Origin of the sequence: Mycobacterium sp. IS-1590 (assembly GCF_001500025.1) — a bacterium.
Classification (GTDB): domain Bacteria; phylum Actinomycetota; class Actinomycetes; order Mycobacteriales; family Mycobacteriaceae; genus Mycobacterium.
In genome coordinates this window covers 1-57671 of the sequence record NZ_LQIW01000001.1, presented here as the reverse complement: position 1 = coordinate 57671, position 57671 = coordinate 1, and the positions used below count along the sequence as shown (strand labels likewise).

The 57671-nt window shown below is 64.0% G+C and carries 51 protein-coding genes, 1 pseudogene and 1 riboswitch (1 of these 53 running past the window's edge); of the genes and pseudogenes, 34 read left to right on the top strand and 18 right to left on the bottom strand.

The window, feature by feature from the left end; all coding sequences use genetic code 11:
* Positions 1-429, bottom strand: the 5' end (the start) of a protein-coding gene (locus tag AU197_RS00260) for a DUF4407 domain-containing protein (protein WP_231744795.1). 1170 nt of this gene lie to the left of the window's left edge; the window shows 429 of its 1599 coding nt (coding positions 1-429); it begins with the start codon at positions 427-429; its stop codon lies beyond the left edge, outside the window.
* Between AU197_RS00260 and AU197_RS26545 the strand changes: the two genes are divergently transcribed.
* From AU197_RS26545 to AU197_RS00250, 3 genes are all read left to right on the top strand, one after another.
* A complete protein-coding gene (locus AU197_RS26545) occupies positions 419-598 on the top strand; it encodes a hypothetical protein (RefSeq protein ID WP_231744804.1) in 180 nt (59 codons plus the stop codon). The two genes, AU197_RS00260 and AU197_RS26545, sit on opposite strands and share 11 nt — an antisense overlap.
* Positions 599-777: 179 nt before the next feature.
* Positions 778-2073, top strand: coding sequence for an alpha/beta hydrolase (locus tag AU197_RS00255; RefSeq protein WP_064400807.1), 1296 nt, complete (start codon positions 778-780; stop codon positions 2071-2073).
* A gap of 66 nt (positions 2074-2139) precedes the next feature.
* Positions 2140-3759, top strand: a complete 1620-nt coding sequence (locus AU197_RS00250; RefSeq protein ID WP_064400412.1) for a peptide chain release factor 3 — start codon at positions 2140-2142, stop codon at positions 3757-3759.
* A gap of 24 nt (positions 3760-3783) precedes the next feature.
* On the opposite strand, the gene AU197_RS00245 is transcribed toward AU197_RS00250, so the two are convergent.
* Both AU197_RS00245 and AU197_RS00240 read right to left on the bottom strand, forming a co-directional pair.
* Positions 3784-4482 (bottom strand): mycothiol-dependent nitroreductase Rv2466c family protein, encoded by a 699-nt coding sequence (locus AU197_RS00245; RefSeq protein ID WP_064400411.1) that lies wholly within the window; start codon positions 4480-4482, stop codon positions 3784-3786.
* A 125-nt stretch (positions 4483-4607) separates the two neighbouring features.
* On the bottom strand, positions 4608-5153 hold the full coding sequence (locus AU197_RS00240) for a TetR/AcrR family transcriptional regulator (RefSeq protein WP_064400410.1): 546 nt from the start codon (positions 5151-5153) through the stop codon (positions 4608-4610).
* Positions 5154-5258: 105 nt separating this feature from the next.
* Here AU197_RS00240 and AU197_RS00235 point away from each other — a divergent pair, with 105 nt between their 5' ends.
* The 5 genes from AU197_RS00235 (at position 5259) to AU197_RS00215 (ending at position 9106) form a co-directional block, all read left to right on the top strand.
* Positions 5259-5639 carry a nucleoside/nucleotide kinase family protein gene (locus tag AU197_RS00235; protein ID WP_064400806.1) on the top strand — a complete coding sequence of 127 codons (381 nt, stop codon included), beginning with the start codon at positions 5259-5261 and terminating at the stop codon, positions 5637-5639.
* Between the two features lie 177 nt (positions 5640-5816).
* Entirely contained in the window at positions 5817-6101 is a 285-nt protein-coding gene (locus AU197_RS00230) for a type VII secretion target (RefSeq protein ID WP_064400409.1), read from the top strand.
* A gap of 294 nt (positions 6102-6395) precedes the next feature.
* The gene (locus AU197_RS00225) at positions 6396-7475 is read left to right on the top strand and encodes a hypothetical protein (protein ID WP_231744783.1); all 1080 of its coding nucleotides are present in this window, start codon (positions 6396-6398) and stop codon (positions 7473-7475) included.
* Complete coding sequence (locus AU197_RS00220) at positions 7463-8245, top strand: hypothetical protein (protein ID WP_064400407.1); 783 nt, start codon at positions 7463-7465, stop codon at positions 8243-8245. The genes AU197_RS00225 and AU197_RS00220 overlap by 13 nt, the downstream gene beginning before the upstream one ends.
* A 174-nt stretch (positions 8246-8419) precedes the next feature.
* Complete coding sequence (locus tag AU197_RS00215; RefSeq protein ID WP_064400406.1) at positions 8420-9106, top strand: hypothetical protein; 687 nt, start codon at positions 8420-8422, stop codon at positions 9104-9106.
* 200 nt (positions 9107-9306) lie between these two features.
* On the opposite strand, the gene AU197_RS00210 is transcribed toward AU197_RS00215, so the two are convergent.
* Positions 9307-10458, bottom strand: coding sequence for a serine hydrolase domain-containing protein (locus tag AU197_RS00210; RefSeq protein ID WP_064400405.1), 1152 nt, complete (start codon positions 10456-10458; stop codon positions 9307-9309).
* 291 nt (positions 10459-10749) lie between these two features.
* Here AU197_RS00210 and AU197_RS00205 point away from each other — a divergent pair, with 291 nt between their 5' ends.
* Both AU197_RS00205 and AU197_RS26160 read left to right on the top strand, forming a co-directional pair.
* Positions 10750-11985, top strand: a complete 1236-nt coding sequence (locus AU197_RS00205) for a PPE domain-containing protein (RefSeq protein WP_064400404.1) — start codon at positions 10750-10752, stop codon at positions 11983-11985.
* A complete protein-coding gene (locus AU197_RS26160) occupies positions 11978-12238 on the top strand; it encodes a hypothetical protein (RefSeq protein WP_156434259.1) in 261 nt (86 codons plus the stop codon). The genes AU197_RS00205 and AU197_RS26160 overlap by 8 nt, the downstream gene beginning before the upstream one ends.
* A 679-nt stretch (positions 12239-12917) precedes the next feature.
* A riboswitch (SAM riboswitch) is annotated at positions 12918-13029 on the bottom strand.
* Between the two features lie 120 nt (positions 13030-13149).
* On the opposite strand, the pseudogene AU197_RS25840 reads toward AU197_RS26160, so the two are convergent.
* The 3 genes and pseudogenes from AU197_RS25840 to AU197_RS00190 all read right to left on the bottom strand — a co-directional run.
* Positions 13150-13485 (bottom strand): annotated as a pseudogene (locus AU197_RS25840) (NrtR DNA-binding winged helix domain-containing protein); the annotation flags it as partial.
* Positions 13486-13606: 121 nt separating this feature from the next.
* The gene (locus tag AU197_RS26400; RefSeq protein WP_197415418.1) at positions 13607-14242 is read right to left on the bottom strand and encodes a hypothetical protein; all 636 of its coding nucleotides are present in this window, start codon (positions 14240-14242) and stop codon (positions 13607-13609) included.
* A 42-nt stretch (positions 14243-14284) separates the two neighbouring features.
* A complete protein-coding gene (locus AU197_RS00190) occupies positions 14285-14767 on the bottom strand; it encodes a PDDEXK family nuclease (protein ID WP_156434258.1) in 483 nt (160 codons plus the stop codon).
* A 380-nt stretch (positions 14768-15147) separates the two neighbouring features.
* Here AU197_RS00190 and AU197_RS25835 point away from each other — a divergent pair, with 380 nt between their 5' ends.
* Positions 15148-16035, top strand: a complete 888-nt coding sequence (locus tag AU197_RS25835; protein ID WP_082696434.1) for a YDG/SRA domain-containing protein — start codon at positions 15148-15150, stop codon at positions 16033-16035.
* A gap of 1372 nt (positions 16036-17407) precedes the next feature.
* Here AU197_RS25835 and AU197_RS26395 read toward each other — a convergent pair.
* Positions 17408-17662: a hypothetical protein gene (locus AU197_RS26395; RefSeq protein ID WP_197415417.1), complete on the bottom strand. Its 255-nt coding sequence runs from the start codon at positions 17660-17662 to the stop codon at positions 17408-17410.
* A gap of 1698 nt (positions 17663-19360) precedes the next feature.
* Here AU197_RS26395 and AU197_RS00165 point away from each other — a divergent pair.
* Genes AU197_RS00165 through AU197_RS00150 form a run of 4 tightly spaced genes read left to right on the top strand, consistent with a single transcriptional unit; the run spans position 19361 to position 29723 of the window.
* Positions 19361-22429, top strand: coding sequence for a BPTD_3080 family restriction endonuclease (locus tag AU197_RS00165; RefSeq protein WP_064400398.1), 3069 nt, complete (start codon positions 19361-19363; stop codon positions 22427-22429).
* On the top strand, positions 22419-25139 hold the full coding sequence (locus tag AU197_RS00160) for a site-specific DNA-methyltransferase (protein WP_064400397.1): 2721 nt from the start codon (positions 22419-22421) through the stop codon (positions 25137-25139). Before AU197_RS00165 ends, AU197_RS00160 begins: the two co-directional genes overlap by 11 nt.
* A gap of 34 nt (positions 25140-25173) precedes the next feature.
* On the top strand, positions 25174-26955 hold the full coding sequence (locus AU197_RS00155; protein WP_064400396.1) for an AAA family ATPase: 1782 nt from the start codon (positions 25174-25176) through the stop codon (positions 26953-26955).
* On the top strand, positions 26952-29723 hold the full coding sequence (locus tag AU197_RS00150) for an ATP-dependent helicase (protein ID WP_064400395.1): 2772 nt from the start codon (positions 26952-26954) through the stop codon (positions 29721-29723). Before AU197_RS00155 ends, AU197_RS00150 begins: the two co-directional genes overlap by 4 nt.
* Before the next feature lie 184 nt (positions 29724-29907).
* Here the strand turns inward: AU197_RS00150 and AU197_RS00145 are convergent, their stop codons facing one another.
* Entirely contained in the window at positions 29908-30522 is a 615-nt protein-coding gene (locus AU197_RS00145) for a TetR/AcrR family transcriptional regulator (protein WP_064400394.1), read from the bottom strand.
* 72 nt (positions 30523-30594) lie between these two features.
* Here AU197_RS00145 and AU197_RS00140 point away from each other — a divergent pair, with 72 nt between their 5' ends.
* Both AU197_RS00140 and AU197_RS00135 read left to right on the top strand, forming a co-directional pair.
* The gene (locus AU197_RS00140) at positions 30595-32157 is read left to right on the top strand and encodes a phytoene desaturase family protein (protein ID WP_064400393.1); all 1563 of its coding nucleotides are present in this window, start codon (positions 30595-30597) and stop codon (positions 32155-32157) included.
* Between the two features lie 143 nt (positions 32158-32300).
* Complete coding sequence (locus tag AU197_RS00135; RefSeq protein ID WP_231744782.1) at positions 32301-32870, top strand: DUF7255 family protein; 570 nt, start codon at positions 32301-32303, stop codon at positions 32868-32870.
* A gap of 64 nt (positions 32871-32934) precedes the next feature.
* Here the strand turns inward: AU197_RS00135 and AU197_RS00130 are convergent, their stop codons facing one another.
* Together AU197_RS00130 and AU197_RS26390 are read right to left on the bottom strand one after the other, a co-directional pair.
* Positions 32935-33489, bottom strand: a complete 555-nt coding sequence (locus AU197_RS00130; protein WP_064400391.1) for a class I SAM-dependent methyltransferase — start codon at positions 33487-33489, stop codon at positions 32935-32937.
* 271 nt (positions 33490-33760) lie between these two features.
* Complete coding sequence (locus AU197_RS26390; RefSeq protein ID WP_353612123.1) at positions 33761-34198, bottom strand: VldE C-terminal domain-containing protein; 438 nt, start codon at positions 34196-34198, stop codon at positions 33761-33763.
* Between the two features lie 473 nt (positions 34199-34671).
* Here AU197_RS26390 and AU197_RS00120 point away from each other — a divergent pair, with 473 nt between their 5' ends.
* Both AU197_RS00120 and AU197_RS00115 read left to right on the top strand, forming a co-directional pair.
* Complete coding sequence (locus AU197_RS00120) at positions 34672-35133, top strand: DUF3592 domain-containing protein (RefSeq protein ID WP_064400390.1); 462 nt, start codon at positions 34672-34674, stop codon at positions 35131-35133.
* Position 35134: 1 nt separating this feature from the next.
* On the top strand, positions 35135-35839 hold the full coding sequence (locus AU197_RS00115) for a peptidoglycan recognition protein family protein (RefSeq protein ID WP_197415415.1): 705 nt from the start codon (positions 35135-35137) through the stop codon (positions 35837-35839).
* A 12-nt stretch (positions 35840-35851) separates the two neighbouring features.
* Here AU197_RS00115 and AU197_RS00110 read toward each other — a convergent pair whose 3' ends face one another.
* Positions 35852-37183, bottom strand: coding sequence for an adenylate/guanylate cyclase domain-containing protein (locus AU197_RS00110; RefSeq protein WP_064400389.1), 1332 nt, complete (start codon positions 37181-37183; stop codon positions 35852-35854).
* Positions 37184-37509: 326 nt separating this feature from the next.
* Here AU197_RS00110 and AU197_RS00105 point away from each other — a divergent pair, with 326 nt between their 5' ends.
* The 7 genes from AU197_RS00105 to arr all read left to right on the top strand — a co-directional run bounded on the left by AU197_RS00105 (position 37510) and on the right by arr (position 42986).
* A complete protein-coding gene (locus AU197_RS00105; RefSeq protein WP_064400388.1) occupies positions 37510-37707 on the top strand; it encodes a hypothetical protein in 198 nt (65 codons plus the stop codon).
* A 31-nt stretch (positions 37708-37738) separates the two neighbouring features.
* A complete protein-coding gene (locus AU197_RS00100; protein WP_064400387.1) occupies positions 37739-38833 on the top strand; it encodes a hypothetical protein in 1095 nt (364 codons plus the stop codon).
* A 188-nt stretch (positions 38834-39021) separates the two neighbouring features.
* On the top strand, positions 39022-39966 hold the full coding sequence (locus AU197_RS00095; protein WP_064400386.1) for a metal-dependent hydrolase: 945 nt from the start codon (positions 39022-39024) through the stop codon (positions 39964-39966).
* The gene (locus AU197_RS00090; protein ID WP_064400385.1) at positions 39963-40151 is read left to right on the top strand and encodes a ferredoxin; all 189 of its coding nucleotides are present in this window, start codon (positions 39963-39965) and stop codon (positions 40149-40151) included. Before AU197_RS00095 ends, AU197_RS00090 begins: the two co-directional genes overlap by 4 nt.
* A gap of 2 nt (positions 40152-40153) precedes the next feature.
* On the top strand, positions 40154-41356 hold the full coding sequence (locus AU197_RS00085; protein WP_064400384.1) for an NAD(P)/FAD-dependent oxidoreductase: 1203 nt from the start codon (positions 40154-40156) through the stop codon (positions 41354-41356).
* A gap of 81 nt (positions 41357-41437) precedes the next feature.
* Positions 41438-42175 (top strand): M15 family metallopeptidase, encoded by a 738-nt coding sequence (locus AU197_RS00080; protein ID WP_231744781.1) that lies wholly within the window; start codon positions 41438-41440, stop codon positions 42173-42175.
* Positions 42176-42557: 382 nt separating this feature from the next.
* Complete coding sequence (arr, locus tag AU197_RS00075; RefSeq protein ID WP_064400382.1) at positions 42558-42986, top strand: NAD(+)--rifampin ADP-ribosyltransferase; 429 nt, start codon at positions 42558-42560, stop codon at positions 42984-42986.
* Between the two features lie 9 nt (positions 42987-42995).
* Here arr and AU197_RS00070 read toward each other — a convergent pair whose 3' ends face one another.
* Together AU197_RS00070 and AU197_RS00065 are read right to left on the bottom strand one after the other, a co-directional pair.
* Positions 42996-43169, bottom strand: a complete 174-nt coding sequence (locus AU197_RS00070) for a CsbD family protein (protein WP_064400381.1) — start codon at positions 43167-43169, stop codon at positions 42996-42998.
* A 59-nt stretch (positions 43170-43228) separates the two neighbouring features.
* Positions 43229-44038: a DUF1206 domain-containing protein gene (locus tag AU197_RS00065; protein ID WP_064400380.1), complete on the bottom strand. Its 810-nt coding sequence runs from the start codon at positions 44036-44038 to the stop codon at positions 43229-43231.
* A 120-nt stretch (positions 44039-44158) separates the two neighbouring features.
* Between AU197_RS00065 and AU197_RS00060 the strand changes: the two genes are divergently transcribed.
* From AU197_RS00060 to AU197_RS00045, 4 genes are all read left to right on the top strand, one after another.
* The gene (locus AU197_RS00060) at positions 44159-44584 is read left to right on the top strand and encodes a lipoprotein LpqH (RefSeq protein WP_064400379.1); all 426 of its coding nucleotides are present in this window, start codon (positions 44159-44161) and stop codon (positions 44582-44584) included.
* 100 nt (positions 44585-44684) lie between these two features.
* Positions 44685-45512, top strand: a complete 828-nt coding sequence (locus AU197_RS00055; RefSeq protein ID WP_286145511.1) for a bile acid:sodium symporter family protein — start codon at positions 44685-44687, stop codon at positions 45510-45512.
* 18 nt (positions 45513-45530) lie between these two features.
* Positions 45531-47822 carry an alpha/beta hydrolase-fold protein gene (locus AU197_RS00050; RefSeq protein WP_064400377.1) on the top strand — a complete coding sequence of 764 codons (2292 nt, stop codon included), beginning with the start codon at positions 45531-45533 and terminating at the stop codon, positions 47820-47822.
* 10 nt (positions 47823-47832) lie between these two features.
* A complete protein-coding gene (locus AU197_RS00045; RefSeq protein WP_231744780.1) occupies positions 47833-49371 on the top strand; it encodes an MFS transporter in 1539 nt (512 codons plus the stop codon).
* Here AU197_RS00045 and AU197_RS00040 read toward each other — a convergent pair.
* The 4 genes from AU197_RS00040 to AU197_RS00025 all read right to left on the bottom strand — a co-directional run bounded on the left by AU197_RS00040 (position 49354) and on the right by AU197_RS00025 (position 53604).
* Positions 49354-50739, bottom strand: coding sequence for a WS/DGAT/MGAT family O-acyltransferase (locus AU197_RS00040; RefSeq protein WP_064400376.1), 1386 nt, complete (start codon positions 50737-50739; stop codon positions 49354-49356). The two genes, AU197_RS00045 and AU197_RS00040, sit on opposite strands and share 18 nt — an antisense overlap.
* A 58-nt stretch (positions 50740-50797) precedes the next feature.
* Positions 50798-51262: a cyclic nucleotide-binding domain-containing protein gene (locus tag AU197_RS00035; RefSeq protein WP_064400375.1), complete on the bottom strand. Its 465-nt coding sequence runs from the start codon at positions 51260-51262 to the stop codon at positions 50798-50800.
* 103 nt (positions 51263-51365) lie between these two features.
* Positions 51366-52913, bottom strand: a complete 1548-nt coding sequence (locus tag AU197_RS00030) for a serine/threonine-protein kinase (RefSeq protein WP_064400374.1) — start codon at positions 52911-52913, stop codon at positions 51366-51368.
* 142 nt (positions 52914-53055) lie between these two features.
* Entirely contained in the window at positions 53056-53604 is a 549-nt protein-coding gene (locus AU197_RS00025) for a YceI family protein (RefSeq protein ID WP_064400802.1), read from the bottom strand.
* A 106-nt stretch (positions 53605-53710) separates the two neighbouring features.
* On the opposite strand from AU197_RS00025, the gene AU197_RS00020 reads away from it, so the two are divergent.
* From AU197_RS00020 to AU197_RS00005, 4 genes are read left to right on the top strand one after another with little or no spacing between them, the layout of a single operon-like run.
* Entirely contained in the window at positions 53711-53968 is a 258-nt protein-coding gene (locus AU197_RS00020; RefSeq protein ID WP_064400373.1) for a hypothetical protein, read from the top strand.
* Positions 53969-54016: 48 nt separating this feature from the next.
* Positions 54017-54532, top strand: a complete 516-nt coding sequence (locus tag AU197_RS00015; protein WP_064400372.1) for a 2Fe-2S iron-sulfur cluster-binding protein — start codon at positions 54017-54019, stop codon at positions 54530-54532.
* Positions 54529-55515, top strand: coding sequence for an FAD binding domain-containing protein (locus AU197_RS00010; RefSeq protein WP_064400371.1), 987 nt, complete (start codon positions 54529-54531; stop codon positions 55513-55515). The genes AU197_RS00015 and AU197_RS00010 overlap by 4 nt, the downstream gene beginning before the upstream one ends.
* A complete protein-coding gene (locus tag AU197_RS00005) occupies positions 55512-57593 on the top strand; it encodes a xanthine dehydrogenase family protein molybdopterin-binding subunit (RefSeq protein ID WP_064400370.1) in 2082 nt (693 codons plus the stop codon). Before AU197_RS00010 ends, AU197_RS00005 begins: the two co-directional genes overlap by 4 nt.
* Positions 57594-57671 lie beyond the last annotated feature (78 nt).

Here is a 57671-nt window from a genome sequence, read left to right as displayed (position 1 = left end):
AGGCCGGGGATTGAACTCGCAGCGCGCCACCACCAGCGCGTCCTGCCGGCGCTGCACGGCCTGCTCAACGGCGGCATCCAGTTCACCGCGCGCGGCCCGGCTGCGGTCCACGTCGGCTGCGGCCTGCGCGACGGCCGGGCTGGAGTCGGCCGTACGCGCCGCCCGCTCGTCGAGGACACGATCGACCGAACCGGAGAACACGACGACGGCGGCAAGCTCGCCCACCACGAGGCCCATGGCGACCGCCACCGCAGCGCGTCCCGTGACGCCGGACCCACGTACGGCCCCGGTTGCGATTGCCCGGCTCAGGGCACCGATCAGCAGCCCGAACACCGAGGTCACCGCGATGACGGTCGCCAACGGCCAGGATGTCGACTGAGCCAGGGCGGAGGCGGCCACCAGCCATGCCAGCAGCGCCGTGACCAGCACCACCACACCGGCGCTGACCAAAGTGGACCGCTCGTGGCGGGCAGACACGTCGCGCGGCTCGCCGCCAGAGAGCCAGATGAGGCCCGACGCGGTCGGCGAGGCGCCAGTGCCGGCCTCGGGATTCCTGTGGACGCCCATGAAAACTCCAAACGTGCAGGTCAAGGCGTGACAGAGCGCTACCGACGGCCTTGTCGGCGATGTGCCAGGCGGAACCCCCCGCGGTTCGCACCATCACGCCGTGCGAATGCGGGAATTCTCCCACAGCGGGGTATCGGCCGTTCTCCGCGGACAGGGGGTCGCGCACGTATGCCGTGTCACCGCACCGGTGCCGGCTCGTATGGTGACCGCATGAAGAAGGCGCGAATCGGCCGCATCGCCCAGCAGGTCGCGGCAATAGTTGTCACGGCAGTCACCGCGGCCTCGACGCTCAACGGCTACCGACCGCTGGTGCGCAAGGGCTACCCGTCGATCTTCTCGTTCGGGTTTGGTTTGGTGGTGAGCGAGTTCCCACTCCAAACCCTGGCGAGCCAGATCGGCGGGCTGGCGTTGACCACTCGGCGCCTGAGCCGTCCGGTGCGCGTGGTCGCGTGGGTGGTGGCCGCCATCTCGGCGATCGGGCTGCTGAACTTCAACCGCGCGGGTCACAAGGCGGCTGCCCCACTGACCGAGGCGTTGGACCGCGGCCTTGGCGCCGATCGCCGCACCCACTCGTCGGGCCTGTGGCGCCAGCCGGCGGGCGGCGGTACCGCCAAGACGCCGGGCGCGCTGCGGATGATGCGCATCTACCGCGACTACGCCCACGACGGCGACATCAGCTACGGCGAATACAGCCGCGCGAACCAGCTCGACATCTGGCGGCGTCCCGACCTCGACCGGAACGGCAAGGCGCCGGTGCTGTTTCAGATTCCGGGCGGTGCCTGGGTGACGGGAAACAAACGCGGACAAGCACATCCGTTGATGAGCCATCTCGCCGAGCTCGGCTGGATCTGCGTGGCGATCAACTACCGCCACAGCCCGCGCAACACCTGGCCCGACCACATCGTCGACGTCAAACGCGCGCTGGCGTGGGTCAAGACGCACATCGCCGAGTACGGCGGTGACCCGGACTTCATCGCGATCACCGGCGGCTCGGCCGGCGGGCATCTGTCGTCGCTGGCGGCGCTGACGCCCAACGACCCGCGGTACCAGCCGGGCTTCGAAGACGTCGACACCCGGGTGCAGGCCGCGGTGCCGTTCTACGGCGTCTACGACTTCACCCGCTTCGAGGACGCGATGCATCCGTCGATGCCCGAACTGCTCGAGCAGATGGTCATCAAGCAGCCGCAGAAGTCGGCCTTTGAGACCTACTTCGAGGCGTCGCCGGTGAACCACATCACCGCCGACGCGCCGCCGTTCTTCGCGTTGCACGGGACCAACGACTCGCTGGTGCCCGTCGAGCAGGCGCGGGCGTTCGTCGCCAAGCTGCGAGATGTCAGCACCCAACCGGTCGTGTACGCCGAATTGCCCTTCGCCCAGCACGCTTTCGACATGTTCGGCTCGGCGCGCGCCGCGCACGCGGCCGTCGCCGTCGAACAATTCCTCGCCGAGGTCTACGCGAACTGGCAGCAGGCGTCGCAGTCGGAGAGCATCAGCGCGACGTCGTGACGCCCCGGGTTCCGGCCGACTCGGATTAACAGATCGCATCGTTCGGCCAATACCATGGCTACCGCTATGACCGACACTGCTCTGACGGCTGCGCCGAGCGCCGACGCCTCGCCACCTGGCCGTATCTCCACTGAGGCCGGCCGCCGCAGGACCTTCGCCGTCATCAGCCACCCCGACGCCGGCAAATCGACGTTGACCGAGGCGCTGGCGCTGCACGCGCGGGCGATCACCGAGGCCGGCGCGGTACACGGCAAAGCGGGTCGGCGTGCGACCGTGTCGGACTGGATGGAGATGGAGAAGGCCAGGGGCATCTCGATCACCTCGACCGCGTTGCAGTTCCCGTACCGCGACTGCGTCATCAACCTGCTCGACACCCCCGGCCACGCCGACTTCTCCGAAGACACCTACCGGGTGCTGACGGCCGTCGACTCGGCGGTGATGCTCATCGACGCGGCCAAAGGTCTTGAGCCCCAGACCCTGAAGCTGTTTCAGGTGTGTAAGCATCGCGGGATTCCTATCATCACGGTGATCAACAAGTGGGACCGGCCCGGGCGCCACGCTTTGGAATTGATGGACGAGATCCAGGAGCGAATCGGGTTGCGCCCCACGCCTTTGACGTGGCCGGTCGGTATCGCCGGCGACTTCAAGGGTGTGCTCGACCGACGAAGCGGAAATTTCATCCGGTTCACCCGCACCGCGGGTGGTGCCACCGCGGCCCCCGAGGAGCACATCGCGGCGGCCGAGGCCCACGCTGCTGCCGGCGACGACTGGGACACCGCCGTCGAGGAGAGTGAACTGCTGTCCGCCGACGGCGCCGATTACGACCGTGAGCAGTTCCTCAGCGGCGAGGCCTCACCGTTGCTGTTCACGTCGGCGGCGTTGAACTTCGGCGTGAATCAGCTTCTCGACGTACTGGTCGGACTCGCGCCGGCGCCCAGCGGAGCGCTCGACGTCGAGGGCGCGCGTCGCCCGGTCGAATCACCGTTCAGCGCTTTCGTTTTCAAGGTGCAAGCGGGGATGGATTCGGCACACCGCGACCGCATCGCGTACGCGCGGGTGGTGTCGGGCACCTTCGAGCGTGGAGATGTCCTGACCCATGCGGCGACGGGCAAGCCGTTCGTGACGAAGTATGCGCAGTCGGTGTTCGGCCAGCAGCGCGCCACGCTGGACACCGCCTGGCCCGGTGATGTCATCGGCTTGGCGAACGCCGCCGCGCTGCGCCCGGGTGACACGCTGTATCGCGATGTGCCCGTGCAGTATCCGCCGATCCCGAGCTTCTCCCCCGAGCACTTCGCCGTTGCGCGCGGCACCGACCCCAGCAAGCACAAGCAGTTTCGTCGCGGAATCGAACAACTCGAGCAAGAAGGCGTCGTGCAGGTGCTGCGCTCAGACCGGCGCGGCGATCAGGCACCGGTGCTGGCCGCGGTCGGACCGATGCAGTTCGAGGTGGCCGTGCACCGGATGGCGACCGAGTTCAGCACCCCGATTGCGCTGGAGTCGTTGCCGTATCAAGTGGCACGGGTCGTCGACCCCGCCGACGCCGAGTTCATGGACAAGCAGGTGTCGGCCGAAGTGCTGACCCGAAGCGACGGCGTCATGCTCGTGCTGTTCTCCACACCGTGGCGGCTCGACGGCTTCCAGCGCGACAACCCCGACATCAAGCTCGGGTCGTTGGTGGCAGCGTAGACGTCGCAGTCCTCGGGCGCGGTATCAACCCGGCGGGTCGAACGTGACGACCTTGCCCCGGTTGATCGACACCCAGTCCCTGGCCTCCAGATACGGGCGGAAGGTCTCGGTGATGGCCTGCTGGTCGGCGTGCGTCTTGGGCCGCTGCAGCTCGTAGAGGTGCGGGAACTCGGTCCAGGCGACGACGGCGTCCCACAGCCGCAGCGCCGCCTCCCCTGCCGGCGGGTCGATGAGCACCGGCCCGAACAGGCACTGCCCGTCGGGAAAGAACAGCGTCGGCACGCCGTAGCCGCCGGCGTCGACGACGCGCTGGTGGTCGGCCATCACCTCGTCGCTGGTGGTCGGGTCGGCGATGGCCTGGTCGACCAGCCGGGGGTCGAAGCCGAGTTCCTCCAAAAGGGCTCGGGCGACGGCCTTTTCGTGTGGCTTGTGTCCTTCGACGTGCAGCGCTCGTGCCGCGCGTTCGTACCATGCGTCGAGGTCGGCCATCGACTGCCGGCGCAACAGCGCGCCGATGCGCATCATCGACCAGCCGTACGACCACTCCCGCTCCCACGGATGCTTCTTGCCGTCCTGACGGTTGATTTCCTCGAGGCTGAAGAAGCGCCAGTTCACCTCCAGGCCGCTGCGCTCGCGCACCTCGCGGATCCACCGCGACGTCTGATACGCGAACGGGCACATGACGTCGAAGTGAAAATCAACGGCAACAGGACGATTAGTCACATCGGAACCTCGGATCTACGCGGCCAACGATCGCCATCCTGCCAGCTGGACATGCCGGAGTCGACGGTCGTCCCGTCCCGCGCCTCAGGCAGGCCGGCAGCGTGCGCTGTGAGGCAACGGTGGGTTCAGGCCCGCACCGTCGGCCAGAGGAGGTCGAACAGTCGCTCCTCCCAGCCGTTCGCAATGCGGCCCGTGCGAGCACGCTCGGCGATGACTACGCCGACCACCGCGTCGATGAGGGTGGCGCTGTCGATGTCGGCGCGGAACGATCCATCGGCCTTGGCCGCGTCGATCACCGATGTCAGTTCGGCCCGCTCCTTGGCCAGGATGCGGCGGAAGAGCTTGGTGAAGTCGGGGTCGTCGTCGGTGAGCATGGCGGCGAGACCGCCAAAGCCGATGCCGACCTCGATGGCCTTGACCGCCTCTGCGATGAGCCAGCGGAACCGATCCGGTGCCGCGGTTGATGCGGCGAGGGGTTCAGGAGCGGTCACCCGCGTCAGCGCGGCGGCAAGCATGTCGCGGCGGTCGCGATGTCGCCGGTAAATGGTGGTCTTGGCGATGCCGGAGCGCGCCGCCACGGCCTCGACGGTCACGGCGTTAGGCCCTCTGGTGCGCAGGAGCGCCAGGGTGGCCTCGGTGATGCCGTCGTCGACGTCGCGTCGCTGTGCCATCGCACCTCCTCTGGCCGGGAATATCTCCGGCTGCAAAAACGCTACACTAAACGTAGCGCTACGATGCGCGTAGCGTTTCGCTGAAGCTTACGAGAGGTGATATCGATGTTGAAGGCGCTAGGACGAATTCCACCGACTGCGGTTGGGTATGTGTCCCTGCTGCTGAGTTTCGCGGCGCTCGGGACGTTCGTTTACGCGCTGGCCGCGCAAAGTGCGGTGGCAGGAATCATCGGGGCCGGCATGGTCGTGTTGATGGTGGCTGCAGTGGCGGGCTTCCGCGTCGGTGCCCGCAAGCGCGCAGAATCCAACGACAGCGGTATCGAGATCCCCAGCGAGAACATCTGGGCGCGACCGCTGCGCCGCGAGCAGATCGACCACTATCTGTCGACCTACCGCCGTGCGCGCGACAACCACGAGCAGTTGATGGAAGCCGCCACGTCGATGCCCGCCGAGTCGCCGAAGGAGCTCGAACGGCAGGCCGCCTGACGCTTCGCACGCTGCGCCCGGGTGACACGCTGATCGCGATGCACCCGGGCAGTTCACTAGATACCGAGCCTCGGTGCGAGACCCCCGGGGCGATCCCAGAAGAAATTGGTGCGTCCCGGTGCGCCGGGGGCGTGTTAAGAATCTAGACACACCATCAATTCGAGGCGGGGTATGTCTGTGCTGGTCGATCCGGAGGTCCTGCGGGCCTTCGCCGCGCACGTCGACGCCGTCAGCGGTCGCATCGCGGGAGCCGCGGTGGGCCCGACGACCACATCGGCGGCCGACAGTCTGCCCGGGGCGACAACGCAGTGGGCGGCGAGGTCGGTCGGCGAGCATTTCACCGAGGTGGCCGAGAACCTGGCGCAGAACGTGGCTCGGATGGGCGAGGCCGTGCGCGGCGCCGGCGACACCTTCGAGGTAACTGACGAGGCCTTGGCCGGCGAATTCGACGGGCTGCTCTGACTGATGCTGCCCTCTCGCCCTACCCTGCGGGGCTGGAACCCGGAGTCGTTGACGACGTCTGCCGCGGCGATTGCCGCGGCAGCGCAGACAGTAGTCGATGGAGTGTCGGGTATCGACGACGCGTGCGAGCGGATGCCGGAAACGCGGGCATGGTCAGGTAAGTCGCACGCCGCGGCGAGCGCAATGTTCGGTCGGGCGGAGCGTCAAGCGTCGACGTTCTCGGATTACGCCAAGGCGGTCTCGGCGGCGTTGAGTAGCGGTGCCGAGTCGATCGGGAGCGCGCGTAAAGCGTTGTTGGCCAAGGCCGACGAACTCGACGCGGGTCCGTTGAACGTCACCGATCAATGGGTCGTGCTCGTCGACCCCGTGTACATGTCTGAGGAGGCAATGGCCAAGCTGCAGGCGTTGGCCTTGCAGGAGCAGGCCATCGTCAACACGATGCTGATCGCTGTCGGCGATGCCGACGACGCGACTGCCAATGCCGTTGCGGCAGCGGGCAACAGGTTCGGGTTCGTTGAGGCGGGACTGCCAGCCGATCTGGGCGGCATCCTGTTACCCACGGCGCAACGACCCCCCGACGAGGTGGCCGACCCGCGAACACCCGTCGGCGCGGTGGCGCAGGAGGCGATTCGTTCCGCCGATCAGCAGCAGAATGTGCGGGAAGTCGTCGAGTCCACAAACGCATACGGCGAGGAGGTGACGACGGTGATCAAACAGGACGGCAGCAAGGCCGTCACCACCCGCATGGATCCGTTCGAGTGGCCCAGCAAGCAGAACTTCTACGAACTCGAGGAGTTCGACAAGAACGGTGACTTTGTAGCGCGCACCAGTTCGTGGCATGACCTGTCCAACGACTGTGACTACACGTCGATCACTTTCACCGACGGCTCGAACTGGACGATGTCGATGGACCCCACCGGCCACCGACAGGCCGGCTTCACGACCGCAGACGGTCGACACAGTGCGGTGCCCGTCGAGCTGATCGACAACATATCGACGGGTACCACAGCTGCAATGTCGGGCCTGGAGGAACACATCGCGCGTGGCGGATCCTTGCCGATGGTCACTGCAGAAACAGCCGAAAATATCGGAAAGACAATGAAATTCGGCGGACCGGCAGTGACAGTCGCGACAACGGTCTTTGACATGGTGATGGCCGAGTCGGACAAAGATCGGTGCATCGCACTGGTGGCCGGGGTGGCCGGCGGTGGTGGAGGCTGGGGCCTCGCTGAGTTTGGTGCGGCAGCTGGCGCAGCGACTGGTCCCCTGGCGGTAGGAGCCGTGCCGCTTCTTACCATCATCGGGGCCGTCGCCGGAACTGTAGGCGGCGTGGAAATGGGCAAGTTCATTGGTGAGGTCGTGTGTCCGTACTGAATCTTCCCGAACCCGCGAACTGGGCCAAGGTCAACCGACGCCTGTATTGGCTAGTCATGGGCGTATCGGCGGGCCTGCTCTACTTTGTCGTTCGCGGTATCTTGGCCGGCCTCCGTGGCAACTACCTGACGACCGTACTACTGATCGGCTTCGTCACGTTTCCAGTGTTGATGATGGCGGGCCTACTGCTAGCCGCCACAGGCAAGACGCAGACCCGAACGTCCAACGACCCAACGGGATTCACCGTCTGGCCGGACAAGCGGGTGGGCGTGCTGTACGTCGTGGGGCTGATTGTCATGGCCCCATCGGGTGCCCTCCTGGCGCTCTATCTGCCGCGAGGAGCAATCGACATTCCAATGTCCCGTGGGTTGCAGATCTTCTCACCACCGCTCTTTGCCCTAACAGCTTTGTTCTCCGTCATCGGTCTCGTCGCGTGGGTGCGGCGTGGCGGCATCGGCTACCTCAAGTTCACCCCGGCGATGGTCGAGATCGCCGACGTTGTGAAGACGAGGGCTTTGGAGTGGGACGACGTCGTCGATGTCAAGGACCACTCAGACACCAAGGACGGCAGGAAGGCCGGTAGGTCAGTGGTGCTGTGCTTGCGCGACGGCACCGAGGAAGTCATAGGCGGACTGAACTTGTACGTGCCGACCGGTGTGCCGCTCTATTGGATGGTGCGCCACTACTGGAAACACCCCGAGGATCGAATGGAGTTGGTGGATCACCGTGCGGCCGAGCGGTTTCGTGACGGGCGATTCGCGCTCGATTGATGGCCGAAGTACTCGACGTCGGCAAGCGTTCATCACCAAGTGCGCGCAGTTCGGTGCTCGGCCAGCAGTGCGCCACGCTCGCGACCAGTCACCCGGTGACGTGATCGAGGAAACGCTGTAAGTGTGCACATTCGGTTATGTCGGCGGCATCATCGGCAATATCGTGTGTCCCAAATGAAGATCCTTCCGATCGCGATACTCTGTGCGCTACTTGCCGGCCCTGTGGGCATTCTGGCGGCGGTTTGGGCGGTCATCAGCGTTGGCCGCGGTGAATATTTGACGGCGCTGGTGTCACTTGGGTTCTCGATGTTCTGCATCGGTTTCATCGTTCCGTTTGCCAAGGTTGTCCCTGGCAAGGTGTCCCCCGTTGGAGAATTCGACGAGCAGGGAACCACCATTCGGCCGGATCGCGGCATAGACATCCCGATCAAGATTGCCGTACTTGGACTAACCGTGGCCGGCGGATTGTTCGCGATATTCGGACCCCTCGGGATGGTGGACATTCCGGTGCCCGAGCAGATGCGCTATGCCATTCCGTTTGTCAGCGCGGTAGCCGCAATCATGGGAGTACCGATCTTGTGGCGGACGCTCCGCCGAGGCAGCCTCCACCATCTGCGCCTCACACCCACCGGATTCGTGATCGTGCAGGGCTGGCGACCTCAGAGCGGCGACTGGACACAGGTAACAGACATCACGGATGTGGCGCCGAACCAGACTGCGGCGACACCGAACGCAATAGTCTTTGTGATGTCCGACGGCAGCGCGCCGACCCTCCGGCAGCCTCATTCACTCCGGACGGGCGAGACCTCCGCGAATTGGTGCGCTTCTATTGGCGATATCCCGAGCACCGCGACGAACTAACCGACGGCCGAGCCCTCAAGCGCCTCAACGACAACCGATTCACCGCTGGCTCATAGCATCGCGGCGCCTACGGCTCGGTGCCGTTGCTAAGTTGGCGTCAGACATGGGCTGTCGCCAAACCCCGCGGCTGTGATTGCCGCATTTACAACTATTTGATTCGACAAGCTCGTGTCGTCGGTAGCGGCGTCGGACGGCGGTGCTCAGGAGACGTTCGCGCCGAGTTCTGCGTAGACGGCGGCTTCGAAGCCGAGGATCGTCTCGACCACCTTGGCGTCGAAGAACGGCAGCAACTGCGTGGCGATGACGGCGCCGATCCCCGCCTTGCGGTCGATCCAGAAGAAGCTGTTGAACAGTCCTGACCAGTCGGCCGAGCCGGCGCTGCGCATACCGGGCAGGTCGACCAGGTACAGGTGGAACCCGAGGCCCCACCCCTGCGGCACGTCGAGCAGTTCGACCGGGTTGGCCAGCTCGGGGACCGTCGGTTCCATCTTCTTCGGTAGCGGCGCCCCGTCGAGATGGTCGCGCAGGGCGAGTTCCACGGTCTCCTGTTTGAGGATGCGCGTTCCCTCGAGTTCGCCGCCGTTGAGCCAGGCCCGGACGAATCGTCCGTAGTCGGCGACCGTGCCGTAGGAGCCGTGGCCGGCGGCGTCCCACTCGGGGTTGGCGGGCAGGTCGAGCTCGGTCGGTACAAGGCTGCCGTCCGGCGCGCGAAAACGGATGGGCAGCAACCGGGCACGCTGCTCGTCGGTCGGGGCGAATGTCGAGTCGGTCATCCCGAGTGGTTCGTAGACGTGCCCGGCGAGGTAGTCGGCGAGCGTCTGGCCACTCACGGCCTCCACGACCATGCCGAGCCAGTCGGTGCTGACGCCGTACTCCCAGACCGTGCCGGGATCGTTGACCAGCGGCGCGTGGATGCCCTGTTTGAGTCCGTCGAGCGGGGTGGGAAAGCCTTGCTCGGTGCAGAAGGTGAAGAGCTTCTGGTTCATGAAGTGGTACCCACAGCCGGCGGTATGGTTCATCAGCTGGCGGACGGTCGCCTGCGTCTTGGGTGCACGCAGGACGGGTTCACGGCCCTCGAAGCCGTCGATTACTTGGAGCTCGCCGAATTCGGGCACGATCGAGGCGACGGGCGCGTCGAGCTCGATGCGTCCCTGTTCGACGAGCTGCAGCGCGGCGGTGGTGGCGACGGCCTTGGTCATGGATGCGTTGCGGAACATGCTGTCGGGCTTCGCATCACCCGCAGCACTCTGGTAGAGGACGCCGTCGCGGCCAACCACTGTGGCCGCAACTCCGTGTAGCGAGCCACCGGCGGTCACGCCGTTCAGCAGGTCGTCAATACGCTCAAACCCCATCTCAAGCTCCTTTGCTTGGGGATGCAGAGTCATCATCGCACGCGGTGAAGGGTGATCTGACGGACCTGAGCGGCCCGCTGTCACGGTCGCGATCGCCGCGGGGCACGCGCGCTCGCGGCCGATTTATGCACCGCAATGAGCGACCGAGATGGCAGACAGCCCGGCGCGCAGCAACGGGCGCCGGAATTGTGTGCAGGCATATCTTCGCCCGCCGATACAGTTATCTTTGGTTGCTGAATAGATCTTGGCGGGTGTCGGCGTGTCACGTCGCCGAGCTTGGGGGCCAAGGACATGACGGGACCGGTTCTCGAGGTCGACATCGATGCGTTGAACGCCGATGGCCGGCGCCTGGAGTCGCTCGGGGGTCCGTTAGTGCCGTCGAACGGTGCGCCACCAGGTGCGGACTCAACGTCACTTGGGGCTGCGAGAGCGCTGAACGCGCACGAGTCAGCACTGATTGAGGTGCTGCAGCACGCAACTCTGGTGCGTCAGTACGCCGGCGCCGTCCTCAGGTCGGCCGCCACGGCATTTGAACGCGCTGATAGAGCTGGTGCGGAATCGATCCGTCGCGTCGACGGCACCGGTGCACCACCGATCACGTCTTTCTCCGGACCGCTGCGAACCCCGGCGTTGCCACCCATGCCACATCAGCCCTCGATCGCGAGCATCCCGAAGGTGTCGGCGCTGTCGTCGGTTGGAGGCGAGCAGTTCTCCGCCGACTTGCATTCCGGACCAGGTTCGGGCGACTTGAGGAACTTTTCGCGTGCGTGGCATCGCTACGGCCAAGAGATCACTCGAATTTCCGATGACACTGCTGCGGTATTTGTGTCGGTTCACGACCATTGGTCGAGCGGCGACAAGGCAGCGAACAAGATCAGTAAACACGCGACGTGGCTGGACTCCGCCGCCAGGTGGGCCGAGCGACTCTCAGTTGCGGCCGAAGCGGTCGCGCATGCGTTCGATATCGCGAAGCAGAACACACCGACGCCAGAGGAGTTCGCCGACGCCGAATCAGATGTGATGACGGCCGCTGCGCTGATGGCTTTCTCGCCGGCCCTCGGCATGATGAAGCACCAACAAGCGACGGCGAATTATGCTGATCTTGTTGCTCAGGCCGAAGAGGCCGCTAAGCAGTATCACGACGCGGTCAGCGACGCGCTGACGACAATCGGAGACCCGATAGTGCCCTGCCCGCCGATCGCCAGTCCGGCCGACATACCAGATATCCCGCTCACCGCCCCCGGCGTCATGATTCCGGATACAGCTCCGAAGTCGATCACCGGCTACACCAAACACGCCGAGGAGCGGATCACCGGGCGAGATGGCGGGATAGGCGTTCGCAGAGATGCGCTAGAGGATGCCTTCAATCGACCTGTCCGCGACGTGAAGCGCCTCGTGGACGATCAAGGCCGAGAAAGTTATCAGTACACCGGTGAGAACGCAATTGTGATCGTGAACGACCAGGGCAAGGTCATCACCGGGTGGGCTACAAACCGTACGGGAACGCCAGGAGGAACAGGTGGATAGCAGCTTCGATTCTCTCAGCGGCGCTCACGCGGAGCTCCTCAACGAGATCCTCACCCGCCGTAACTCAGCACTTCTAGAGCGGATTCGGCGAGCCAAATCCGTATCACGCTCGGACGCCGAGGAAATTATGTCGGTCATCAGTGACGAGTTCACCAAGCACCTCGACGCCGACTGGGAACCAACCGAATACGGACAGGCTGTCAGTGCGTTGCTTGCAAAGTTCAACGCTGCCTACATCAACGAGTGGCCCTGAGCTCGAGGGTGATTCACCCTATGTAGGGCTCAGTGCCTCAGCGCTGGGAGGGCGCCGGCGAGCCCTTGCCGAGCGGTGCGTTCGACGTTGCGCGTGAAACCAAGAGCCAGCCACGCGAGCCGGCTTAACACTATTCAGCGCCTTCGCTTTCAAGGTGGAGTTCGAAGTGGCCGTTCACCGGATGGCTGCGAAGTCCTGCACCCGATTGTGCTGGAGTCGGATCAGCGACGTTGAGGCCGGGGCCGGCCAGCGGCGTAGCGGGAGACCACTTGCAGTGACGGATCCGTGAGGCATTTCAGCGGAGTGTCCGCCTGTTTGTGTTCGGCATCGACTCGAGACAGGGCACGATTCAACTCTCTGCGGCCCTCCGTCGCATCGCCACCACAGCGGCGGCAAGACCCGTCAACGACGGAGCTGGGCGGATGCGGGCAGCGATCCCGTGTGGTGCATCCACACGCCACCGGGAATTGCTTGTAGCGGGTCGCGTAACCGCACCGGTCGCAGGGGCGATGCAAATGGGGAATGGCGCCCACCCGATGGGGCATAACTTCTTCCTTTCTGAAGAGGGCCGGCTGATCCGATAAGCCTCGCGTTGCCGTCGGCCAGGACGATTACGCGGCCGCAGCTGGGCTTGGGGGTGGCGGTCACTGCCTGTTCCTCGTTAAGGGCCCCTTCTCAGGAGGCGCTCTTACCGTCGCCGGTTGGCGTCGGCCGCTTCGTCATCCGAGCCACCCACGAGCGTGGGGTTGGCGCACCATCTAGTCGGAGCTTGACGATGGTGTCTCGTGAAGCGATTCCAGTCTAACTCCGCAAACCAACAAGTCGGAAGATCAGTAACCGCGGGCTTCAGAGGACGCGTTCAACCACCCGTCAGTAAATTCGTTCACCGAATGTTGGTCGGCTCCGACACCTCAGTCGTCGGCTAAGTGGTGGTGTGGAGCCGGATCACGGCGACGGAACAGTTCGGCGGGACGTCCCCTGCCCCTCACGGCCATGACGCCGGTCGCGACGAGGCTAGGTTCCATCGCGCGGCGAAAAGTGTCGCGTTGCAACGGTTCTCCGGCGACAGTCTCGTGCGCAATCCGGAGGTCTCGAAGTGTGAACTCCTCGCCGAGGAGCCAATCAGGATCGGGCTTGGCGACGTAGCGCGCACGAATATCGTCAACTGCACGCCTGATAATTTCTTCGTGGTCATAGATCAGGCGTCCGGGCGAATGGACGGGCATGAGCCTAGTGGTGTATGCGAATCCCTTGCCAGCCGTCTAACCGCAGCGGAAGGAGCGTCGGCTGACCTAGACGGCGTCATCGAACCGCGAGCGTGCACTCGAAGCGGCTAGTTGCTGCCGACAGCTGTTATGACGGGTGATACTACGATTCATCACTAGCAAGCTCGCGTGTCAATGCGTGTACCAACTGTTGGATTTCGAACGGACCCAGATGGTACTCCCAGTAATCACTATCAGAGTTCGCCATAACCACGACGACTCCGTGCTCGCCATCGGTGCGTTCCCGTACTATCAAGCGGCCGGCGTCTGTGAAGGGAGCCGGATCGTAGTCGTGCCGAAGACGCAGCCTCTCAAGGGAATATGTCTCGCTCAGTGACGGCTTTCGTTGTTTCAATCCAGCACTGGAATCCTCAGAAAGTTCGAGCATAGTTGGGCGCGTCGACCGCACAGTAACTCCAGGCAGCAACGCCAGGAGTGCGCACACGAAAGCAGATCTCTTGACGTTTAATCTATTTAGGAGCTCGTTCTGAGTCAGTTGACGGTGACGGAGCAAGTGCTCCCAAGCCACGATGATCATCCACGCGGGCACCATCTGTGGACCGGTACCGCGGTCATCCGATCGCAACGTCTCCACCTCGATACCGCAACGGTCAATCGACACAATGCGGTTGGGTCGTTTCGAGGCCAGCGTTTCGATTTCGTCGCCTGGTTCCACGATGGAGAAGATCAGTTCAAATAGAGCATCATCAAACTCTTGCGTTCTCGTGGGCTGATTCACTTGGGCTCCGATAAGTCGATGGACACGGCATAGAGCAACCAGTCAGTTTGGACGTCGTCTCTCAGCGAGGGCCTGAACACGAGCGGCGAGTTCCTCGTCGGGCTGCCCGGCGACCATGACAAGCCGAGCGCCGGCACGGTCTTCCTTATCTGCCGCCTTCTTTAGCGCGGGCAGGTATTTATGCACCTCTCCGACTAACCGATCGTCACCCTCACCGACCTTCCGCTCAAAGCCGACGAGAATGTCTCCCGTTTTCTCTACGGCCAACAGATCGATCTTGGAAGTCTCGGAGATGCGCACGTCGTATGTGCGGAACCTCAGTCCATGGGTCTTGACATACGCGAGTTGGTCCCAATTCAACTGCAGAAAATGCGACAACTCCTTTTCGTCGCTAAATAGCTGTCGCGGCTGCTGAAAGCCCGGCATGGTCCTCGAGTGATCGAAGAAGTGGATCCGCGCCTTGCCGTTGATGCCTGGATCTGTGGGCTTCGGATGGGTTCTTATGCCAGCCGGTCTCAAGGGCATCGTCCGACTCCTGCAGCAGCTTGCTCGATAGTCGGCCATAACCGAGCTCCCTCCTGCGAGCGTTTAGCAAACTGTCTGGACTGTGCCGTAGCACCGGGCCGTAAACTCGGGCGCATTATTCACGCGCGCCCGTGTTCTGGCGAGGAACCGTGCGATCTTGTCTTCCTAGCTCACCCTCGCTGGCACAAGCGCTCCCAGATTCTAAGCCGCCGTCCTGTGTTTACGGTTCTCATCGCTGCGAATAGTTAGTAGCATGCCATCCGCACTGATCTTTGAAGAACGCTCAGGATGACCACCACAATTGCAGCGCGGTGACTCGTGATGCGCCAACTCCCGAACGCGGGTGAACCTATCGTCAGCGCCACTAAACTGTCGATCCGATGACAAGGCGCACCTTCGGAGAGATTCCCGGAAACCCACCCGGCACGACGTACGCCGATCGACGTGCAGCGTCCGAGGCAGGGGTTCACCGTCCCCTCCAGGGTGGAATATGCGGCGGAGCGGACGGAGCCGAGTCGGTCGTTGTCTCCGGCGGATACGTCGATGATGTCGACTATGGCAATGAAATCATCTATACAGGCCACGGGGGCAGGGATCCTGATACCGGCCTTCAAATTGCAGACCAGGAGCTGACCCGCGGAAACTTGGGCCTAGCACGTAACTATCTCGACGAAATCCCTGTTCGAGTCATCCGTGGACACCGGGGCGTGCATTCGATCTCGCCTCCATCGAGTTACAGATATGACGGCTTGTACAAGGTCGCGAACTTTTGGCAGGAAATTGGGAAGGACGGGTTCCGAATCTGGCGTTTCAGACTGACGGCTTTGGACGACCTGTCGGCGATGCCCGAAGCGGTGCGCGCCGCCTGTTCCGTCATAACCGACCAGAACCAGGAATTGCCGATTTCGGCCCGTCGCGCATCGTCTGGCTCCCGACGTCCGATGCAACAGGTACGCGAGATACATGATCGGCGCTGCCAGGTTTGCGGCCTACGGTTAGAAACGCCGGCCGGTCCTCACGCCGTAGCGGTTCATATACGCCCTCCAAGCGCACCGCACGGAGGGCCGCGCTCGATCGACAACATGCTGTGTTTGTGCCCAAACGACGCCGTTAGATTCGTGACCGGCGGAATCTACATCGACAACGCGTCGGTCGTAGTCAACGCCCTTGCAGGCGAACCCATCGGCAAGCTGCGGCTCAATCCATTACATTCCATCAACCCGGATCACTTGCAGTACCACCGAGACCGGCTAGCCGGAAAGCGTTGATGCTGTTAGGGACTGGTGTCGACCTGAACTCACACACAATCGAGTTCAGCCCGTGCAATGACAAGGCGTCGGCTTTCCGAATTTGCGCGAGGGCCGCCCGTCATGTTCGTCGGCGGCTAGTCGTGTCGAATCCGCGGACGTGCAGAGCTAGAGTCGTTTGGTCACGGGAACCGTATTCCACAGTTCCCTTGGCGTGCCCAGACCCAGTGAGCCGGACAATTTCGACCTGAGGCGTCGACTCCGGGTCTTTAAGCGATCCCCTACTCGTAGTCGTCGTCGACATCGAAACCATCGATAACAAGCGCAACTAACACAACGATCCGTCGTGTCCGCCACCGCGAGCCGACTCGCTCGCTCAAAGACGATTGCATTCTCGTCGAACCGGCCGGCCAACTCTTCTGGAACACTTGCCTCGATCTCACCCAGTGCGTGCGCGAGGTCTTCCGTGGACGCGGGTCCCAATTCGGCTTCACTGATGCAGTCCACAAACACCCGTACGTGCATGCAGAAGCTCTCGGCCGGGCCGTGGCCGTCGAAAACCACTGCCGCACAGTGAAAGAAATAGAACTTCTGGAACCCGTTTAGCTGCGTCAGTGAGTAATCGTGGCGGGCATCGCCAGCTCCTTTCGGAATGCTCGGGAGAGGTTAGTCCCGGGAAACAAATAGCGTAAACCGCGGTTATCGACGACGGTCAGATTAGCCTCGGCCGACGCCGTCACGGTCTTCGTCGGACCGGTGTGCCTTCCGTCCGAATTCCTTACCTAATCCAGGCACCTGATCCGGCAACTGAACTATCCGGCGTTCGACGTACGTCGAGGTGTGCGCTGCGGGAACACTTCTAAGGGACTATCCGGGGTCGGTGCGTAAGACACCCGGGGAGCCGCGAACGCCTGGCTGATCAGTCGGCAGGTGGCGTGACGGGTCATTAGAAACTTACTGAAGAACGCGTAGTTGAAGTGACTGATGCGGTTCTCGACGAACGCCAGTACCCACCCCTCGATGTCGCCGCAATAACTGGCTTCGCTGCCGGCCGAAGGGCCGCTATCAGGTTGGAGCCTCCGCCTTCGGCTGCAGCCGCGCGAACGATGCGGGCGGCATTACGGAAGTTCCCGACAACACCCCATGCCAGCACGTCCCAGAGCAGGCTCAAGAGGTCTTCATCGGACCCGGACTCTCGCGCGATGGCTGCCATTGAAAAGAAGTGCTCTCGGCCCATCGGGTCGTGCCAACCAACATCCCCATTGCAGCCCAACAACCAACATTGATCGGTCCTGGTCCGGCCAGGCTTCCGGCAGCGATACTTTCTAATTCGCAGCGCAGAAGGTCGCCAATCCCATCGTCAGACTCGCGCCAACTCATCGTTGCATTCCACTCATCGTGCATGCCCGCCCGGCGGCGCCTGCACCACCGTTTGAGCCACCGCGTCGACGGGGTTGATGATGCGGCGTTGCTGCTCGTTGACCGACAGAGGGAGGAAGCCGACCTCGTCGGTGGTGATCACCGCACCCGCCACTTCGCTCTTCTCCGTCTCTGGCTGTCGGTCGGTATCGATCAGCAGCATGACCCCAGCGGGCACCTCCCCGGTCGCGAGAATCCTGCGCCACGACGTGCTCGTAGATTTGGACAAGCCCCCCGATTGTGCGGCAGCGCAGGATCAGCGCCGGCGCAAAGGCTCCACGCCGATTAGCACCTGTGGGCGCCTCGAGCAGGTCGTCGTAGACAGCGTGTGGGTCGAGCCGGAAGATGAGCCGACGGCAAAACGAGCCGATGGCCGCTACGTCGAGAAGATGCGCCGAATACTCTCCCGCGGTTTCCCTGATCTCGTCGATCGCGGCAGGAGCTGACACCAGGCTGGGGTCGAGCATGTCAAGTTCGATGACAACTGATTGTGGCGACGGAACCTGGCGGACAGGGAGTGTCTCAGAGGCCTCGTCGAAGGTGACGGCAAACTGCGCAATGGCAGCGTGCCGCTGGACCTTGTTCATGGTTTCAGGATGTCAGGAAAGGCATTCGACGCCGACCACGAGCTCGAACTCCTCGCTGTGATCGGTCGACTTGAGGTAAATCGCGAACAGGTCCTTATACAGACCCCGAAGGCCTCCGCGACCCCGACGGCCTCGTCAAGAAGAACGCGCCCCCGGTCGCGTTCTTCATCCGAAGACTCGTCGTCCGCTCCAGATCGCGGCCTCCACCGTTCGGGCTCATCGGTGAAGATCTCCGCGCGAAGAGACTGTTGCTGCTCTACGTCGTCGAATGGCCCGGCTCGACTCGAACAGCAGCTTTGGCAAGACCGGCGGATACAGCCGAGGACGCGGTCAACTTCCAGCAAGGGTTCTTCGGCATCGAGGGCGGCCCGCCATGGCGGCTACTGACCGCGGGATGGGGTGGCAAGTTGCTGACCGGCTGCGAACGTACCAGACTGCATCTTCGAAGTCATCGACGGTACGCACAGGCAAGACCAGCAACTGCTGGGTGGGGCCGAGAAGCGTAAACAAGTCGACCGCCTTACGCACCAGACCGCCGTCGTCCGGATGCTCGTCAACCAACGTGAACTCCTCAGCTAATTCCGATGACCACTGACCACCCACGGGCACCGATGCCACCGCTGACAGGCACGGTGGTCCCAATTATGGGATCCGCGCCCCATACACCGGAACGGTTTGCGGGATTGATCTTGGCCGGCTTCTCGCTCGCCGGAGAGGTGGTTCCAGTTCGCTGAACCCTACGGCGGTTGCCTTCGCGCTCGAATGCTCTGATTGATGGCCCCACTTCTGCAAAACTGTCGATTGCACGGGAGTTCGGACCGGGGAGAAAGTTGCCGAGGTACAAATTCCAATGGGGGAACCTGCCGCGAGATCTACTGGTCACGCTCTGCAATGACCTGCTTCAGAACTACGACGAGACAGATACTGCCGACAGTTTGCATCAGATATATGGAGCCAGGCCGACCGAAGACTTCATCAGAGAGGCCTGGCCGACTCTGCTGCGCAGCTGGTTCACTCGAGCAAAGGAACCGCGGCAGCGTGTTGTCAAAGAACTGCGCACCCAACGTCACGAGACTGGAGCGCTACGGAGCCAGGTCGCCCAGATGGAGTACCTCGAAGGCCTTCGCAACGCGAAGAAGCTTAGGGCGGTTGTGCTCTCCGAATTTATTGCATACGGCGAGATCAATCAGGTACCAGCGACCGAAGCACGAGCGCCGAAATCGCGGGGGCGGCGTGCGCGTAAGACGAGTCGTAACAATAAGCGGAGTAGGCCGCCGGCGGGCGGCAACACTAGCAGCCGCCAGTCTCCCTCTCCGCCACCGAAGACAAGGACGCGCCAGGTGACAGTACACATCGACAACCCGATCTTGAACAGTCCATACGAGCAGCCGGATCGACATTATGAGATAGGACTGCATGGGCCGACCGGCGAGATCCGCGACGGCCGGCGGCCAAGCGAATCCTTCGTACCGATCGCGGCGATAAAGAAGGGAAAGGGCAAAGGCGTCCAGGAAGAGATCGACTTCGACCTAACCGGCGAACGCCGCGAGAAGAACAGCCTGATCAACGATCTCCGACGCGACGTTGAAAAGTGGCGCCGCGGGGGCCACTACGACGGCGTCACCGCGATCACCCGTAAGCTGCTGCAGCACTGGGCTGACCCGACGAGGGAAAACCGCGTCCTGTTCTGCCAGCGGGAGGCGGCGGAGACCGCAATTTTTCTGACAGAGGTCGCAGGCCGTCACGCGCCCTACTCCGATTGGCGAAAGCGCCTTGAGCCGGAGAACGATGCGCACAACAGTGGCTTGCCGCGCGCTGCGCTCAAGATGGCCACGGGATCGGGAAAGACGATCGTCATGGCCATGCTTATCGCCTGGCAGACGCTGAACAAGCAGTACACCCCGCGCGACGCGCGCTTCACGAACCGCTTCCTAGTCGTTGCGCCCGGCATCACGATCCGCGACCGCCTGCGAGTGTTGCTTCCAGAGGATGCGGAGAATTACTACGACCTTCGTAACCTCGTCCCGACTGACCTCAAGGGCGGCCTTGAGACGGCGCGAATCGTCATTACCAATTACCACTCTTTCCTTCTCAAGGACGCCAAGGAGATCAGGGGCATCGCCAAGAACACCCGGCTTCTGCTTCGAGGTGATCGCAAAGACGATCCATTCAAGGAGTCTCCGAAGGCGATGGTCAGTCGCGTGCTCCGCGACCTCGGCGCGGATAGACAACAGATCATGGTCCTGAACGACGAGGCTCATCACTGTTACCTGGCGCGCCCAATTCAAACCGGCGAGAAGCGCGATAAGGAGCAGAACGAGGAAAATGAGCAGGCGGGTGTCTGGTTCACCGGTCTACATGCCGTCGCTAAACATGTTGGAATAAAACAGATATGGGACCTGTCGGCCACGCCCTTCTACCTCTCCGGCAGTGGCTACAACGAGGGTTATATCTTCCCGTGGACGGTCAGCGACTTCTCTCTAATGGATGCGATCGAGGCCGGCATCGTGAAGGTTCCGCGTACGCCGGTCGATGATGACGCGGACGACGAACTCGTGACCTACTTGCGACTGTGGGAGTACGTCGGGCCACAGCTGCCAAAGCGCGCGGCGAAAGACACCGTGAAGGACTGGCTACCCCCAAAGGAACTGGAGGGCGCTCTACGAAGTCTGTACCGCAGCTACGAGCGGGCATACGAGCACTGGGAGAAGGCGCTCAAGCCGTACGGCGAAACACCACCGGTCTACATTGTCGTCTGCCCAAATACCGTTGTCAGCAAGCTCGTATACGACTGGATCGCAGGCGAGGTGATCGTCGAGGGCGACGACGTCGTAGCGCATAAGGCAGGAAACCTCGCACTCTTCAACAACATGATTGACGGGAAACCGGTAGCCCGCCCGTACAGCATTCTTGTTGACTCTGCGCAGCTCGAGTCCGGCGAAGCACTCAAGGATGACTTCAAGAAGGCCGCCCGCCTCGAGATCGCCAAGTTCAAAGCGGAGTACCGCCAGCGCAACCCAGGCGCCGACGCCGAGAAGCTCACCGATGAGGACCTTCTGCGCGAAGTCATGAACACCGTCGGCAAGAAGGGCAAGCTTGGCGCCGACGTACGGTGCGTCGTCTCTGTCTCCATGCTGACCGAGGGGTGGGACGCCAACACGGTCAGTCACATCCTCGGAGTGCGAGCGTTCGGTAGTCAGTTGCTGTGCGAGCAGGTGGTGGGCCGGGGCTTACGGCGGCGCAATTACGCGACAAACGAAGACGGCCACTTCGAGCCCGAATACGCCAACGTGTACGGAATTCCGTTCCAGTTCATCTCCAGCGATAGACCTGTTGCCGATCCGAAACCACCGAAACCTTCGGTCGAGGTGCGCGCACTCGAAGGCCGGGAGCATCTGAGGATCACATTCCCAAACCTCGACGGATACCGTGTCGAGCTGCCTGACGAGGATATCTGGCTCGACCTCGAGGATGCGCCTCCGTTCGAGATCGGCCCTAATACGGTCCCGTCCTGGGTAGAGATGGGTGGAGTGGTCGGCAAACGAGAGCTCGAGGAGGGCGACCCGACGCAATACCGGTCCCAACAGGTCGCCTTTGCCCTTGCGAAGCGGATCCTCGATGAGAGATTCGCGGCTGCCAACGACAAGCGGCCCTGGCTTTTCCCGAAATTGGTTCGCCTATGCAAAGACTGGATCGACCAACGGGTCATATTCAAAGGCGGCTATGGCCTGGGCTATCTCATGACGATCACCGAGGGGCAAGTCCTCGCAGCCGAACAGGTCTGGAACGCCATTATCAGCCAGGACGGTAACAGACGTGCGCGACTTCGCCCGATGATCAACCGATTCGACCCGGAAGGGTCAACGGGCGACGTCGACTTCGTGACCCGCAAACGCACCAAGCCCACTGAGAAGTCTGAGGTTTCGCATGTCACCCTCGACGGCAAGGATGGCAATACGTGGGAAGAGCGCCTGGCCAACGAACTTGAGCTGAACAAGAATGTTCACGCGTATGTGAAGAACGACCACCTCGGCTTCGCTATCCCCTATGTCCACAAGGGGCGCAGCCACTCCTACGTTCCAGACTTCCTGCTAAGGCTGACAAAACAGGATGAGTCCGAAGTCAACCGCAGTCTCATCATCGAGGTATCGGGCAGCCTGAAGCACGCACACAGCCCGGGCTCCCCAGAACAAAAGGCAGTGACTGCCCGCGACTCTTGGTGTGTGGCCGTGAACAACCATGGCGGTTTCGGCCGCTGGGGCTACATCGAGATGAAAGATCCAGACGCCTTCAAAGTACACCTCTCACAGGCGATTCAGACCCTGTACGCCGACGCGCCGATCATCGGCGACCCCGACCTTCTCGACTTTAACCAGACTGGCAGCGATAGGAGCGCTCGTGGCGCGTAAGACCTCGAAAGCCTCGACCCCGGTTGACTCGATCACGCACGACGATAAGCGGACCAACATCCCGACCGCAGACAACGTCGATTTCCTTAACAGCGCCGTATTAGAGGAAGTTCGTCGCGTGCGCTATGCACGAGATGAATCGCTTGACCCTCAATTGGTTTGGCGGGGCAAGTACCCGTCGGCGGACGGGATCGACGACTATAGGAACGATCTAGTAACTGACGCACCGCCGATCTACATCCAGGAGAAGATCGACCCCCGTGTGCTGATCGAGAACTTAAGACGGACTTCGGAGCGGCCCGATGACGAGCCCGAGTTCACCTTGTTCGACTCATTCGACGGCCTCGACGACCTCCAGCAAATCGAGTTCTACAAGCACGGCGCCAACTGGTCGAATCGAATTATCCTTGGTGACAGTTTACAAGTAATGGCTTCCCTTGCAGAACGGGAGAAGCTGCGCGGAAAAGTGCAGATGGTCTATATTGACCCGCCTTACGGAATCCGCTTCAACTCCAACTGGCAAGTTTCAACAAGATCGCGGGACGTGTCGGATGGGAAACTGGCAGATGCCGCCCGCGAGGCTGAGCAGATCAAGGCATTCAGAGATACGTGGCAACTTGGCATCCATTCGTATCTTGGATATTTGCGTGACCGCCTCAGCGTCGCAAGAGACTTGTTGGCAGAATCAGGCTCCGTTTTTGTCCAGATCGGCGACGAGAACGTACACCTCGTACGGAACCTTCTCGATGAAGTGTTCGGTTCTGAGAACTGGATAACGACCGTAATCGTTTCCAAGACAAGCAGTGCGACTGGTGACTTTATAGGCGGAACCGTCGACTATGTCCACTGGTACGCGAAAAACAAAGACATCGTCAAAAATCGAACACTCCTACGTCGCAAAGTAGGTGGTGGTGACGGCGCCGGGATGTACACGCGAGTCCAGTTGCCAGACGGATCCCGTCGCGCTATCACGCGCGAAGAGAAGGTGGATCTCTCGCTGTTGCCAGTCGGGGCACGCTTATTTCGACACGACAATTTAACTAGTCAAAGCATGGGGCGTGAGAAGGGGGAAGGGGCTGCCTCCTGGTTTCCTATTGATCTTGATGGGAAGACCTACCGTCCGAGTCTTCAGGCGAGGTGGAAAACTAGCGAGGCAGGTATGGCAAGGCTAATGCTCGCAGGAAGAGTTACTGCCGGGCGCACAATGCCCGCCTATGTGCGATTTTTAGATGACTTCCCAGCGTACCCGTTCACTGAAGTGTGGAACGACATTGGCGGAGCTCGGGACAAACGCTATGTCGTCGAGACAGCGCCGACGATAATCGAGCGTTGCATATTGATGGCAACGGATCCCGGTGACCTGGTGCTCGATCCCACATGTGGTGGCGCAACTACGGCGTTCGTAGCAGAACAGTGGGGCCGTCGATGGGTGACCATCGATACCTCCAGGGTGGCGCTCGCACTAGCAAGGCTGCGCGTAATGAGTGCGCGTTATCCGTGGTATCTCCTATCGGACAGCGCAGAGGGGCGCGCGAAGGAACAGGAACTCTCAGCGAAGGCACTTCCAAATCACGATTTCGCAAATGACATTCGTCTTGGGTTTGTCTACGAGCGTGTACCCCACGTAACGCTTCGATCGATAGCCAACAATCCCGATATCAAAGAGGGCATGACTCGTGAAGAGATTGACGCCGCAATTCGCCGTCACGCAGACTTCGAGCCGCTATACGACGCTCCCTTTGAAGACACGAAGAAAGTTCGGGTCGCCGGCCCGTTTACGGTCGAGTCCCTCAGCCCGCACCGAGCCCTCTCCTTCAGTAATTGGGACGAGCCGACTTCAGAAAGCTTGGCCGCGAAAGACGTTGCATCGCCAAATTTCGAGCAGTCGATACTGGACAACCTCGCCAAGGCAGGGATCCAGAACGGCACCAGATCCGAACGAATCACATTCGCAGCCTTCGAGTCGTACGCCGGCTCGTACATCCAAGCAATTGGTGAGCAAGTCGAGACTGGCGCTCACGCTAGGCCGGCTCGGGTGGGCATTGCGGTCGGTCCACAGTACGGAACTGTGAGTGCAACCTACGTAAAGAATGCCGCGAAGGAGGCGATCCAGGCCGGTGACATCGACCTGCTCTGCCTTCTCGGATTCGCCTTCGACCCCAACGTCACCAACGTGACAGAGACTGATGGAGTGACGGTCGAAGCGACTGAACAGGGTTTCGCCCACGTCGAGGGTGCGCGACTGCTCGGTAAGCTGCCCGTGCTCATGGTGCGCATGAACGCCGACCTCCTCATGGGCGAGGAACTCAAGAAGACCGGCGCTGGAAACCTTTTCACGGTATTCGGTGAGCCTGACATCGAGATAAGTAACACACCAGAGGGGTACGTCGTCGACCTTCGAGGTGTAGATGTCTACGACCCAACGACTGGTGAAGTCCGCAGCAACGACACCGGTCAGATCGCCCTTTGGATGATTGACACCGATTACAACGGCGAGTCGTTCTTCGTGCGTCACTGCTACTTCACGGGACGCAACGATCCCTATAAACGGCTCAGAATCGCACTGAAGGCTGATATCGACGAGGAGGCATGGAATTCGTTGTACCAGACTGTCTCTCGTCCTTTCCCGGCGCCGGCTGACGGCAACAAGGTCGCTGTTAAGGTGATTAACGACTACGGCGACGAGGTGATGAAGGTGTTCGAGGTTTAGCCACGATGCATCCGCCCGGACATGCTAGAAACTTATGAAACTGACGCACATCAAGCTGGCCAACTTCCGAAGCTTCCTTGACGAGCATGAATTTGAGCTCGCAGACGGTGCCAACTTCTTTGTCGGACCTAATAATTGCGGGAAGTCCAATTTGATTTCAGCGCTCGAGCTGTCGATGGACCCAGAGTCGGTCTTCGTCCCGGAGCGGGACCGTCCAGTCGCTACCCAAGGAAAGGGTCCCCCGAAGCACACCCGCATTACGTTGACCTTCAGGAATACTGACAAGAGCAGCCCCCAGACCACACTCCTTCATCGCGCGCGGAAGTACGAACTGGCGCTCCGCACAAAACAAGGTCGGGATCCCGGACGAAAAGCAAGGACCTACGCCGACGATGGGGAGATCCGCCGCGTCGTCACGTTCGGTGCTCAAGGTGCACGCCAGGTCAGCTACCAAGCCAAAGGGCTAGGTGCGGTTTCCCTCCCCATCGACAGCCCAGAGCACCTCGCGGTAGAAAGTCAGTTTCTTAAGGTTGTCCGTTTTGGCGTTGTTCACAGTGGCGAAGACCTCGAGTCCGTGCTGAACGGGAAGTTCAGAGAGGTACTGCAACTCGTCATCAACGACCACCTGTCAACACAACTAGCCGATACGGAGAAGCTGAGAGAGAAGTACGTCAAAGGGCTTCGTACGGTGCTGCTGAGACCCTTACGCGAACGGGTCTTTGAGCGCGTCTCCTCTGTGTTCTCCGAGATAAAGATCGTGGATCTGTTACCAGACGTGCCGACGCTGAACGACACCCTGTCGTCTGTTGGTATCACGCTCGCGGACGCTGCCAGTACAGAGCTGAAGGGCAAAGGCACGGGTCTTCGCGGGGCGGTTCTTATCTCGATGCTGCAGTATCTCGCCGAGCAGAGCAGACGATCTCTGGTGCTCGCCGTCGAGGAACCGGAGGCTTTCCTGCACCCTGGCGCGCAGGAGGGCATAGCACTGCAGTTGGAAAAGCTCGCAGAACGTCCAGAAGTAACTCTCCTAGTAACTACTCACTCACCACACATCATCTCTCGACGAGCTGACGCGCGGGTGACCGAGCTCCGAAAGAGTAAAGACGGCAACACTCATCTAGCGGCGACGGCACGCGGAAATGAGGACCGGGCGGAACTACTTGGATCGCTGTTCACTGACCGCGGCCTGGCACGCGTTCTCGAGCAGGCCACGTCCGCGCCGGCCGGTACGCGGGCCATAGTGGTAACAGAGGGCTACACCGATGGACTGTTCCTTCGCTACGGCCTTCAGGCGGCCGGACGCCCAGATCTCCTTGAAGGGATCCACTTCATCAGCGCGGGAGGCGCCAAAAAGGTCGTATTCCAAGCGGTCCTGGCGGACTCGGCGACTCACGTGCCAGTTATCGCCATCCTGGATCAGGACGCACACGGCCGTTCAGCCCGCGACCATCTAAAAGACTTCGGTTGGACCGCCAACGACCACATCATCTATCTCGGGTCATGGCCCAAGGCATGCAATATAGGGGAGCATCCTGTCGAGATCGAAGACCTGATTCCGCCCGGCGCGGCGAGTGCGATAAGTCAGGTGCTAGGCGATGACGCCCACGATGCGACGCAGAAATGTAAAGGAAGAACTCACTACAGCTACAGCAAGGCATGGAAGGAGCTAGCGATCATGCAGCTTCCCAAAGAACTCCGCGGGGAAAACCTGGATGATTTCGTCTGGCTCGGTGAGGAGATTGCCAAACGCATTGCCAAGATCACCGAGCGCCCATCGCGTGTTACGAGTGTCAACGACCCAGCAGCATCCAAATGACGAAATACACGCCGTCTCAGCAAGAAGCCATCAGATGCATAGATGAGACTCTGCAGATCATTGCTTGCGCGGGATCCGGTAAGACCCAAGTCATTTCGCAGCGCATCGCAAAAATTCTCGGTGAATCCGGGGTGGAGCCACGGAACATCATCGCCTTTACATTTACTGAGAAGGCCGCTGCGGAGCTGAAGGACCGAGTTCTGCGCCTCGTCGAGGAACAGCACGGTGAAGTCGTGGGTATGGCCGAGATGTACATCGGCACCATGCACGGTTACTGCCTAGACCTTCTACAGCGTCTCGTTCCGGACACCTTCAAGTTTTCTGTGCTCACAGAGATAACCGCGCGCCTGCTCGTTGACCGCAACAGCAGGAAGTCCGGCCTGACGGCCTGCCCTACATCTTCGGCGAAGACACCTACACTTCGACGCTTCGTACACTCTCGGCTCTACCTTCAGATCGCCAGCATCTTGCGCGAAGACATCGTCGACGAAGACCTCGTCGACCAGCGCGTTTGGGAGTGTTTGGATTCGTACCTCCGCCTTCTCGTCGAGAAGGCAGAGTTCGACTTCACCGAAATGATCAACCTCGCAGTGTCGTTCCTTGAAGCAGATCCTGACGAGGACGAGGACGCCCGCACTATCCACGACCATATCCAGAGCGACGTCAAGTATGTCGTCGTCGATGAATACCAGGACGTCAACGCGCTCCAGGAGCGCCTAGTCGTCGGCCTCGTCAAGTACGGTGCCAACCTTTGCGTCGTTGGTGACGATGATCAAACCATCTACCAATGGCGCGGCAGCCAGGTGGCGAACATCATCAACTTCTCGGGGCGCCATCAGGGTGTCCGCCAAGTCACTCTTGCTGAGAACTTTCGCTCCAGCAGAGGCATCGTTGAGTTGGGACGTTCTGTCGCCGAGAGGATTCCGTCAGCCGACCGCCTAGCGAAAACCATGGTATCGGCCGAAAGTCAGCAGTGGGATCGAGGCGACATACTTGCCCTGATATTCGACGACGAGCAGGCTGAGGCATCGTGGATCTGCGACCGCATCGAAGAGATGCGCGGCGTGCCATTCATCGATGCTCCGGGTAGCGTCGCTCGAGGACTGTCATGGTCCGATTTCGCGGTTCTGTTCCGCTCAGTGGCGAAGGACGCCGGACCGCTGGTTGAGGAACTGCAGCGCCGTGGGATTCCTTACATAGTCAAAGGGCTGAACAGGCTCTTCGAGAGTGCCGAGATCATCGCAGTCGTTGGCCTATTCCGATTCATGACACGTGAGATCGACGCCGACACCTTGAGTCAGCTTTGGGACGTCGCCGACCTTGTGCCTGACTTCGAACTCTGGCCCGGTGCGGTAGCGATCCTCGAAGAGGGTCGAAATTTTGGCCGCGGTGATAGGTGGGGTGTTTACAACATCCAGCGTGTCTACCTCGATTTTCTTGCAGCTCTGGAGCTTCGAGAAGAGTCGGTGCCTGGGTTACCAGCCCGTGGTGAACTTGTCTTCTACCAACTTGGTAAGTTCAGCCAGGTCATCTCCGACTTCGAGCAGATCTACTTCAACTCCGCACCCGCACAGAAGTACGAATCCTTCGTCGGGTGGCTCACACACCAGGCGCCCGACTATTACGCAGAGTCTGACGCCGATGTCGGGTACGCCTCGCCTGATGCCGTCACCTTATCGACAGTGCATCAGGCTAAGGGCATGCAGTGGCCAGCAGTGTTCGTCCCGTGTCTGCGTCGGAATCGGTTTCCGTCGAAGCGCCAGGGCGGGCTGAGTGTTTTTCATGTCATCCCCGAGGAAGCGGTCGCGGATGCTGACCGTTATCGCGGCACAGTTGAAGATGAGACGAGACTCTTCTACGTAGCCATTACGCGCGCGCAAAAGTACCTTTGGCTGAGCTACTCTCCCGGCCCTAACAAGTTGTATAAGAACCGATCAGAGTTTTTCGACCACTGCACCGGCCAGACTTGGGTGTCTACGCGGCCGAGCACAAACCCTCTGCCAGCTCGAATGGAGCCGCAACCGCGCCACGAAGTTCCAGAGGTGACCTTCTCGTTCTCAGAGCTGAAGTACCTCTTCGAGTGCCCTTACTCCTTCAAGCTCCGCTTCTTGTACGGCTTCAATCCGCCCCTGCACGAGGCGCTCGGTTACGGCAAAGGTTTGCATGATGCCCTGTCCGAAGTGCATAAGAAGGCTGTTGCCGGCGAGATCCTCGATGAATCCGTTGCCCAGGATTTGGTTGATCGCCACCTCTTTACCCCGTTCGCCTACCCCGAGCTTCGGGAGACTCTCGAGCGATCGGCTGTCGCGGCCATCAAGCGGTACTTCGCCACACACGGGGACGATATCCCGCGAACTGTACATTCGGAAAAACAGATTCAGGTACACGTAGCGCCGGGCATCACGGTCGACGGACGAATTGACCTCATCCGGAGGCTCGACACTGACGAACTCTCGATCGTCGACTTCAAGTCCACCGACCGTGCTCAGCCAGAAGAAGTCACTCGAGATCAATTGCATGTGTACGCAGTCGGGTATGAAGAACTAACTGGCGAGAACGCAGACTTGATTGAGGTACTTAATCTCGACGAAGCCGGAAAGAGCACACGTGAGGAAGTTGAGACGGGCCTGCTTACCGACGTTCGTGAGCGAATTCGCGAGGCCGGGGAATCGTTACGAGACAACCAACTAAACCGTCTCGCTTCATGGTGCACGCAATGTGAGCGCTGCGACCTCGCCGGTATATGTCGCGATCGTACGAACGTGTGAACAACGTCCTTGTCCCCCATGACCGCTAGCCGGGTACGACACTATCGGTGCGTTCACGCACAGTCGAGCCGCATAGCGATGGACCTTTCGTCGGTTCGGTACGAATGCGGCTGCGAAAGATTTGCTACATGGACTCAATACGTTGGCCAGCAAGATCCGCGGCGAAACCGCGTGGCGAGGAGTGTCAGTCCGCCTGATCAAAAGCATGCGTCACCGCCAGCCCCGACCGCACTAACTCCACACTCTCCGAAACGATCTGGCCCAGATCGCCCACGCACCCGCCGCGCCCCCAGTTCTCCACGGCCACGACCAAAGCCGCAGCCAACACCGCGCCCGCCACCTCGGCCTTCAACTCGATGCCCGGCACATCGGCATAGCGCTTTCGCACGAAGTCGGTGATCACCGCCGCGAACGACGCCTGTACCACCCGTAGGTGGCCGGCCGCCCGCTCCCCGATCAGGCTCGCCCGCAGCAGCGCCGCCTGACGCACCACCTCCAGATCGTGCGGGAAGCTCCCGACACTCGCCATCACCGCATCGAACAGCGACTCCGACGCCGGCCGCCGCGCCAGCGCCTCGGCCAGCCACTCCAAGCGCGTTTCATAGTCCGCGAACAGCACCGCTTCCTTCGTCGGGAAGTGCCGGAAGAACGTCCGCTCGGTGACGCCGGCCTCCTCGGCCAGCTGCGACACCGTCACGTTCGCGAACCCGTCCTTCGCGAACCGCGCCAAGGCCACCCGCCGCAGCGCCTCTTTGGTCGCCTGACTGCGCTGCTGATGCAGGTTCACGGGCATCGCCATAGTTCCGCGATCGTATCGCACGACTTTGTCAGTACTGCCACAATTATGTCAGTACTGACATAGCCTGCCGACATGAGTGACTATGACGCGATCGTCGTCGGCGCCGGCCACAACGGACTGACCGCCGCCGCCGTCCTCCAACGCGCCGGCCTGCGCACCCTGTGCCTCGAGGCCAACACCTACGCCGGCGGAATGGCCGCCACCGTCGAACTCATCGACGGCTTCCGCTACGAGATCGCCGGGTCCGTCCAGTTCCCCACCCCCAGCGAGATCACCAAAGACCTCGGCCTCGACACCCTGCCCACCGTCGACGCCGACGTCATGTCGGTCAACATCGGCGAAGCCGGCGAAGAAGCCATGGTCTTCTACCGCGACCCCATGCAACTCATGACGCACCTCGCCGAGAAACACGGCACCGACGCCGTCACCGGCATGGCCGAACTCATCGCCTGGAGCCAAGGCCCCGCCCGCGCGCTCGGCCGCTTCGACGTCCGCAAACCACCCAAGACCATCGACGAGATGTACGCCTGCGCCACAAACGAATCCGAACGCCGCGCAATCCACGAGACCCTGTTCGGATCGGCGATGGACGTCATCGACCGCTATTTGCCCGACAGGAAACGTCACGCCGTCATGCGCGGCATGCTCGCATTCCTCGCCATCAACTCCACCTACCGCGGGCCCTACACCCCCGGCAGCGCCACCTGTCTGGCCTTCGCCCTCGCCGTCCCCGACGAAGGCACCGCGATGATGACCAAACTCGAAGGCGGCATCGGCGCCCTCACCGAGCATTTACGCGAGATGTTCGAAAGCCGCGGCGGCGAGATCCGCTACCGCACCAAAGTCGAACAGATCCTCGTCGATGACGGCAAGGTCACCGGCGTCCGCCGCAAGGACGGCCACACCATCACCGCACCCATCGTCGTATCCAACCTCTCCCCCGACACCACCCTCACCGAACTCGTTGAGGCCCAGCACCTCTCACCCCAGCTGCTCGAACGGCTCCAGGACCGCGACCACCGCGCGTCCTTCGTCCAGATGCACTTTGCCCTCGACGGCCTCCCCGAATTCGGCCCGCCGTACGACCTGCTCAACGAGCCCGGTATGCAACCGTCCGTCGGCATCTTCGGCTCACCCGAAGAACAACAACGCCAATGGGAAAACGCCTGCCGCGGCGTCGTTCCCGACAACCCGTCGCTGGGCATCCAGATCCCGTCCGTGCACGACCCGAACATGGCCCCGCCAGGAAAACATGCTGCCAGCGCCTACGCCTACGCGTTTCCGGTCGAGACGCCCCGCGACCAGCACGGGCACTTGAAAAACGAGATGGCCCAACGCGTCATCGACAAGATCACCCGCTACGCGCCGAACTTCAAAGACATCCAGATTCGGCACATCACCTTCGCGCCGTACCACATGAACACCATGTTCGGCGCCCCCGCCGGCGACTTCTGCCACGGCCTGCTGCACCCCGACCTCATGGGCCCGAACCGCCCCGGCCCGAAGGGCTTCCGCGATCGACCGATCGGCATCGACGGGCTCTACCTCTGCGGTGCCGGTTGTCACGGCGGCCCCGGCATCACCTTCATCCCCGGATACAACGCCGGCTATCAAGTGCTCGACGACCTCAGCTGAACCCTCGCCTCAACCTTCCGAGCGGTCAAACAGCGCGTAGCCGCGGAGAGTAAACCCGCCGAGATGCCACACTGATCCCCGTGGTCCGCACAGGCGCTCGAGCACAGGCTCTGCAAAATCTCATGGCCCGTGCCGGATTCACTGTGGCCACTAGTGCTCCGCCTGCTCCTCGGCTCGATGCCCTCGGCTCACAAGCTCGTGAGCGGGTCGCCGAGTTCTTTGAGTCGCTCGGCGGACAGACACCGATGCCGCGATTGCGACCCGGCGCGTGGGACCTGGCGTTCTCGGGCGGGCTGGTGATCGAACTCGACGAAGAGCTGCACTTCAACCGCTACCGGGCTCAAACGCTCCATCCGCAGTGGGCGACGGCCCTTCCATGGCGCGACACGTATCTCGGCCTGTGCGGCGACTTCGAGACGCAATGCCTCGCCGCAGGGAAGTGGGGTAAACGGTGGACGACTCCGTCCTGCGAGGCGATGTTCGGGCCGCCGAGTCCACCCGGTGTTCTGGACGGGCCTGGCTCACCTCGATGGAAGCAACGCGCGTTCTACGATGCGGTCAAAGACATTGCGGCGCTTGAGGCGCAGACTCCCCGGCTCTGCCGGCTCTCGACCTGGGACCGGGTCGGCGAGACGACGATCGGCGACGCACTCGCTGGAGGCGCCATCGACCTTCGCCACTTCGCCGACTTCGTCGCACAGCGGACGATCTAGCCGCGCCTCACCCACCGCGATGCGCGGCTTACTCCGCGTCAGACAGACCGGACGAACGGTTCCGCTATCGTGCCGGTTTCCTTGCCAACAGCCATGCTTCGCCGTCGCCTTCACCCGCGGCGATGACCTCGAGCTGAGCGAACGCCGCGGTCAACTCGCCCGGCTGCACCCGGAAGCGCCCGGCGCCAGCGCCGACCACGCTCAGCGCTGAGATCGCCAGCAGCCCACCGGGTGCCAGCCGATCGACGATGGACTGGTCGAGCCGGAGATCACGAAAGCGGTGACACATGACGACGTCGACAGGCGGGCCCGCCGGCAGGCCATCATCGAGATCGACGACCTCGAACCGACACCGCTCCCCCACGCCGGCCTGCACCGCCAGTTCCCGTGCCTGATCGATGGCTGTCGCCGAGACGTCGAGACCCCTGACGTCGAGCCCGCGACGGGCAAGCCACACACTGGCGACCCCCTGCCCGCACGCCAGATCGAGTGCCCGACCCTCGGCGGGGAACTCTGCCTCGAAGGGAGCAAACACCACCGGAATCTCGGCTGCGGATACACCCGGCGTCGTACGGTTCCGGTATCGCTCTTCCCAGCGGATGCGATCCTGCTCGCTCACGCACTTCAGCGTACGTTCGCGTTCCGCCCATCTACCCCGAGACCCGCAGCTCGCCAATGCCGACGCCAGCCACAACCATGATCTGGCCACAGAGAGGTGGGGGCACAACGAGAACCCAACGCGCCCACCTCTATTCGCGCGAAGCGACAAGGTCGCTCGTCTGACGCCTCCGCGGACGACACCGGCGTCACGAGAGCGCCGATCCGCCAATCAACACGAAAGATGTTGGAGTGCTGGGTGATTGACGAACACCTTCAGACGCGGCGGGAGTTCAGCGGAGGTAGACCTGGCCCTCTTGCGGATATCCGCCGCCGGCCGTGGCGATGTGCACATGGTCGTAGTGGTTGGCCGTGTCTGAGCCACGGTCTGACATGACATTCTTCGAGCCGTTGGGACGGTAGATGGTCTGGCGCCAGATGGCGTGCTCGAGGCCGAAGCGCTCCGCGTTCGCCATCACGTAGGCCAGGACCTTATCGCCGAGTTCGATCCCCGCCGCCGAGCGAGCATTCGGGATCATCACGTCGATCGCCAACCCGTGCGGATGCCATTTCAATGAATCGGAGCGCACGCCGCCGATGGTGAGGATCTCGGGAAACTCCGCGCTGACCGCGCGCGCCGCCAAGATCGTGTCGACCTGCAATCCATTTTCCGGCGCCCTGCCCTGTGGCAGCACGGGCGGGACGCTCGGGGCGGGCGGCTGTGCGGCCATCAGGTTCACCGCCGGTGGCGGTGGTTGTGGCGCCGCGGCGACGTCGCAGCACCCAACCGCGTCACGGACGTGCGGATAACTGTCTGCGCCGACCACAAACAATGTGGCTGCGGTAATCACGCCTGCAACGACCGCCAAGCGCGGACGCCGCCGCATCTTGGCGAATGAATGTCGTCCCATCGACGGCGGACGATACCCACCACCCCTATACGCTGACCAATCGCTGACGAGTCTTTAAGCAATCGACGACGCCGCCCCTGGCGTCGCCGAAAGCAAACGTCACAGATGCTTTAGAGGTCCGCTTAGCGGACTAGAGCAAATTCCGGCGACGGTTTGCTCGTGGTCCAGATCATGTACCGCACGGCAATGTGACGCAGCCCGGACCGCCGTCCGGACGACATCGAGAACAGCGTTTCGTCCGCCGGCTCAACTGAACGACCGCACGCCGCTGATCAGCGCGTTAGGCTCCGGCGGTGGCCAACTACGTCACCGAGATCGGCCTGTTGATCATCGGGATCTTCCTGCTGTTCCGCGGGCTGCCCGGTGTGTTGCAGCTGCTCGGCGCCCTCGGCTGGCAGCGCGTCCCGGGAACCATGCTCGGCTCGGGCGTCGCCGGCTACCAGACCCAAGCCGGCGCCGGACGCATGGGCGCCAACGTGCAGCGCTCCGTCGTGGCCTACCAATACCAAGTCAACGGCCAGACCTTCGTCGGGCAGCGCGCCGCGTTCGGCACACCCCTCGGATTCGGCATGGGCTTGGGCGGTATCGCCTCCGCACAAGCCTCTCGATACGCACCCGGCCAAACCGTCGACGTCTGGGTTGACCCGAAGAACCCGATGAACTCGGTGCTACGCCGAAGCGCCCCTTCGTCATTGGTGATGACGGCACTCGGCGTCGCGGTGCTGATCGCCGCTGTCATCTCGTTGATGGGCTGACATGCTCGCCGACGACCGCTTCACACTCAGCCGCCGACGACTCCTGCAACTGTCCGGTCTGGCAGCCGCTGCCACCGTCGTACCGCCACCCTTCGCAACGGCGGCTCCGCCGAACGCCCCAAACATCTTGTGCCGCACCGCCTGGGGCGCCCAGCCGCCCCACGCCGGCGGCACGCAACACACCCCCGTCCGCATGACGATCCACCACACCGCGGTGACCCTCGGCGACAACGCCAACGCGCCGGCACGCCTGCGCCAGCATCAGCACTATCACCAGGACACCCAGGGCTGGATCGACATCGCCTATCACCTCAGCGTCGACCGCAACGGCAACATCTACGAACTGCGAAAGCCCGAACTCGTCGGCGACACCGCCACGAACTACGACCCGACCGGTCACTTCCTGGTCGTCTGCGAGGGCGACTTCGACAAGGAGGAGATCACCGAGGAGCAGCTCCACGGCGCTGCGCTCGCCTTCGCCTGGGGAGCACAGCGATTCGACATCCCGACCGACACGCTCGCCGGGCACCGCGACGCCAGCCACGACACCTCGTGTCCCGGTGCGAACCTCTACGCCCACGTCGTCGACGGTGATCTGAAGAACCGCGTCGACGGCATCCTGGCTGGCGGAACCGTCGACCTTCGCACCATCTGCGGGCCCGAGGCCTCACAAGCCGTCGCCGACATCGAGTCCGGTCTGCGCTGACGTTCTTATGCGTCAGCGCACCGCCAAAACCGGCCACCGGTCGGGCACACCCTTGAGTTCGTGGCTGCCGCGCTCGTCGAACACGATCCGCGACCCGAGCACCAGCGGCGGGATCGCCCCCGACACCAGCACCTCGCCGGGGCCCGCGAGACCCATGATCCGCGCCGCGATGTGCACCGCGATGCCATGCACGTCGCCGTCGGCCATCTCGACCTCACCGGTGTGCAGGCCGGCGCGGATCGTCAGCCCGAGATCGTCCAGCGCGTCGCGGATCGCGCACGAACAGTGGATCGCCCGCGCCGGGCCGTCAAACGTCGCCAACGCGCCGTCACCGGTGAACTTCACGACCGTGCCGCGCGCACCGTTCACATGGCGCTCGACGACCCGGTCGTGCGCGGCGAGCGCGGTCGACCACGCCTCGTCGCCCAAGTGCGCTGCACGTTCAGTCGACCCGACGATGTCGGTGAACAACACCGTCGACAGCACGCGATTGGATGGAACAGTGCCGCGGCCACCGGTGAGGAACGACTCGATCTCGTCGACGACAACGTCCGCGTCCCCCGCGAACCACACGTGATCGTCGCCGTCGAACTCCACCAACCGGGCATGCGGGATCCGCTCGGCGACGTATTGCGCATGTCCGCTTCGCACGTGGCGGTCGTCGCGGCGGTGCATCACCAGCGTGGGCGCCTGAATGCTGTCGAGGACGGGCCGTACGTCGGTGCGCACGAACAGATCGAAGATGTCCGCGAAGTACCCCGGACCACCCGCGAGCCGTTCACCGCGCGCCATCCAGCGACGCTTCGCCAGGTCCGATTCCCAACTCGGCGTCAGATGGACGGCGTCGCCTCGCCCGACGCTCTCCTCGCACCAGCGGACGTAGTCGGTCAGGGTGGGTTCCGGCATCCCGAACGGCTGGTCGGGTGTGCGGGGGTAGTACGCGAACGGGCTCCACAGCACCAGCGACTTGACGCGCTGGGGGTGGCTCGCCGCGAGCAGCATGACCGGCAGCGCCGACTCGGCCATCGCAAAGATCGAGACCCGTTCGGCGCCAACGGTATTCAACACCGCGAGCAGACCGTCGACCCATGATTGCATGGCCGGCCGGTCGCAGATCGGCACGGCATCGGAGCTGCCGACGCCGAGCAGGTCGGTCAGGATCAGCCGGCTGAACGACGACAGCCTACGGAAGTGACCGGCGACGGTCGGCTCATCCCACAGCAGATCGATCGGGAACGTGGCGGTGGGGACCCACAGAAGGTCCGGCTCGCCGTCACCGACCACCTGATAGGCGAGGTGAACGTCGCGGTCCCGGGCGTAGACGGTTTCGGGGCTGGCCGCCATTCTGCGAGCATGCCACCGCCGCGGGGACGACGGACTTCTTCGCGTGACGGACGCTGACGTCGTCCCTGCGTTACACGTGAGACGCATGGGGCGTCGTCGTCGTCCAGCAAACTTATTGATAGGGAAACCCCTGATTCCTCCGGTGGGGTATCTCCGTAACGTTTTATCAGTCGGACCTCTAAACGAGCAGTTCGTCGGACTTTTCAATTTCAAGCACCATTGAACAGTCAGATGGACCGCGCTCAAAAAGCGGCGACTCTACCGGTCGCAGCAACCCCTGGGGGTCGCGCCATCACATTTCCATCCGCACGACCAAGAAGTAAGCCATGAAGAAGTTCCTTGCCGGCCTCGCGCTGGCGCTGACCCTGAGCATCGGCACCACCATCGGCGCGGCCGCCCCGGCGTCCGCCGATGAGTTGAGCTACCTGAACGCCATGGCCCGGCTCGGCATCACGCCCAACAACAACGTCACCTACACGCAAGCCCAGGCCGTGGTGATCGCCGCCAACACGTATCTCTGCTAGACGCTGCCACTACGCATCAAAGGACACCACCATGGTCTACTCGTACTACGACCACCAGCAGCCGACCGTCCCGTGGCCCGACGGATACGACGATGCAAATCCGAAGCGCGACAGGCGGAATCCCGTCCTCACCGCGTCGCTCTCCGGGGGCATCGCGGTACTCGTCCTTGCGGTGGGTGTCCTGCTCGGCCTCCAGCTGACGGGATCCACTTCCGACGACAAAGCCCCACCGAGCCCGGCACCGACCGTCGCCGCAAGTGTTCCGAACGCGCCGGTACCCACAGTGCCGCAGGAGCCAGCCGCACGCCGGCCCGCACCGGACACGACGCGTCTGGACCGGTCGAGCTACGAGTCGCTGACCGCGCGCGAGTTCGCACTCATGGTGAAGAATCCCGACGCATGGGCCGGCCGAAAGGTCGTGGTGTACGGGGTGATAACACAGTTCGATGCAGCGACGGGCGCGACGACGTTCCGCGCCGACACCGCATCCGCGCCGATGACGGACGTGTACGACTACGACCAGAACACCCTCATCACCGCGCACGACGCGGACATGGTCGCCAACTTCGTCGAGAAGGACAGGGTGACGATGTACGTCGAGGTGCAGGGCTCGATGACGTACGACACGCAGATCGGTGGATCGGCGACCGTACCGTCGTTGACGGCCAACATCATCGACAGCACCAGCCGACCCGTGTCCCGGCCGGCTCCGACATACCCGGCCACGCAGCCCGATGCCGAGACCGCCAGCGGGAACCAGCTGCGCGCGATCGCCACGAGCGACAAGCCGATGGTCTTGGCGACTCTCACCGACACCTGGGTCCCTCAGTTGAGTTCCAAGTGGGTCGGATTGGTCGCCGAAGGACGCACCTGGACCAGTGCGGCAATACTTGCCGAGCACCAGCAACTCCGGCAGGCCTACCCGGGTGTGCGGCTGCTGTGGTCAGGCGACTGGTCGACGTTCTCGGATTCGAACTACTGGGTGACCGTCGCGGGGCTCACGTTCCCTACCGCCGAGGGCGCCTTGGCGTGGTGCAGGAGCGGAGGCTTCGACCGTGACCACTGCTTCGCGAAGCTGATCAGCACCACGCACGCCGTCGAGGGCAGCACCGACTACAACAAGTAGCCGACGCCAAGAGTCGGCACTCAGTCGATTCACAGCGAACCGCCACCGCCGGTTTGAGTACCGGGTGCTTCGGCGGGGTACGCGACCTCTACGGACGGTTGCTCACCGCGCGTCGCTGCCGGTGTTCGACCGGACCTTCAACGAAGAAGGAACCGACGGCCCGCCGTCGGTCGGCGGAAGAGGTACCGATGCCCGAAGTCGCGCAGCACCATGACGGATATCCGAAGTACCGTCGGATGGTCCGCTTCGATTGGTCGGAAACGCCGATCCACTGGGTTCCCGGCGATCCGTTCTCCACGCACATGATGAATGTCCTGCATCTGCTCCTGCCCGAGGGTGAACGGCACTTCATCAAGGCGGTCCTGGAGGCGTCGTCTCTGGTCGACGATCCCGAACTCGAGGCGTCGATCAAACCTTTCATCCAGCAGGAGTCCTGGCACGCTTGGGCACACCAGGTGGTGTTGGACCACTTGGCCGAGCAGGGCATCGACACCAAGCCCTACACCGACAGGCTCGGCAGGACCTTGTCGATGACGTTGGGCGACCCGCCGAAGTTCTTCCCGCCGCCGCTGAAGCGGTGGTGGCTCTACCGGCGGCTGGCCGATGTGGCCGCGCTGGAACACTTCACCGCGGTGCTGGGCCAGTGGGTGCTGCAAAACCGCGGGCTGGACTACGCGGGCACCGATCCCGTCATGCTCGATCTGCTCCGTTGGCATGGCGCCGAGGAGGTCGAGCACCGCTCACTGGTCTTCGACGTGTACCAGCACGTCTGCGGCAGCTACTTCATCCGCGCATTTGCGATGCTGATGACCGCGCCGCTGTTCGTCGGCTGGTGGATCGCCGGGGCGCGCTACCTGATGGCCAACGATCCGACCATCGACCAGAAGTGGCGATTCCGGGACTGGATGCGCGCCGCGCGCGAATACAAGCTGCCGGGCCCGTGGAACTTCCTCGTGACGGTGCCGCTGCGATACATGCGGCCCAGCCACCACCCGAGCCATGAGGCCAACACACAAATGGCCATCGACTACCTGGAGCACTCGCCGGCAGCGCGGGCCGCGCGCGAACGTGCGGGGTCACCGAGCCGGCAGGCCACCACGGCGACGGAGAGGGAAGGGGCTGGAGTGCGATGAAGGTCATCGTCGATCTCGACACCTGTGACGGCAACGGCGTGTGCATGAGCATCTGCCATGAAGTGTTCGACGTGCGCGAGGACGGTCTGCACGTGCTTCAGGACGCGCCCGGCGAGGAGCTGCGCCAGCAGTTGAAGGGTGCTGAGGTCTCCTGTCCCACCCGCGCGATCGTGGTGAAGGACTGATCATGGCGGCGGGACTGCGAGACGCGGTTGTCATCGGGGCCGGGGTCGCCGGCGTGCGAGCGGCGGAGACGCTGCGGCAGAAGGGCTTTGACGGTGTGTTGACGATCGTCGGCGACGAGCGTCAACCCCCGTACCACCGGCCCCCGCTGTCGAAGAAACTGTTGTCCGGCGAGATCCATCGGGCCGGCATCGACATGGCGCCGCAGTTCGACCTCGACGCCCGGGTGCTGCGGGGCGCCTCGGCGGTAGGGCTGGACGACAAGTCGTGCACCGTCCATGTTCAAGACGAGGATCGAGAACTGTCGCTGCGGTACGACGGGCTGGTGATCGCCAGCGGCGCCGTTCCTCGCGAGTGGCCGGGCGGTCCGGTGCCCGACGGCGTGATGATGCTGCGCACGGTCGACGACTGCCTCGCCATCCGGGAACGGCTCGCCTCGCGCCCCCGTGTCGCGGTGGTCGGCGGCGGCTTCATCGGGGTCGAGGTGGCGGCCACCTGCCGCGCGCTCGGGTTGAACGTGACACTGATTCAACGGAGTTCGAACCCGCTGCTGTCCGCACTCGGCGCAGAGCTGGCGCCGCACTGGGCCGAGCTGCACCGGCGCCACGGTGTCGACCTGCGACTCGGAGTCGGCGTCGAGAAATTCGTGGGCAGGCGCAAGGTGAAGGCCCTTCGATTGACCGACGGTTCCCGGGTCAAGGCCGACCTCGTCGTCATCGGGCTGGGCGTCACGCCCGCGACCGACTGGCTCAAAGGCTCCGGAGTGCGCATCGACGACGGCGTGCTCTGCGACGCAACGGGCACCGCCGAGGGCGTTCGCGGCGTCGTGGCGGCAGGTGACGTGGCGCGGTGGTGGCATCCGCGCTACGAACGCCATCTGCGGATCGAGCACTGGGACGTCGCCAACCGCCAGGGCGAGGCGGCGGCGCAGACGCTGTTGGCCGGTCCGCAGCACGCCGAGAGCTATGACGAGATTCCCTACTTCTGGTCTGACCAGTACGACGTGAAACTTCAGATGCTGGGTCTGCCAACCGATCACGATGCGGTCGACATCATCGAGGGCGACCTCGACCAGTGGGAGTTCGTCGCGGCGTACGGGCGCGGCGGGCATACCGTCGCGGTGCTCAGCACGATCCCCGGGCGGGTACACGCCTACCGCGGCGCCCTCGAGGACAATGCGGCGTTTCCGCCCACGCCCGCGGCATAGCACCGGGCGCCGCTTCGATCCCGGCGCGGACAGCGTCGCGATCTGCTGAGCACGCGTACCCGGAGACAGTACGATCCGGCCGTGCACAACTACGGTCGTCTCGTCGCGGTCGCCAGGCTGGCCGCCATCGCCACGGCAGCTGCGCTGCTCGTGCAGTGCACGTCCTCGCCGCCGCCGGCCGCGCCCACCCCGCCGCCCAGCACCACCACCGCACAGCAGCCCACGACCGCGCCCCCTCCGCCGCCGAGCGCCACGCCGGCCCCTGCCGCAGTGCACGCCGTCACCGCGGCCGAGCTCGGTGAAAGTTGGCGTCCCGGTTGCCCTCTGGCGCCCGAGCGACTGCGGCGGGTCGAGATCGACTACCTCGGAATGGATCTCCAGACACACCGCGGAGAACTGGTGGTAAACGAAGTCTTGGTACCAGAGGTCATCGAGATCTTCGAAGAGCTCCGCGAAGCGCGCTATCCCATCGAGAAGATGCAGACGCCCGACCATTACCCGGGCGCCGAGGACGAACTGTCCATGCGCGACAACAACACGTCGGCGTTCAACTGCCGCGACATTCCCGGATCCGGCAGCTGGTCCCACCACGCCTACGGCCGGGCCATCGACATCAATCCCCTCATCAACCCCTACATCGACGACGCAGGTGATCTTCAGCCCGCCAACGCCGCACCGTATCTCGACCGCACTCGCATCGACCCGGGCCTACTGCACGACGGCGATCCCGCGGTGCGGATCTTCACCGACCGCGGCTGGACGTGGGGCGGCGATTGGCAGAACCCGAAGGACTACCAGCACTTCGAGAAGCCCGAATAAGTTCCGCGCGAAAAGAATTCAAGTTCCTCATTCGCAATGCACCCCGTACCGAATAGTTACCCGGCTCCGGGCGATGTTGCGTAGCGTCTTGCGCTATTGCCCGACGCACTGGAGAGCGCATGCCCTTTCCCTGGGAACTGAATTCCGACCGGCCCTACCGTCACGAGACCTATCCCGACCCACGAAGCCCATCACTCGAGGATCCAGAGCGCCTGATCGAAGACGCCGACTCGGCGAAAGGGATTTTCGGGGACACCAGAAGGCAGTAGACCCGGCGATTGTCTTCCCGCTCTCACTTTACGTCAGGGGGTGGGGCTTGCGGCAAGGCCCCTGATGTGCTGCACAATCGTCCGACCATGCACACGACGGACGAAGGAGCAGCGTGTCGAACCCGCCAAAACCGTTCGAAGTCCACGAGTCTGGTGCCTACCTTCACGGCACGAAGGCCGACCTCTCCGTGGGTGACCTGCTGGTGCCGGGGCGCCCGTCGAATTTCGAGGATGGGCGCATCTCCAACCACGTCTATGTGACGCAGACGCTGGACGCCGCCACCTGGGGAGCCGAGCTGGCGCCAGGTGAGGGACGCGGCCGCGTCTACATCGTCGAACCACTGGGCGCCGTGGAGGACGACCCGAACGTCACCGACAAGAAGTTTCCCGGCAATCCGACGCGCTCGTACCGCACCCGCGAGCCGGTCAGAATCGTCGGCGAGATCACCGACTGGGTGGGCCATCCACCCGAGCAGATTCAGGCCATGCTCGACGGCTTGGAAGACCTGCGGCGCCGGGGGCTGGCCGTCATCTACGACTGAGCCGGGAGGCTACTTCTTGAAGGCGTCCTTGATCTTTTCGCCGGCATCCCTGAGGTTGGCTTTCGCCTGATCGCTGCGGCCCTGGTCGCGGGTGAGCGGGTCGCCGGTCAGGTTGCCGACCGCTTCTTTCGCCTTGCCCGCGAGGTTGTCCATCTTGTTCCTCGCCTTGTCCGCTGCGCTCACCGTTCCTCCTCGAAGTCGATCTGCGGCACGGTTACCCTCGGCGGCCATCAGCGGAAACCTCACATACGGGAGTACCGCGCCAGCGCGAAGCTGTACAACCCGTAGGCCGCGAAACCTGTTGCCGCGACGATCAAGATCGCCTCACCGTAGTGTGGGCGTCCGAGCGCCTTGACCGCCCCGTCGAGTCCCGTCGACTTGGCCGGATCGCTGACGTAGGTCGCGACGACGACCGAAAGGCCCGCCGCGAACAGCACCAAACCTTCGGCGACGTGACCGCAGATGCCCAGCACCGTGATCAGCCGGCCACCCGGGACGGTGAGGTCTTTGAGGAACTTGCGCGACGCGCCCTTGTGGACGAAGTAGGCGCCGATCACCGCGATCGACAGCCCCGCGAGCACCAGAACCGCCTTGCCGCCGTCGGATTGCATCAACCTCGCGCTCAAGCCCGAGGTCTGCTCGCTGCCCTTCGTCCTGGCGCCCAGCGCGAACTGGATCGCGGTGAAGGCGACCGCGCAGTACACCAATGCCAGACCAAAAGCCCTGAGCCGGTTCATGAGTGGCGAGTCGCGTTTATGCGCTTCGGTGCTTTCACCCGGATGCAGCCCCAACACCGTTTCGGCGAACCGCCACATCGCCAGCGCGATGAGCCCACCGGCGACGATCCACAGCGAGAAGCTCCCGCCGCCCTCGGTGGCCAGGGTCGCCAACGCACCGGACTGGTCGGCTTCGCCGCCGAGGCCCAGCGCGATCCGCACGATCGTATAGGCGACGAGCAGATGCAAGGTTCCGCTGACCGGATATCCCGCACGCGCGAAGAACTGGACCACGCGACTACCGGTGGCATCGTTGACCGCGCCCTTGAAGCTCATGCTCCCGCCGGACTGCCTGACACCCGGCTTTATTACCCCGGCCCATTTCCGGCAAAACGGCCGATGACCGCCCTCGGCGACGCCCGGCCGAGGTAACCTCCCCACGCCAGGAGGTGTCTGATGCGATTCCGGTCGAACTGTTTACCGGTGTTGGCGGCGGTGGCCGTCGTCTCGGGGTGTGGCCTGGTCGGCCCGACACCGAGCGAGGAGCCCGCCCGGTCCGGCCGGATCGTCATCGACGGCACCGGCGTGGACACCCAGTCCGTCGAGTGCACCCAGCACGAGTGGTCGATGCAGATCGACGCGAAAGCGACGACGGGCAGCGCGCAGGTGTTCCTCGAGCTCGGCGGTGAGAGGCCGGTCGTGCGGACCGTCAACATCGAGAATGTCAACGAAATCAACGGCTCCGCTGGCGGCGACAACGGTAAGGCCGAGGCCACCATAGACGGCAATACCTACACCATCTCGGGCACCGTCGTCGGCGCCGACGGGCGCAACACCGCCCAGACCCGCACGATGCCCTTCGAGATCAAAGCGCCCTGCTGATACCTGTTTCGGGTACCACTGTCGACTGATCAAGAACGCTCGGCTGTATCGGGCAGAAGTTCGGGCTCACGAAAGAGGTACGCGCACGACGCTGACAGAAGTGCTGGAAAAGGCGGTCCCCGTCACGACGCTCGTCTTCGTGGTGTCGAGCATGGTGGCGATGGGATTGGGTCTCAAGCTGGCCCAAGTCACCGCTCCGCTGCGCAGCGTGCGCTTGGTGTCGATGTCGATACTGGTGAATTTCGTCTTGATGCCGGCCGCTGCCGTGGCGCTCGTCCGCCTGCTGGCACTTGACGAACCGCTGGGCGTGGGCCTTCTTCTCTTGGGTGTCGCCGCAGGCGCGCCGTTCCTGCCCAAGCTGACCCAGATCGCAGGCGGCGATCTCGCGTTCGCAGTCGCCCTGATGGTGCTGCTGATGGTCATCACGGTGGGCTACCTGCCGCTGGTGCTGCCGATCCTGCTGCCTGGTGTGTCGGTCAATTCCGCGGAGATCGCCCGCTCGCTGGTGGTACTGATGCTTCTCCCCCTGGCCTTCGCGCTTTTCGTCAACGCCAAGCGTCCGGGCGCAGCCGCACGTGCCAAACCGCTGTTCGACCGGCTCTCGAGCCTCAGCCTCATCCTGGTGGTCGTGCTGCTGGTGGTGGTCAACTTCAGCAAGGTGCTCACCGTGTTCGGCACCCGTGCCATTCTGGCCGGCCTGCTCTTCATCGCACTTGGTTATGCCCTCGGGTGGGCGCTCGGCGGTCCGGCGGCGAACACGCGGCCCGTCCTGGGATTGGGGACGGCACAGCGCAACATCGCCGCTGCGCTCGTCGTGGGCGGCCAGAGCTTCAACGATCCGAGTGTCGTCGTCATGGTGGTTGTCGTCGCGATCATCAGCCTGCTGATACTGCTGCCGATTTCGCGACTGCTGGCCTCGAGAGGCTGAGTTTCCTACGTTGGGGCCATGTCCCTCATCGACTTGGCGCTGCTGCCCCTCCGCATCGGACTGCGCGCGGCCGACAACGTACTCAAAGCGGTCGCCGCCGAATCTGTCGCTGCGCGTTCCGAACTCGTCGTGATCAACGGCATGCCCGAAGGCGTACCGTCGGCGGCGCTGCGGCCCGAGCCGAAACTCCCCGCGCCCAGCGGCTGGCCATTCGGCGAAGATTTCCCCCGCACCTGCGGCACCGGCCGCTACGCCGACGGCGCGTTCTTCTGGACCGACTTCCTCTACGACGACCACGGTGCGACCGGCTTGCTCGTCGACATCCCGACCGGCGGGCTGGTGCCCCCGCGCGGCACCTACGTCTACCCCGACGGCCCCGCGGCGCGCAACGGTGCCGACATCTTCCGCGTCGCGATCGGCCTCACCGACACCCACACGTGGTGGCGCGTCGACTGGAACACCCTGATCGACCCGTCAATCCCCATAGCGTTGTTCACTTTTGACACCAATCGCGCTGCGGCGCCTACGAACAAGTGGCCCGCGAAAGCCGGTGTCACCTCTGCCGGCATCGACACCGCCCTGCTCATCTCCGCAACGGGCGCGCGGCTGATCGACCTCGCCACGCAGTCGTCGACACCGGTCGAACACGCCGTCGACATGGCGTCCCGGTCGTTCTTCGCCAAGGTGCCCCGGAGTCTGGTCGATCCCGACGGCACCTGGACCGTGCGCCTGGCCGCCGGGTTGGCCGACGACACGGGCGACGCGTTCGCCGACGTGCCCGCCACCCGCGGCGCCCGGCCGGGCCAGCCGAACGTTTACAACATCGCCTTCCGCACCCATCAGCAGGAGAAGGCGCACCTGAACTTCTGGTCCGATCAGGCGCAAGCCGCCGCGCTCAGCGACGGCGACGTCACCGAGTTCTCCGTGCCAATCGCGTGGGACCGACTCGCCGATCGCGTCACCACGGACGAGCCGATCGTGCGCGGCACGTCCGCCCGGTGGTACGTCTCGTCGATCGAGCTGGGCCAGGGTGTCGCGAAGACGAACATCTTCAGTACCGATCCCCAGTTCTTGGGTCGGGTGCAGCCGTACTCGGTGTGCCTGCCCTCCACCTACACGCCTGGCCGCACGCTACCGCTGACGCTGCTACTGCACTCACTTGCGTTGGGCCAGAATCAGTTCGCCGCGATCGACCCGCGGCTGCTCCATCAGGTCTGCGAGGATCGCGAATCGGTGGTGGTGACACCGCTGGCCCGCGGACCGTCGTGCTGGTACTTCGACGAAGGCGAACTCGACGTGTGGGAGGTGTGGGCGCGGGTGGCCGAACAGCTCGGCACCGATCCCGACCGAACGGTGGTGTCCGGCTACTCCATGGGGGGCTACGCGGCGTACAAGCTAGGACTGACCTACCCGGAGGTGTTCGCGCAAGCCGTCGTGCTGGCCGGGCCTCCGGTGTGCGGCGTACGACTGTTACCCAACGTCGACGTCCCCGGAAACCTCGACCCGGACTCCCACTGCGCCCGCGCGGGCGACACCTGGGAGCTGCTGCCCAACGCTCGATGGCTTCCGTTCGTCATCGCCCACGGTGTGCTCGACCAGCTCGTCCCGATCACTTCGGTGCTGTCACAGGTGCTCGAACTCGACCGGCTGGGCTACCGCTACCGATTCAGCGTCTACCCCTTCGAGGACCACGTCACGTGGATGCTTGACGACGAGTTCGACGATCCGATCGCGCACATGGGTACCGGAGTCCGACAACGCGACCCCGGTCACATCACCTATTCGTGGTATCCGGAGCTGGTGCGACCGGACCTCGGTCTTGGCCCACAACATGTTTGGTGGATCTCGAATCTCACGGCCGATCCCGCCCTGGCCGGCAAGCGTGGCGCTGTCGCGTCGGTCGACGCCCGCTCGTATGCGCGCCCGGACCCCACGCGCACCATCCGGCGCCGCCGCGGCGTGGAACCCGACCTCGACCTGTCCCCCGGCCTGTACACCGAACTGCTCTGGCGCACAGGCCCCGCCGTCGAGCCCATACCGTTCCTGACACTGAAGCTCACCGGCGTCGCGGCCCTCACCGTCGACGTGGCCAGGGCCGGGCTGGCGGCTGTGGACACGTCGACCGTCGACGTCTCGACAGACACGATCACACGGATCGAACTGGCCGCGCTGCCCCCTGATATCGCGGTGTTGCTCGACGGCGTGCCGACCGGTCCGGTGGTTCACGTACCCGTCGGGCGGCACACCATCGCGCTGACCGCCGCGACGGTCCCCTCGAAAGAGGTGATGGTGGCGCTGCTGCGCCGGTAACATCCCGCGCGTGCCGGACGGTACTCGCGTCGACGCCGAGCAGCGTCAGGTGTCGGGGTTGGCCGCTGTCATGACGGTGATCGCGATGGGCCTGGGCTATGCCATCGCGATCGGCGACCCGACCACCTTCTCGGCGAACCTGCAGCTCGTCTCGGCCGGCGTCGGCATCACCGGATCCACCGCGACATTCGTCGCCAGCCTGGCCACCTTGACCCTCGCGGCCGCCGTCCTGAGCGCCGGCGCGCTGGGCGACCTGTACGGCATGCGGCGGATGTATCTGCTCGGGCTGGCCGGTGCCATCGCGTTCAGCGTGCTGGCCGCCGCCGCGCCCGCACCGGCGGTGATGATCCTCGCCCGCGCAGGCACCGGCGTGACGCTGGCGTTCCTGATCGGTCTGTCGCTCGCGATCACCAACGCGGTGTTCCCGCCGGGCCGTCGCGCCGCGGCGATCGCCGCCTACTTCGGCGTCGGGTACGCCGTCGCGACCCCGATGCCCGCGATCAGCGGCATGCTCGGTCACGCGATCGGTTGGCGGGCCTGCTTTTTCGCGGTTCCGGTCATCGGCGCGCTCGGTCTGCTCGTCACGTGGCGGTTCGTGCCCGAGACCCTGCGCGCGGGGCGTCGCCTCGACGTGCTCGGGATGGCGTTTTTCGCCGTCGCGCTGCTGGGGCTGATCTTCGGCGTCTCGCGCATCGAAACCGGGATCAACACCGTGGGCCTGGTCGCGATCGGGGTCGGGCTGGTCGCCGGATGCGCCTTCGTCATGCAGGAGTTGCGCACGACCGACCCGGCGCTCGACATGCGGGTGTTCCGGTCGGGCCGGTTCAACGCGGCGGTGGCCGCCGGTGTGCTGTTCAACATCGTGCTCGGCGGGTCGATGGTGTTGCTGTCGTTCTATCTCGTCACGGTCCGCAAGGAGTCACACGAACTGTTCGGCCTGCTGCTGATCCCCGCCACTGCGCTGGCCGCCGTCGCCGCCACCTCCGCGGGGCCGGCCGCCAACCGGTTCAGCCCCCGCGCTGTCATGCTCACCGGGCTCACGGTCATGCTCGGCGGACTGCTGTCGATGCGGCTGTTCGACCTCGACACGACGCGCACCACGGTGTTCGTCACCACCGCGCTCATCGTGATCGGCGGCGCCCTCGTCACCACCCCGCAGGCCACGATCATGATGAGCAGCGCACCCGACGATCTCGGCGGCGCCGTGTCGGCGGTCAAGAGTGCGGTCAACGAAGGCGGATACTCCCTTGGGCCCGCGCTTTTCGCGCTCGTCGGCATCAACCTGTTCCTCACCGACAGCGCGCACGACCTGTCCCACTCGGGCATCACGCGTGCCGAGACCCGCGAGGCGCTGCTGACCGTGCACGGCGGTCACGGGGCGCAGATGGTCAACCCGGAGCAGGCCCGGTTGGTGGTGGAGCAGGCGCCGCACAACGCCGTCGACGCCATCCACACCCTGAGCCTGATCATGGCCGTCGGCCCGATCGCCGCGATCATCCTGGCGCTGTGGTTGATCAAGCCCGCGAACCGCTCAGCAAGCGGCCAGTAGCTCGTCCAACGCGGTCTCGAAGCGATCGGCCAGATCCCAGAGATCGTTGACCAGTTTGCGGCACGAGATGATGCCGACGTTGAGCTTGCCGGTCAACGACATCACCGTGATGTTCAAGCCGGAGCCGTGGAAGATCGGGCCGAGCGGGTAGAGCGCCTTCATCTCCGCGCCCATCGCGTACAACTTCTCCTGGGGCCCCGGCACATTCGAGATCACGACGTTGTGGATCGCGGCGTGCTTCAGCGGGGTGTGGGACAGCACCTCCATCGCCACACCGAACAATGCCGGTGGCAGCGCCTGAGTCACGTCCGACAGCAGCGTGGGAGCGATGTCGGCGCTGTGAGCCTTTGCGCGCGAGCTTGATTCGGCGATGCTGCGCAGCCGCTCCGCGGGATCCTCGATGTGGGTCTGCAGGTTGTTGAAGAAACCCGAAAGCTGGTTGCGGCCGGGCCGGTCGGACTTGTCGTGCACCGACGCCGGAACCACGGCGATCAGCGGCCTGTCCGGCAGCTCACCCCGCTTGAGCAGGTACTCGCGCAAGGCCCCCGAGCACAGCGCCATCACCACGTCGTTGACCGTCACGTCGTACGCGTTCTTCACCTTCTTGACGTCATCGAGCTCCAACTGCGCCAACGCGATGGTGCGGTCAGAGGTGATCTCAGCGTTGAACACGGTCGCGGGAGCCGAGAACGGGGCAGCCATGGCCTTGCCGCTGCGCGCCCGGGTGATGGAGCTGACGATGGTCGACATGGTCGCGGGCACCGCTCTGGTCAGTTGCAACGGGCGAGTGAACGCGCGCAGCAGGCCACCGGCGGCGATTTCCAGCGGTCTGGCGCTGCCGAAACCCTCGACGGGTTCGGGGTCCGGGCCGTCGGGTGCGAGATCGCACAGCTTGCTGATCAGGTTGGCCGCCGACACCCCGTCCACCGCGGCGTGGTGCACCTTGATCATCAGCGCGACGTCCCCGGCGTCGAACGGGTCGGTTTCGGAGATGCCCTCGATCACCCACATCTCCCACAGCGGCTTGCTGCGGTCGAGTGGCGCCGCCGCGATGCGCGAGCAGACGTTGACCAGTTCGTTGCGCCCACCCGGCGCGGGCAGCGCGATGCGGTGCAGGTGATACTCCAGATCCAGCTCGTCGTCGTCGACCCAGACCGGATGGTCGAGATTGAGCTGACTGTTGGCGAGCTTTGCCCGCAATTCCGGCAGCGCCCTCAACCGTGTGGCCAGATGGTCGCGGACCCGCTCGAAGCTGTAGCCACCGGGGATGGTCGACGTGTCAAGGCAGGCGATTGAACAGACATTCAGTGGGACACTGGATGATTCGCTGTAGAGCATCGTCGCGTCGAACGCACTGAGCCGTTCCATTGATGCGGCGTACCCGGGTTGACACCGGCGTCAAACCATGAGCGACGTTAGGTCGCCGTCAGCCCGGCTCGGCGGCGGCCTGCGGGGCATGGCGGGCGACGGTCTCGTCCATCGCCTTGCGCAGCGCCGGCATCTCGTCGATCAACCGGGCCAGGTCGTCGCGGTTGATGTGCAGCACCTCGGCGCGCCCCGTCGTGGTCACCGTGGCGTTGCGCAGCGCGCCGCGGCGCAGCACCGATTCGCCGATCACCTCGCCGGGGCCGACCACGGCGATGCGGTCGTGGCCGACGTACACCCCGACCTCGCCGCTGAGCAGGATGTAACAGGCGTCCGAGGGGGTCTGCTCCTGGATCAGCGGCCACGGACCCGACGTGGAGGTGCGATGCGCCGCTTCGACCAGGCGTCGCAGGTCGCTGTCGGAGAATTTGGAAAAGGTCTCGAACTCCCGCAGTTGACGGGCGTCCTGTTCGATTTCCTGTCTGCGAGCCTGTTCACTTTCGCGGGCGTACTTGCGGTTGTCCATGAGGTCCCCGATCTGCGACGTGTCCCTGGCCGAACCGTAGTCCCGTCGAGCGATTTGTGTACCAAAACGAACGGGGAGCGTCCCTAAATGTGCAAATCGCCGGTCAGCGGGCTGCGGAGCCGTACTCCAGCGCCGGTTCGGCCGAGTCGACCTTGCCGTTGCTCGAGATGGTCAGCAGGCCAGGTTGCACGTCGTAGCGTGCGCCGTCGGCCGGATTGGTGGCGACGAACCCGCCGCCCACCGGTCGCGCGTTGTTGAGCTGCACGTTGGCCCCGTCGCGCAGGCGCTCCCCGCGGTACTGGTATGCGCCGGCACCCGTCTGGCAGATCACCGCCAGCGACTGCGCCGTCCGGATCGCCGCGACCGGCGTGCTCCCGGAGTCGCAGCGCGTGGTGTGCCCGATGAAACCCTGCGAGTCGGTGCCCGACACACCGGCGATCGGTGGCCCGCTGGTGGTGGGCGTCGTCGTGGTGGTCGTCGTCGACGGTGCGGTGGTGGTTGTCGTGGGCGGGACCGTCGTCTGCGTGGTGGTCGACGGCGGCGCGGCCAATCGAGTCTGCGGCGCCGACCCGCCGCCGTTGTCGCTGAACGCCAGGACGATGGCCAGCACCACCGCCGCGGTGAACAGCACGATCGTCGTCACGACCAGCCCGACCTGCGCCGGACCGAAACGCTTGCGGTTCGCCGGTGGCGGCGGCAGCGGCGCGTACATCGGTTGATAGGGGGCGCTCACCGGGTTGGGGTCGACGGCGGAGAACTGGCGCGTCGAAGGCGCCGGTGGCGGCGGAGGCGGCACTGGAGGCGTCGCTGCTGCGTTCTCGCTGGCGGCGGCCGCGGCCCTGGCGAGTTCGCCGGCCGTGGTGAACCTGTCCGTGGGCTTCTTCGCCATGCCGCGCTCGATCACCTCGTCGAACGCCCGGCTGACGCCGCGCCGCATGATGCTGGGCCGCGGCGGCGGCGAGAACAGGTGGGCGCCCATGATCTCGCGCAGGTCGCCGGAGTCGTACGGCGCGCGACCGGTCAGGCATTCGTAGAGCAGGCAGGTCAGCGAGTAGATGTCGGAGGCCGGGCCGCCGCGTTCGCCGCTGATGCGTTCGGGCGCCATGTAGGCGCACGACCCGATCACCAGGCCGGTCTTGGTGACGTTCGCTTCGCCGCCGCCGTGGGCGATGCCGAAGTCCACGAGATAAACGAAGTCGTCGTGGGTCAGCAGCACGTTCTCGGGCTTGATGTCGCGGTGCACCAGCCCGTTCGAATGCGCGGCGTCCAGAGCGGACGCGACCTGCGTGATGATCGACACCGCGCGCGTCGCAGGCAACGGACCGTTGGTCCGCACCAGATCCTTGAGACTGGCCCCCTCGACGAGGCGCATGTCGATGTAGAGCACGCCGTCGATGTCGCCGAAGTCGTGAACGGGGATGACGTGCGGTTCCTGCAGGCGCGCGGCGACACGCGATTCACGCCGGAACCGTTCCTGAAAGTTGGGATCTGCCGCCATATCCGGACGTAGCAGCTTGATGGCGACGGTCCGTTCCTTTGCGGTGTCCCACGCGCGGTAGACCTCGCCCATGCCACCGACGCCGATCAGAGACTTCAGCTCATACGGCCCGAATCGCGTGCCCAGACGGGAACCGCCCTTCGGGGAGCTCACATGCCATCCTTTCTCTTTCCGACACCAGCGCAGCAACCTGTGGTGTTCCCGCAACGCCGTACTACGTAACCCGCTCCCCGCAGCGGATCGCCAGGCATCACCGATGTCGCAGCAGCACAGGCGATTTCCTCAGTGCGCCAGGTTACCGATTATTTCGCTTCGCTGTGAATGCGACGGTCACGGCGTCGGCGACCTTCATCGCGCCCATCAGCATGGAGTACGGCTTGAGACCGAAGTCAGAGTGCCGCACGGTGGTTTCGCATGACATATGCCACACGTCGTCGTCCTCCTGCACGGTCACGTCGACGACCTGGTCGCGCGTCTTGCCGTTGATCTGCAGCGTTCCGGTGAGACGGTATACATCGGGAGTCTTCTCGATATCCGTGGTTTCGAACTCGATGCGCGGAAACCGCTTCGCATTCAGCACTTTCAGTGCATTCGACCGCGCGAGCGCCTTCTCGGGTCCGGTCAGCGGCGTCACGCCGCCCTCGCCGCTGCGCACCTCGAGACTGTCGAGGTCGACGGTCAGCGTCACCTCGGAGGGTTCGCCATCGGACCATGCGACCGCGGCATGCCAGGAGTTCACGGCGATGGTCAGGCGGTGACCCATCTTTGCCGCGCGACCCTGCACGCCCGTGTGAAGCGCCAGTTCACCATCCGACTGGTCCAGGTTCCAGATTTGCTCCGGCATACCGTCCATTGTGACTCTCGGCAGCCCAGCCAAGGTCTTTCGTCCCTGTCTCGGATCCTCGCCGGACACGAGACTCAGCCGTGAAGACACCGGAAGGACTACCACGATGACTACAGTCGAATGCCCGGAATGCGGCGAGAGCGTTGACGAGAAAGAGATCCACTGGGTCACGAACGCCGAAGGTGGCGTGATGTATCGCCTGCCGTGTGAGCACATGGTCGTCGGCACCGTCAAGGACGGCGCCATGAGCTACGGCCCGGAGCATGTGGGCTTGGACTTCTCGAGGCCGAAGCGCCACCACCAGCATCACCACCTCGCCGACGAACTGGCCAAGCTCCGCGGCAGGGAGCCGCACGAACCCTAGCGGTCCCGGGGCCCGTTTCGCCCGCCCCACCGCGGGTACGCGCACACGATGCAGCCAGCCCGCGCCACCGACATCACCGTCTCCGTCGACGGCACACAGCACCAGCTGCGCGTCGACAACCGCGTCACCCTGCTCGACCTGCTCCGCGAACATCTCGGCGTCACCGCACCCAAGAAGGGTTGCGACCACGGCCAGTGCGGGACGTGCACGGTGCTGCTCGACGGTCGCCGTGTCACCACCTGCCTTGCGTTCGCCGTGGCTCACGACGGCGCCGAGATCGTCACCGCCGCCGGCCTCGGCGACGGCGACGCCCTGCATCCCGTTGCCCAGGCGTTTCTCGACCACGACGGCTTCCAGTGCGGCTACTGCACACCCGGCCAGATCTGCTCGGCGGTCGGCATGCTCGACGAGGTCAAGTCCGGCGCGCCCAGCCACGTCACCGACGATCTCGAACAGCCGCCCGAACTCTCCGACGAAGAGATCCGCGAACGCATGAGCGGCAACCTCTGCCGCTGCGCCGCGTATCCGAACATCGTCGCCGCCATCAGCGAGGCCGCCCGATGATCCCGTTCGACTACCACCGCGCCACCAGCGTGGCCGACGCGGTCACCGCCGTCGCCGAGCGGCCCGACGCCGTGTTCCTCGCCGGCGGCACCAACCTCGTCGACCACATGAAGCTCGGCATCCTCGAGCCGTCGCTGATCGTCGACGTCGGCGACCTACCCCTCACCGATGTCGACCAGTTGCCGGACGGCACCCTGCGCGTCGGCGCCGACGTGCGCAACAGCGACCTCGCCGCACACCCCGTGGTCCGCAGCCGCTATCCCGTCCTCGCCCGTGCGCTGCTGTCCGCGGCCTCCGGCCAGCTGCGCAACCTCGCGACCACCGCGGGAAACCTGTTGCAGCGCACCCGATGCGTGTACTTCCAGGACGTCACCACACCGTGCAACAAGCGCACGCCGGGCGCGGGATGCTCGGCGATCGGCGGCTACGTGCGCTATCACGCGATTCTCGGCGCCTCCGAACACTGTGTGGCGGTGCACCCTTCGGACATGGCGGTCGCGATGGCCGCGCTCGACGGCGTCGTGGTCTTTCAGGACGCCGACGGCGAACACCGCCTACCGCTGGCGGAGTTTCACCGACTGCCCGGAGACCGCCCCGACCGCGACACCGAGTTGCCGCCCGGAGCGCTCATCACCGCGGTCGAGATCCCTCCCCCACCGAACGGAGCTCGATCGACGTACCGCAAAGTGCGCGACCGTGCCTCCTACGCCTTCGCGTTGACGTCGGTGGCCGCCGAACTCGTCGTCGACGATGGCGCCGTCACAAGCGCCCGCATCGCGCTCGGCGGTGTCGCACACAAGCCCTGGCGGGCCCGCCGCGCCGAAGACGTCCTTGCGGGCGCACCGGCCACCGAGGACACCTTCTGCCGGGCCGCGGACGCCGAACTCGAAGAGGCGCAGCCGTTGCCGGGCAACGAAATCAAGGTCGAACTGACCCGCCGCACCATCATCGCCACCCTGACCCAATTGAGCGAGCAACGATGACCACCCTCGAACCCCGTGTCATCGGCACACGTGTCACCCGCCTCGACGGGCCGGCCAAGGTCACCGGCACCGCGCACTACGCCTACGAGTACGCAGTCGAGAACGCCGCCTACCTCCATCCAGTCCAAGCCACCATCGCCAACGGCCGCATCACGACCATGGACACCTCCGGCGCCGAAGCGGTCGACGGAGTTCTGGCCGTGCTCACCGCGTTCGACAAGAATCGGATGGCCGACACCTCCAACGGCGACCTCACGATCTTGCAGGGCCCGCAGGTGAATTACCGCGGCCAGCTCATCGGCGCAGTGGTGGCCGAGACCGCCGAAACCGCCCGTCATGCAGCGGCGCTGGTACATGTCGAGTACGACGCTTCCCCACACGACGTCGAATTGCGCGCCGACCATCCGAAGCTGTTCGCCCCCGAGCAGGTCAACGCGGGCTATCCGACCGACACCGCCGAGGGTGACGCCGAGACAGCGCTGCGCGACGCGCCGATCGTCGTCGACCAGACCTACACCACCCCGCACGAGCACAACAACCCGATGGAACCACACGCGTGTATCGCGCTGTGGGACAACGACACCCTGACGCTGTGGGATTCGACCCAGGGTGTCCACGTGGTTCGCAAGGAATTGGCGACGGCCTTCGGGCTCGACCCTGCGCAGGTGCGCGTCATCGCGAAGAACGTCGGCGGTGGGTTCGGCTCCAAGGGAGCCCCGCACTCGCACAACGTGCTCGCGGTGATGGCCGCACAACGGGTTCCGGGCCGACCGGTGAAGTTCGCCGTGACCCGACAGCAGATGTTCGACTTCGTCGGGTATCGCACACCCACCATTCATCACCTGCGTCTCGGCGCCGAGCACGACGGCAGGCTGGCGTCGATCAGCCACGACGTGGTCGTTCAGTCCGCCACGGTCAAGGAATTCGCAGAGCAGGCCGCGGTCCCCACCCGCATGATGTACGCCGGAGCGAATCGCAGGACATCGCACCGGTTGGCCGCGCTGGACGTGCCCGTCCCCTTCTGGATGCGCGCACCCGGCGAGTGCCCGGGCATGTTCGCACTCGAGGTCGCGATGGACGAACTGGCCGCCGCGTGCGGACTCGACCCGATCGAGTTGCGGATCCGCAACGAGCCCGAGGTCGACCCCGAGACCGGCAATCCGTGGTCGGACCGACGCCTGGTCGAGTGTCTGCACACCGGTGCGGAGCGATTCGGTTGGGCCTCCCGCGATCCGGTGCCCGGAACTCGCTGCGAGGGTGAGTGGTTGGTCGGCACCGGTGTGGCGTCCGCGGTGTATCCGGCGATGATCCAGCCGGGCAACAGCGCCCGCATCGAATGCGTCGCTCCGGGTCGCTACACGGTCGCGATCGGCGCCGTCGACATCGGAACCGGCACGTGGACGGCGCTGAGCCAGATCGCCGCCGATGCGCTCGGCTGCGAACTGTCCGCGCTCGACCTGCAGATCGGCGACACCGACCTGCCCGCCGCATCGGTCGAGGGTGGCTCGTCGGGCATCAGCTCCTGGGGACGCGCGATCGTCGCTGCGGCACAACAGTTCCGGCACGACCACGGTGAGCACCCTGAGGTCGGCGCCACCACCACCGCTGAGGCGCCGGAGAACGAAGAGGTCGCCAACTTCGGAATGTATTCTTTCGGTGCGCATTTCGTCGAAGCCCGGGTCAGCCGGTATACGGGCGAGATCCGGGTGCCGCGGATGCTCGGAGTGTTTTCGATCGGACGGGCGATCAACCCGGCGACGCTGCGCTCGCAGCTGATCGGCGGCATGACGATGGGCCTGTCGATGGCGCTGCACGAGGAGAGCGTCCGCGACCCGCGCTTCGGCCACGTCGTCACCAGGGATCTGGCGACCTATCACATCAGCTCGCACGCCGACGTCCCCGCCATCGAGGCGATGTGGCTCGACGACGTCGACAAGCACTCCAATCCGATGGGCTCGCGCGGTGCGGGTGAAATCGGGATCGTCGGCTCCGCCGCGGCGGTCGTCAATGCCGTCTACCACGCGACCGGCATCCGGGTGCGGGACCTCCCGGTGATGTGCGACGCGCTGCTCGGCTAGATGTACTGACCACGGACGTTGGTGACGGCGTGGTGAGGTGACAAAACGAAGACCTCCGAGTGGAGTGCGAGCTGTCTA

Coding starts and splice junctions, on each gene's coding strand:
- AU197_RS00255 (WP_064400807.1), top strand. CDS start 778: ATGAAGAAGGCGCGAATCGGCCGCATCGCCCAGCAGGTCGCGGCAATA.
- AU197_RS00235 (WP_064400806.1), top strand. CDS start 5,259: ATGTTGAAGGCGCTAGGACGAATTCCACCGACTGCGGTTGGGTATGTG.
- AU197_RS00140 (WP_064400393.1), top strand. CDS start 30,595: ATGAGTGACTATGACGCGATCGTCGTCGGCGCCGGCCACAACGGACTG.
- AU197_RS00115 (WP_197415415.1), top strand. CDS start 35,135: ATGCTCGCCGACGACCGCTTCACACTCAGCCGCCGACGACTCCTGCAA.
- AU197_RS26390 (WP_353612123.1), bottom strand. CDS start 34,198: ATGGCCGCACAGCCGCCCGCCCCGAGCGTCCCGCCCGTGCTGCCACAG.
- AU197_RS00065 (WP_064400380.1), bottom strand. CDS start 44,038: ATGAGCTTCAAGGGCGCGGTCAACGATGCCACCGGTAGTCGCGTGGTC.
- AU197_RS00010 (WP_064400371.1), top strand. CDS start 54,529: ATGATCCCGTTCGACTACCACCGCGCCACCAGCGTGGCCGACGCGGTC.
- AU197_RS00095 (WP_064400386.1), top strand. CDS start 39,022: ATGCCCGAAGTCGCGCAGCACCATGACGGATATCCGAAGTACCGTCGG.
- AU197_RS00060 (WP_064400379.1), top strand. CDS start 44,159: ATGCGATTCCGGTCGAACTGTTTACCGGTGTTGGCGGCGGTGGCCGTC.
- AU197_RS00015 (WP_064400372.1), top strand. CDS start 54,017: ATGCAGCCAGCCCGCGCCACCGACATCACCGTCTCCGTCGACGGCACA.
- AU197_RS00190 (WP_156434258.1), bottom strand. CDS start 14,767: ATGCCCTTGAGACCGGCTGGCATAAGAACCCATCCGAAGCCCACAGAT.
- AU197_RS00150 (WP_064400395.1), top strand. CDS start 26,952: ATGACGAAATACACGCCGTCTCAGCAAGAAGCCATCAGATGCATAGAT.
- AU197_RS00240 (WP_064400410.1), bottom strand. CDS start 5,153: ATGGCACAGCGACGCGACGTCGACGACGGCATCACCGAGGCCACCCTG.
- AU197_RS00090 (WP_064400385.1), top strand. CDS start 39,963: ATGAAGGTCATCGTCGATCTCGACACCTGTGACGGCAACGGCGTGTGC.
- AU197_RS00040 (WP_064400376.1), bottom strand. CDS start 50,739: ATGGAACGGCTCAGTGCGTTCGACGCGACGATGCTCTACAGCGAATCA.
- AU197_RS00005 (WP_064400370.1), top strand. CDS start 55,512: ATGACCACCCTCGAACCCCGTGTCATCGGCACACGTGTCACCCGCCTC.
- AU197_RS00025 (WP_064400802.1), bottom strand. CDS start 53,604: ATGCCGGAGCAAATCTGGAACCTGGACCAGTCGGATGGTGAACTGGCG.
- AU197_RS00050 (WP_064400377.1), top strand. CDS start 45,531: ATGTCCCTCATCGACTTGGCGCTGCTGCCCCTCCGCATCGGACTGCGC.
- AU197_RS00215 (WP_064400406.1), top strand. CDS start 8,420: ATGAAGATCCTTCCGATCGCGATACTCTGTGCGCTACTTGCCGGCCCT.
- AU197_RS25835 (WP_082696434.1), top strand. CDS start 15,148: ATGACAAGGCGCACCTTCGGAGAGATTCCCGGAAACCCACCCGGCACG.
- AU197_RS00085 (WP_064400384.1), top strand. CDS start 40,154: ATGGCGGCGGGACTGCGAGACGCGGTTGTCATCGGGGCCGGGGTCGCC.
- AU197_RS00210 (WP_064400405.1), bottom strand. CDS start 10,458: ATGGGGTTTGAGCGTATTGACGACCTGCTGAACGGCGTGACCGCCGGT.
- AU197_RS00155 (WP_064400396.1), top strand. CDS start 25,174: ATGAAACTGACGCACATCAAGCTGGCCAACTTCCGAAGCTTCCTTGAC.
- AU197_RS00100 (WP_064400387.1), top strand. CDS start 37,739: ATGGTCTACTCGTACTACGACCACCAGCAGCCGACCGTCCCGTGGCCC.
- AU197_RS00035 (WP_064400375.1), bottom strand. CDS start 51,262: ATGGACAACCGCAAGTACGCCCGCGAAAGTGAACAGGCTCGCAGACAG.
- AU197_RS00020 (WP_064400373.1), top strand. CDS start 53,711: ATGACTACAGTCGAATGCCCGGAATGCGGCGAGAGCGTTGACGAGAAA.
- AU197_RS00145 (WP_064400394.1), bottom strand. CDS start 30,522: ATGGCGATGCCCGTGAACCTGCATCAGCAGCGCAGTCAGGCGACCAAA.
- AU197_RS00205 (WP_064400404.1), top strand. CDS start 10,750: ATGACGGGACCGGTTCTCGAGGTCGACATCGATGCGTTGAACGCCGAT.
- AU197_RS00105 (WP_064400388.1), top strand. CDS start 37,510: ATGAAGAAGTTCCTTGCCGGCCTCGCGCTGGCGCTGACCCTGAGCATC.
- AU197_RS00110 (WP_064400389.1), bottom strand. CDS start 37,183: ATGGCGGCCAGCCCCGAAACCGTCTACGCCCGGGACCGCGACGTTCAC.
- AU197_RS00250 (WP_064400412.1), top strand. CDS start 2,140: ATGACCGACACTGCTCTGACGGCTGCGCCGAGCGCCGACGCCTCGCCA.